We start from the raw sequence: 54,914 nt of genomic DNA, 5'->3' as shown, positions 1-54,914 counted from the left end.
AAGGTCGGCAGCGTCGACGACGTGATCGACTCGCGCGCCTACTTCCAGTTCTACATGCACCGCACGGGCCACTGGCTGGGCATGGACGTGCACGACTGCGGCAGTTATGTCGAACCCACGCAGGTGGGCGAGGTGAGCGAGCGCAAGGACCCGCTGTCGAACGAGCTCATCAAGAACCGCCCCAGCCGCATCCTGCACCCGGGCATGGTGCTGACGCTGGAACCCGGCATCTACGTGCGCCCCGGCGAGGGCGTGCCCGAGCAGTTCCACCACATCGGCATCCGCATCGAGGACGACGCGATCGTCACGGCCACGGGCTGCGAACTGATTTCGCGGGGCGTGCCGGTGAAGGCGGATGAGATCGAGGCGTTGATGCGGGGGTGAGTCAGGCGGGCAGCGCGCAGAACAGCGCCTGCCCGATGGCGAGCACCGCCACGCCCGCGGCGATGCGCGGAAAGCGATGCGGCAGCCCGCTCAGCAGCCCGACCGTCGACAGCGCCGCCGCAGTGAGCGCCCCGAGCCACAGCACCCATCCCACCGACCCGCCCGCCGCCTCCAGGCTCGCCCACAGCGACAGGCACAGCAGCGCCGTCCCGCCGAGCTGCAGCCATCGGCGCCAGGCGCCCGGCGTGCGGCCGCGGCCGAAGACGTCTTCGCTGTGGCGGTCCATCGCGAGGCTCAGCGCGCAGAAACCGGCCAGCGAGGCGGCGAACACCAATCCGAGCAGCGGCATCATGACCCCTGGCCCGAGGCAGCGAGTTCCGTCGGCGGCGGTGGCTTGACGGCCTTCTTGGGCGCCGCCAGAGCCTTGCGGCGCTTGCGCTCCACCAGCCAGGCCGCCCCCGCGAGCCCCAGGCCGAGCGCGATCGCCACGAGGTCGAAGCCCGCCACCGAACGCGGGCCGCTGTTCAGGCTGACCGTGAGCGGCGCGGGGCCGGTGAAGGCATTGAGCACCGGCAGCAGCACGAACAGCAGCGCGCCGAGCGCGAGCTGCGCCTGCCACATGCGCAGGGTCGGGCGCAGCAGGCCCAGCACGGCGGCGGCACCCCAGACGATGAAGAACCAGCGGATTTCGGCCTCGTTGCGGCCGGCCACGTCGACCGGCAGCAGGCGGTTGGCCCAGAAGAACGCGGCCATCGCCACGGGCAGGCCCGCGATCGCGCCGAGGTTCAGCCCGTCGACCAGCCGCAGCCCGAAGCCGATGCGCCCGCCCTGCTTGAGGGTCCTGGCGTATTTCTGGCGCTCCTTCACGGCCCACAGCAGCAGGCCGGTGGCCACCATCAGGCAGCCCGCCAGCCCCGAAACGAAGAACAGCGCACGCAGCAACGGATCGGCAAAGCGGCCGATGTGCAGGCCGTAGAGCACGCCGCGCGTCTCGGCCGCGGCCTTCGGCACGTCGCCGAAGCTGCCGACGAGTGCGCCGGTCGTGCCGTTGAACTGCATCGTGGGCTGGTCGAACGACAGGTGACGGCCCTCGGCCCGCGTGAGCGAGACCACGGCGTTGGCGTCGTTGGGCTGGTGCACCACGATGCGGCCGACGGGCGCGCCGTCCCAGTGGGCCGTGGCCTGCGCCACCATGGGCGCGAGGGGCGCCAGCGCGGCCTGGGTGCCCGAGGCCTTGATCTGCGTGCGCACGCCGCCCGGGAAGGCTTCGGCGAAGAAGGTGTCGGTGCCGCCGTGCGCCTTGTAGGCCACCTGCGGGCCCCACGGCATGTACATGAACATCAGCGTGACCAGCCCGGTGTAGGTGATCATGGCGTGGTACGGGAGCGCGAGCACCGCGGTGACGTTGTGCGCGTCGAGCCAGCTGCGCTGGCCCTTCTTCGGACGGAAGGTGAAGAAGTCCTTGAAGATGCGCTTGTGCGTGACGATGCCGCTGACGATGGCCACCAGCATGAACATCGCGCAGAAGCCGACGATCCAGCGGGCCCAGAGCGCGGGCATGTAGTGCAGGTCGAAATGCAGGCGGTAGAAGAACTCGCCGCCGCGCGTCTCGCGCGGCGCGGTGATCGCCTGGCCCGTGGCCGGGTCGAGCGTGGCGCGGTCGAAGCTGCGGCGCCGCTCCACCGGCGGTGAACCGGCCGGCGGCAGCGGCTTGATCCACAGGAGGCTGACCGCCGGCTCGCGCGCGGTCGGCAGCGTGATGAACCAGCGCGCCGCATTGGCCGCATTGCGCTCCAGGTAGGCCACCGCGTGCTCGGCCGCGGCGGGCTGGGCCACGCTGCCGTGCGTCACGGCGTGCAGCTCCGGCTTCATCCAGAAGGTGATCTCGTCCTTGAAGTACGAGGCCGTGCCGGCCGCGAACACCATGAAGAGCACCCACCCGACCAGCAGGCCCGACCAGGTGTGCAGCCACGCCATCGACTGGCGGAACCCTTCCTTCATGCAGCACCTCCGCCGCCCTGGGTCCACAGCAGCAACAGCAGGCCCTGCAGCGCCGCCGCGATGGCCAGGCCGGCCCAGGCGCGCCACGCCGAGCGCGCCGCGAAGACCCACATCACGGCCACGGCGTAGACGAGGAAGGAGGCCAGCGTACCGGTCAACGCGGCCTCGCTGCGCGCCATGTCGAAGAGGACGGGCAGGCCCAGCGCGAGCACGGCGGCCGACAGCGCGGCCACGCCGTAGCCGCCCGCGATGGCGGCCACGGCCCGCGACGCCACGCCCATCCGGTAATGGACGCCGGCGCTCACGACGAGCGCCGCACGGCGTGCAAGGTCGTTCGGAAATTCATGGGACAGAGGGGATGGAAAACCTAGAGAATGAGAATCATACTCATCTTCTCGGTTGTCTCGCCCCCGCCCATCCCGCGAGCGGGGCCTTGAAACGCAGGCCGCGCGTTGCGCCTTACTTTGCCTGCAGCAGCGCGCCGGCTTCGAGCAACACCAGCTCGTTGTCGTCCGCCTTGTTCGGCTCGCGGCTGCTGGAGAACGGCAGGTTGTTGTCGTTGCCGACCACGATGTGCGTGGCATCGACCACGTCGACGTTCTCGATCGTGAAGAACGGGAACTTGAGCACGCCGTCGTTCAGCGGTTTGCGCGCCAGCTTGTTCGGGTCGGCGATGTTCAGCAGGTCGATGTAGCCGATCTTGCGCACCGCGCCGCCCACGTTCGCATCGCTCAGCTCGACCTTGTAGACGCGCTTGAACTTCGCGATGTCGTGGAAGCAGTCGGTGCGCTTCTGGCCTTCGGGGCAGGCCTTGTCGCTCGTGCCTTCGCCGTTGTCGCGCTCGATGATCAGGCCCGTGGTGCCGTCGATCATGTTGAAGTCGCCGATGGCGTGGCCGTTGGCTTCGAGCGGGTACTTCCAGTGGCGGCCCGTCCATTTTTCCGATGCCACGTCGAACTCCAGAACGCGCAATGCCTCCTTGCCCTCGAGCTTCTCGTAGTCCTTCGTCTCGGCGTTCCACACCGGGCCCTCAAGCAGCGCATACAGCTTGCTGCCGTCCTTCGACGAGGCCATGCCCTCGAAGCCCTTGGAGCGCTTGACCTGGAAATCGACCGCACCACCCGGTGCGCCCGGCGTGGTCACGGCCGGATGGTCGGGCGAGCGCACGGCCTTGCCGTCGACCTGCGTGTCGAACACGGCGAGCACCTTGCCCTTGAGGTCGGCCTTGATGAGGAAGGGGCCGAACTCCTCGCCGATCCACAGCGCGCCGCCGGCGAACTGGAAGCTCTCGGGATCGAAGTCAGAGCCCGTCAGGTAGCGCTGCTTGGTGCCTTCGTGGGCGATGCGGAATGGCACCTTCTTGTCGGGGTCGTGCAGGAAGATCGTGTTGATGCGATTGAACTTGCCGCTCTTGAAGTCCACCTTGTAGTGGTTCAGGTAGAGCATGAAGTCGGGCGAGTTGGCCTTCGCGCCGGCGCCGTTGTCGGTGAGCATCCAGAACGAGCCGTCGTCCATCTTCTTGATGCCCGAGTGGCCCTGCAGCGGCTGGCCCTTGAAGGGCACCGACACGCCGGTGCCGCGGCCGCCCGAGAGCCCTTCGACCGTGCCCAGCGCCTCGACGCGCTTGCCGGTGGTGAACTTGCCGCTGGCTTGCAGGTCGGCCGGTGCATCCTTGGGTGCGGCGACAAAGCTCTGCGCGGGCAACACGGCGTGGCCGGCGAGCGTGGCGGGGAAGGCGGTCTGGGCGACAGCGCCACCGCAGGCGAAGGTGGCGGCCAGGGCGACCAGAGAGAGGGAAGCGAAGCGCGTCATGAACGAAAAAGCTTTCAGTCGAAAACGCGAGACCTTGCCGGCCAGGCGTGACGCCACCATGACATCCGCTCAGGAGAACGACAGTTGCGGCTTGTTCACCATCAACCAGAACACGACAGCCATCGCCACGAAAGCCGGGTAGCCCAGCAGCTCCCAGCAGCGCTGGTAGCGCCTGTACAGCGGCGGCAATGGCATTGCATCGCGATGCGCCTGCGCCGCCAGGGCCGCCATGCGGATCTGCAGCCACACCACCGGCAACCAGCAGATTCCGGCGAGCACGAAGAGCCCCAGCGACAGCGCGAGCCACGGCGTCGACAGCGGCCAGCCCGCCATGTGCGCCAGCGCGAAGCCCGTGACCGGCTGCAGGATCACCGTGGGCGTGGTGAACCACCAGTCGGCGCGCACCACCAGCCGGCTCACCACCGCCTGCGCCGGCACGCTGCCGCTGCGGTTGGCAAAGAACATGTAGAAGGCCGACCCCAGCCCCGTGCCGACCATCAGCACGCTGGAGACGATGTGCAGCCACTTGAGGACGAGGTAGGTGTTCATGGCGTGGCGCGCCGGTACAGGTGCCAGAGCAGCGCGGCGATGGGCAGGTTCTTGAGCAGCGGACCGAGCGGGTGCAGCCACAGGCTGGGCTGCAGCACCGTCGCGACGAGCGTCATGGCGAGCATCAGGGAAAAGGCGGCGAGGTAGACCGTGCGCCCAGGCCGCAGCCACAGGGCCAGACCGATCGCGAGATCGGCGATCGCGCCGCCGACGATCAACGACTGCACCAGCCACGGCGGCGAGGCGATGCCCGATTCGGCCAGCACGCGGCGGCTCTGGCCGTCGAGTTCGACGATGCTGGCGAAGGCCGTCAACAGCCAGACAGCGACGAGGCTCAGGCGCAGCAGGCGGTCGTCGTCATTCGCAGCAGGGCGTGTCATGGCGCGGGCAACGCTTCGTCGATCACATCCGTCACCATGCCCCAGCGCGCGAACTCGGGGTCGAACTCGGGCAGCGCGAGCAGGCCGGCACAGGCATGCGCGCCCGACGGCAACGCGTCACCACGCGCGAGCTGACGCGCCAGCAGGATCGCGGCCATGCAGGGAATCTCGGGGCCATGGTTGTCGTCGGCCGCGATGTGCCACGCGCGGCGTGCGGCAACGCCGTGCGCATCGATGCCTTCGACGCGCACCACCATGCCGCCCAGCGCGGTGCCGAAGGCATCGAACACGCCGCCCGTCGCATGCAGCAACGGCGCGAGCTTCTGCGGTGCGCGCAGCAAGCCCGCACGGCGCAGGAAGGCCAGGAAGGCGAAGGCGTGCTGGGTCAGGCCGACTTCGAGCGCGGCGCGGAACATGACCGATTGCACGCCGGCATAGCGCGCGGGAAAGAGTTCGAGATCGGGGATGTCGCACAGGGCGCCGCGGCGCGGTTTCATGCGCGCGAACTGCACCCTCGCAGGATGGGCCCATCCGGGCTGCTCGGTCCAGCGCCCGCCTTGCCAGACGCGGATGGGCGCGCCGCAGTAGGCGAGCACGCCCGCGAGCGTGGCTTCGCCGCGCGGTGCGCCCTGTGCCGGCGCGATGCAGATGTCGATGCTGCGCAGGCTTTGCCAACCGGCGGCGAGGTGATCGACCACCGCCGACGACAGCGCCGGCACCGTGCTGGCGCCGGCGACGGCAGTGCGGCCTGTGCTGCGGAAGGCGGCGTCCATCGCGGCGGGAAAGTCGCAGACGAAACGTCGGCCGTCGGCCAGGTCGATGTAGTGCGCGCCGGCGGCCGCCACGGCCTGCGGCACGCGGTAGTCCTGGCCCTGGAACGGGCCGGCGGTGTGGATGACGAGGTCGACGCCCAGAAAACCCAGCCCCTGCGCGAGATCGGGCGACTGCGCATCGACGCGCACACCGCGCGCATTGCCACCCAGCGATTGCGCAAAGGCCGTGGCCCGTTCGAGGTCGCGCCCGCCGACAAATAGCTCGATGCCTGCGTCCTGCGCCAGCGCACGGCTGATGCGTGCGCCGAAGTTGCCGTAGCCGCCGAGCACCAGCGTCTTCATGCGAGATTCGCTCCGGCGATGTGGCCGCGCGTGAAGGCTTCCTCGAAGATCGAATAGCCCGACCAGTCCGCGTGCGCGAACGACAGCCGGCCCGCGGCCACGCGGTCGCCGTGCGCACCGATCTGCGCGAGCAGCCCGGGCCGCGGGATCGACATGGCGTGCCCGTAGCGCGTGATCTCGACGCGCGTGGCGAGCGCGGGCAGATCGGGGTGCGGCACCGACAGCTCGGCCAGCAGCTCGTCGCGCCATGCGGTCCACGGGCGTTCGAGCAGCAGCTGTCGGCCATCGCCGGTGTCGTAGCTGCTCGGGCCCAGCGGGCGGTACCAGCTGAGCACGGTGCCGCGCGGCGTGGGGTCGAGCGTCTGGTGGCGCGCATCGACGTAGCCGAGGCCGCGCGTGCCGTAGATCACGTTGTCCCAGCTCGGCGCAGCGCCGACGCGGTCGGCCAGCGGGCCGCGCAGGTGCACGTTGGCGACCAGCCACGGCGCGTAGCGCACGTGCGCGGCGGCACTGGTCAACAACGCCGGCGGGTTCTCGACCACGCGCGCGGCGATGAAGACGGGCAGCGCGACGATGCAGCGCTCGGCCTGCCAGCGCACCATCGATTTCGAGGCGGCGTCCCACGCATCGACTTCGACACCGCCGCGCAACTCGGCGATGCGCGTGACGACCTGGCCGGTGTGCAGGCGCTCGCCCAGCGGCGCGGTCAGCTGCTGCGTGAGCCAGCCGTTGCCTTCGGGCCAGGTGAGCACGCCGTCGCGATCGGGGTTGGTGTCGTTGACACTGCCGCTTGCGTCGCCCGGCGCGTGGAAGCCGTGCCGGCTCGCGAAGTAGTGAATGCCGGCCCAGGCCGACACCTGCGCGATGCCGGCACCGTAGTCGTCCCGGCAGCAGTAGTCGAGGTACCAGCGCAGGTGGGCGTCGTCGAAGCCTTCGCGGTCGAGCCAGCCCGCGAAGGGCACGGCGTCGAGCGCGAGCAGCTCGGGCGTGACGGCGAAGCGCAGCGTGGGAATGGCGAAGTGCGCGGCGTGCTGCAGCGCGTCGATGCGCTGCGCGAAGCGGCGGTACTGCGCGTGCGTGCCATCGCCGACGCCATGCACGGGGAGCAGCCCGTCCTGCCATTCGCCGCGGAAGAACAAACGCTCCTGCGGGCTGTGGCAGAGGTGGCGCTCGTCGTAGGTCCAGCGGCCCGCCACGCGGCGGCGCAGGCCGAGTTCTTCGAGCAGGTCCTGCACCTCGTGCGCATCGTCGCCGGGCGTGGGCAGGTAGTGCGCGCCGAGCGGACAGGCGATGCCGCCGACCGCGCCACCGCGCGCGTTGCCGCCGGCGGTGTCTTCGAGTTCGAGCAGCGCGAATTCGTCGATGCCCGCGAGGCGCAGCGCGCGCGCGGCTGCGAGGCCCGCAACACCCCCGCCCGCGATGACGACGCGCGTGCGCCTGACGCTCGCCGGCGCCTGCGACCTCAGCGCGCCGTTGCGCATCGCGTGGCCGCGCGCGACATCGATACCGGTGAAGCCGCCCTCGATGGGCGGTGGCGGCGCCTCGCAGCCGGCCAGCGCCAGGGCACCCGCCGCGGCCCCAAGAAAGCCACGACGCCTCATGACACCCGGCTCCTTCGAGGAACGCCGCGGAACCGGCTTTGCCGGGCCGCTGGTGTTGCCCCCGGTAGGGGGTTGGCGAAGCGACATGAAGTGCGCGCAGCCTGGGGGCGAGCCATGTCAGTGCGCCATGACCTTGCCCCACTCCTGCTCATAGGTGGTGACGAGGGTCTGGTTCGACAGGCGGTTCACTTCGGTCGGCACGCGCGCCATGTCGAGCGGAAAGTCGAACATCAGGGGCAGTGTCGCGGGCGTGAGAAAGCGCATGCCGCCCGGCAGCGCATCGGGCAGCCGGTAGGGCCGGCGGCTCGCGAGGATGTAGCCCCACTCGCCGAAGCTGGGCACGTGCGCGTGGTACGGCGTGGCCTTCAGGCCGACCGACTCGATGGTGCTCGCCACGGTCCAGTAGCTCTTGCGCGCCACCAGCGGCGAGGTGGTCTGGATTACCGCGTAGCCGCTGGCCGACAGGCGCCGGTCGAGCAGCGCGTAGAAGCTGTTGGTGTAGAGCTTGCCGATGGCGAAGTTGGTCGGATCGGGAAAGTCGACCACGATCACATCGAACATATCGTCGGCCCCCACGCTCCCCGCTGCGCGTGGTTCGCTGCCCCCCGAGGGGGCGCTCGCGCCTTGGGGCGGCCCGACGGCGCTCGATCCGCCCCCCTGCTGCAGCCACTGGAACGCGTCGGTGTTGACGATCTTCACCTTCGGCGACGAGAGCGCGTGCCCGTTGAGCGCGGCCAGCGTCTCGTGCGTGGTGAAGAGCTGCGTCATGTTCGGATCGAGCTCGACCAGCGTGACCGACTCGACCGAGGGGTACTTGAGGATTTCGCGTACCGCCATGCCGTCGCCACCGCCGAGCACCGCAACCTTCTTCGGCGCGCCGTGCGCGGCCATCGCGGGGTGCACGAGCGCCTCGTGGTAGCGGTACTCGTCGCGCTCAGCGAACTGCAGGTTGCCGTTGAGGAACAACCGGTGGCCCAGCGCGCCGCGCGTGACCACGATGCGCTGATAGGGCGAGCTGGCGCTGAAGACGATGTGGTCCTGGTAGAACTTGTCTTCCGCCAGCGTGGTGATGTGGTCGGCGCCCCAGAAGGCGCCAATGAGCGCGGCCAGCGTCAGGAAGCAGGCCACCGCATGCGCGCCGGCGCGGCGCAGTTCATGGCGGAACAGCCACAGCGCCCACACGGCCACGGCGGCATTCATCACGCCGAACAGCAGGCCGGTGCGGATCATGCCGAGCTGCGGCACAAGAATGAGCGGGAACGCGACCGACACGGCGAGCGCGCCCAGGTAGTCGAAGGTCAGCACCTGCGACACGAGGTCCTTGAGCACGATGTTGCGCTTGAGGATGCGCATCACCAGCGGAATCTCCAGCCCCACCAGCGTGCCCACCACCACCACGAGGCCGTACAGCAGCAGCCGGAACGCGCCTGGCACGTAGGCGTTGGCCAGGAACAGGATCGCCGGCAGCGCGCCGCCGATCAGCGCCACGAGCAGCTCGATGCGAAGGAAGTGCGCCGGCAGTTGCCGGTCGAAGTAGCGCGAGAGCCACGAGCCCACGCCCATGGCGAACAGGTAAGTGCCGATGATGGTGCTGAACTGCAGCACCGAGTCGCCGAGCAGGTAGGAGCTCAGCGCCGCCGCACTCAGTTCGTAGACCAGGCCGCACGCGGCGACCACGAACACGCTGGCGAGCAACGCGATCTCGACAGGTTGCGGCCCCCGCGCCTGTGGGGTGCGCGCGGGCAGGACCGCGTCGCTCAATGGATTGCAGCGGCCACGATGACGCTGATGCCCAGGCTCATGGCAGCCACGACCAGGGCCAGCGCCATGTTCTGCTTCTCGACGATCTCGCCCCACAGGTCATAGGGGGTGATCTTGTCGATGATGAGGAAGCAGATCCAGAAGACCACCACGCCGATCAGCGCATACACGAGCGATCCGAGGACCACGCCCGGTTTCAGCCATTCAATTCCCATGGGGACCTCCAGTGGTAGCAATAAAGAAAGAAGTGAGAGAAGAGCAGCGCCTGCGCGCGATCTTCGTCATTTGTGGCCGCCGCCACTTGAGTAGCCGCCGTACGAGCCGCCCGAGCTGCGGTAACCGCTCGAGGAGCCGCTGCAGTTGCTCATCAGGATCAGCACGAAGATGATGACCACGATGACGAGGATGATCGTGCCGCAGCCCATGCCGGACGCGGCGCTCACGGGCAGCGCGTCGCCGCGCGAGAACAGGTCTTTCTTGGCGTCGAGCTTGAAGGCCGTGGCCACGACGCCGCTGTCGATCTTGCTGCCCGAGGACCAGGTCAGTTCGTTGGCCGAGCGCTCCATCGAGAGCAGCGCACCGCCGCTCGCGAAGTCGCGATTGAAGGTTTTCTGCCCGCGCTCGACCTGCCAGTAGAACTCGCCGGCCACGTAGGTGGTTTCGGCGTTGTAGGCGTACTGCTGCTGGTAGCGCTTGTTGAGGTAGGTGGCGGTGTTGCCGTTCTCGGCCATCACGGGCGCGCCGGTGGTCGGCTTGACCATGCTCCAGCCGTCTTCGGCATCGACCAGGAAGCTGAAGCCACGCTTCTTGTTGTAGAGCAGGTACTCGTCCCAGCCGAACTGCTCGTCGTCGCCGGGCTCCTGGCCCATGCGGTGCTGGAAGCCCACCACCTGCCATTGCGCGCCCTGCAGCTGGCCCACGCTGCCCAGCGCGATGAGCGGGCGCACCGGCTCGTTCTGCTCGGCGTGCTTGAGCTCGCCGCCGATGCCTTGCGACAGATCGATGATGCTGTGGCAGTTGCCGCAGGTGATGCTCTTGCTGTCGGCCAGGTTGACCGAGACGGGCGAGCCGCAGTTCGGGCAGTTGAAGCTGCGGCCCTTTTCGTCCTTCGCGGATTCGTCGCGCAGGCCAGTGAGCTGAAGGTCGTCCAGCTGCACCGAGCGGCCGAGGTACGCGCTGGGCTTGGCGGTGCCGTAGTCGATGCTGAGCACCAGCCCCTTGTCGTTGCGCAGCTCGACCATCGCGAACGGACTGCCGAGTTCGGGCAGGTGCGGCAGCTCGCCCTGCGCGGAGGTCAGCGCCACCTGCTCGTTGGACGTGACGATGTAGCTCTGGCCGGCGAAGGCGGTGGTGGCGCCCACGCGCAGGTCGACCGGTGGCGGCGCGGCGCGCTGCAGGTCGAAGGGCAGCGCGAAGACGTAGGCGCCGTTGTCTTCGCTGAGAACGCCGGTGCGGTCGCCGTCGAGCGAGGCGATCCACTCGGTCCAGCGTCCGCCGGGGTAGGTGTACTGCAGCCGGCCGATCAGCGTGAAAGGCTTGTCCTGGACGCGGCCCGAGGCAAAGAGCTGCAGCGGGCTGAAATCGTCGAACAGCTCGGCCATCTTGCCGGTGCGCGCGAGCGTGTCGCCCTGGCGCACGACGGTGCTCTGGCAGTACGGGCAGACCGCGTGCGTCGATTGCGCCGAGCGGAATTCGACCGGCGCGCCGCAGCCGGGGCAGGGCGCGCGGTAGTAGCGTTGGTTGCCGGGTTCCTCAGCCATGACAGCTCAGGAAATCAACGGCAGCAACCACAGATGCAGCTGCGGGAAACACCACGGAACCGGCTTTGCCGGGCCGTAGGTGTTGCCCCCTGCAAGGGGGGAGGAGAAGCGACACGAAGTGCGCGAAGCCTGGGGGTTAGACCAATTTTTTGAGCAGTTCGGCCTTCTTGGCGTCGAACTCTTCCTGCGTGAGGATGCCCTTGGTCTTGAGTTCGCCGAGCTTCTCGAGCGTGGTCATCACGTCGGCGGCGCTCACCACGGCCACCGCTGGCTGCTGCGTCGTGGCCGCAGCCTGGGCCGCGGCGTTCGGGCTCAGGCCCTGTGCGAGGTTCTGCGCCAGCACCTGGCCGAGCGCGACGCCGGCGCCCAGGCCCATCGCATCGCCCGCGATGCCGCCACCACCCGCCGCACCTTCGGCGAACTTGGGAATGGCCTGCGCCGTCTGGTACTGCATGAACTTGCCCATGTCGTTGCCGACCATGCCCATGCCGATCTTCTGGTCGAGGATCTTCTGCAGCTCTTCGGGCAGGGAAACGTTCTGGACCGTGATGTTCTCGAGCTTGATGCCGATCTTCTCGAACTCGGGCACCAGCTGCGCGGCGAGCGCGGTCGCGAACTGGATCTGGTTGGCCGCCAGGTCCAGGAAGGGCAGGCCGCTGGACGCAATGGCGTTGCTGATGTTCTGCAGCACCAGCCCGCGCAGCTGGCCGTCGAGGTCGGCCACGGAATAGGTATCGCGCGTGCCGGAGATTTCGGTGTGGAACAGCTTCGGGTCGCCAATGCGGAAGCTGTAGTTGCCGAAGGCGCGCAGGCGCACGGCGCCGAAGTCCTTGTCGCGGATCGTGATCGGCTGGGGCGTGCCCCACTTCTGGTCGACCTGCTGGCGCGTGCTGAAGAAATAGACGTCGCTCTTGAAGGGGGATTCGAAGAGCTTGTCCCAGTTCTTCAGGTACGTGAGCACGGGCAGCGTCTGCGTCGTGAGCTTGTACATGCCGGGGCCGAACACGTCGGCCACCTGGCCTTCGTTGACGAACACGGCCATCTGCGACTCGCGCACCGTGAGCGAGGCGCCGTTCTGGATTTCCATCTCGGCCATCGGGAAACGCCAGGCCAGCGTGCCATCGCCGGACTCGGTCCACTGGATGATGTCGATGAACTGTTTCTTGATGAAATCCATCAGGGCCATGGTCGTTCCTCTCGAGATGTTGTCGGTTTGTGTCCCAGCCGCACATATTGCCACAGGGCCTTGACGGCGCCCCGTGCTTTTGGTCATGCCTGCCACCGGCCATGCGGCGTAGTGCGTTGCACATCGAGGTCTACAATCGGCGCCCCCAGAAGAAGCGCCACCAGGAGCAACGGCACATGTCCGATTCGACCGCATCGTCCCCTTCGACCCCCACCTCCGAAGACAAGCGCGCCCTGTTGCGCCGTGCCGCCCTCGAGTACCACGAGTTTCCCGTTCCCGGCAAGATCGCCATCGCGGCGACCAAGCAGATGGTCAACCAGCGCGACCTGTCGCTGGCCTACTCGCCCGGCGTGGCCGCGCCCTGCGAGGAAATCGTCAAGGACCCGGCCAATGCCTTCAAGTACACCTCGCGCGGCAACCTCGTGGGCGTCATCAGCAACGGCACCGCCGTGCTCGGCCTGGGCGACATCGGTCCGCTGGCCTCCAAGCCGGTGATGGAAGGCAAGGGCGTTCTCTTCAAGAAATTCGCCGGTGTCGACGTGTTCGACATCGAGATCGACGAAAAAGACCCGGCCAAGCTGGTCGAGATCATTGCGTCGCTGGAGCCGACCTTCGGCGCCATCAACCTGGAAGACATCAAGGCCCCGGACTGCTTCTACGTCGAGCGCGAGCTGCGCAAGCGCATGAAGATCCCGGTGTTCCACGACGACCAGCACGGCACGGCCATCACGGTGGCAGCCGCCATGCTCAACGGCCTGAAGGTCGCCGGCAAGAGCATCGCCGAAGTGAAGCTGGTCACGTCGGGCGCGGGCGCCGCGGCGCTGGCCTGCCTGAACCTGCTGCTCAAGGTGGGCCTGAAGCGCGAAAACGTGTTCGTCACCGACCTGGCCGGCGTGGTCTACGAAGGCCGCGAAGAGCTGATGGACGACGACAAGCGCCAGTACATGCAGAAGACCGACATGCGCAAGCTGTCGGAAGTGATTGCCGGTGCCGACGTGTTCCTCGGCCTGTCGGCCGGCGGTGTGCTGAAGCCCGAAATGGTCGCGAAGATGGCGCCCAAGCCGGTGATCTTCGCCCTGGCCAACCCGAACCCCGAGATCGCCCCCGAAGACGCCCATGCGGTGCGCCCCGACGTGATCATGGCCACCGGCCGCACCGACTACCCGAACCAGGTCAACAACGTCCTGTGCTTCCCGTACATCTTCCGCGGCGCGCTCGACTCGGGCGCCACCACCATCACCGACGAGATGGAGATCGCCGCGGTGCACGCCATCGCCGAGCTGGCCCAGGCCGAGCAGAGCGAACGCGTGGCCGCTGCCTACGCCGGTGAAAAGCTCAGCTTCGGCCCCGAGTACCTGATCCCGAAGCCCTTCGACCCGCGCCTGATGATGAAGATCGCGCCGGCCGTGGCCAAGGCGGCCGAGGAAAGCGGCGTGGCGCTGCGCCCGATCAAGGACATGGACGCCTACCGCGACAAGCTGCAGAGTTTTGTCTACGCCTCGGGCACGACCATGAAGCCGATCTTCGATGCCGCCAAGCGCGCACCGAAAAAGCGCGTGGCGTACTGTGAGGGTGAAGAAGAACGCGTGCTGCGCGCCGCGCAGATCGTGGTCGACGAAGGCCTCGCGCGCCCCACACTCATCGGCCGTCCGGCCATCATCGCCCAGCGCATCGAGAAGTTCGGCCTGCGCCTGAAGGAAGAACTCGACTACGACGTCGTCAACGTCGAGCAGGACCACCGCTATCGCGATTTCTGGCAGACCTACCACCGCATGACGGAGCGCAAGGGCCAGACGGTGCAGACCGCCAAGATCGAGATGCGCCGCCGCCTCACGCTGATCGGCGCCATGCTGCTGCACAAGGGCGAGGTCGACGGCATGATCTGCGGCACCTGGGGCACCACGCTGATCCACCTGCACTACATCGACCAGGTGATCGGCAAGCGCCCCGGCGGCTGCGCCAGCACGCCGCAGGACGTGCCGGTGTACGCCTGCATGAACGGCCTGCTGCTGCCCGACCGCCAGGTGTTCCTGGTCGACACGCACGTCAACTACGACCCCACGCCCGAGGAACTGGCCGAGATCACGACCATGGCGGCCGAGGAAATGATGCGTTTCGGCCTCAAGCCGAAGGCCGCGCTGCTGTCGCACTCCAACTTCGGCACCAGCAACGAGCCCAGCGCGGTCAAGATGCGTCGCACGCTCGACCTGCTGCGCGTGCAGGCGCCCTGGCTCGAAGTGGACGGCGAAATGCACGGCGACGTGGCCCTGGACAGCAAGCAGCGCGCGGTCGTCATGCCGCACAGCGCGCTCGCGGGCGACGCCAACCTGCTGGTATTCCCCAACATCGACGCCGCCAACATTTCTTACAACCTGCTCAAGACCGCGGCCGGCGGCAACATCGCCATCGGCCCGGTTCTGCTCGGCGCAGCCAAACCTGTGCATATTCTCACGGCGAGCGCGACTGTTCGCCGCATCGTGAACATGACAGCCTTGACAGTGGCCGACGCAAACGCCGAGAGATAGGCCATTTGGCGAGAGTGGACGCCAACTTAAGGCGTCGCTTTCCGCCTCCGCGACTGCTCAAACTTTGGGCAGTCGCTTGCTATTTTCGCCAGCGTGGTGCACACTCGCGGGCTTGAATTTGCGGGTTAACCCCGAGGTTGAGCGCAATTCAAACTCCCCGCTCTTTTCTTGTGGTGCCCCATGGCGGCTTACGCCTCGATCACGTCCTCTGTCACTAAGTTTGCGCTCACCAGCTTGATGCTGGTGGCTCTGACGACGGGGGCCGAGGCCCGCGGATGGTTCGGCGCCGACAAAACGTCCTCCGAGGCATCGATTGCCCTGACCGATCTGCCGGTCCAGGGCCAGCGAACCTACCAGGCCATCCTTGACGGTGGCCCCTTCCGGTACGACAAAGACGGCACGGTATTCGGCAATCGCGAACGCATCCTGCCAGCGGCACGCCGCGGGCATTACCGCGAATACACGGTGCCAACGCCCGGCGCACGCAACCGCGGTGCCCGGCGGATCGTTTGCGGTGGCGAGCAGCGCACGGCACCCGAGGCCTGCTGGTACACGGCGGACCACTATGCGAGTTTCAGACGAATTGCGCCATGAGCGATGACAACGACCTGAGCGGCGCCCCGAAGCGCCCCGACGAGATGATGATGACCATGGAAAGACCAGCGGATATGACCTTATCCCTTCGAGCCGTACGCCCGAACATCGTGCAATCGATCCGCGCGTTCCGCGTGAACGACCTGCAGGATGCCGCCAATGCGGCCGGCCAGCACTTCCTGTACGCCAACCTGGGCAACGCCCAGACCAAGCAGGACGTGCTCGACCTGATTGCCCAGCAGTTCACCTTCCCGGCGCACTTCGGCAAGAACTTCGACGCGCTGTACGACTGCATGACCGACCCGTTGCATAAATCGGGCCCGCAGCCCGGCTTCGTCATCGTGCTCGAACAGATTCCGGCCAATGCGAAGTTCGACAAGGAAGCGCGCGAGCAACTGCTCGACATCTTCCGCGACGCTTCGGACTACTGGGGCGATCGCAAGGTCCCGTTCCGCTGCTTCTATTCTTTTCTGTAGCCCGTTCTGCATCCACCAGCCAAGCAGAACGGGCGAACGAGGCTCAGCCGACCGCTGAAACCCTCGATGGCATCGAAGTCAACACCACCGCCACGGCAGCCGCTGCGGCCACGCCCGCCGCCAGCACCGAGCTGGCCGGCGAGAAAATGCCGACCGACAAGCTCGTGGACGTGTCGCCCCTGGCGCTGCGCATGAGCAGCCCCTTCAACGCGGGCTACTGGCTGGCTGCCGCATAACCAGGCTCGCCCCCAGGCTGCGCGCACTTCGTGTCGCTTCGCCAACCCCCTTCCGGGGGCGACACCAGCGGCCCGGCCAAGCCGGTTCCGCGGTGTCTCGCGAAATAAAAAAGCCCGTCTTTCGACGGGCTTTTTTCATGGGGGGACGGCTTGGGCCAGTGCGACATATTCGGCCACCGGCACCTCCTCGGCGCGGCGCTGGATGTCGAACTCGCCGGTGAAGCCGTGCTCCCCGAGCCACTTGCCCAGCGTGTGCCGCAGGATCTTGCGGCGCTGGCTGAAGGCGACCTGCACGATCTCGCCGAGCCGTGCCGCATCGACTGCCGGGGGCTGCGCGAGCGGCACCATGCGCACCACGGCACTGTCGACGCGCGGTGGCGGATCGAAACTCTCGGGCGGCACGAACAGCACGTTCTCCATGTCGTAGCGCCACTGCAGCATCACGCTCAGGCGGCTGTAGTCCGACGTGGCGGGCTTGGCCACCATGCGGTCGATCACTTCCTTTTGCAGCATGAAGTGCTGGTCAGCGATCAGGTGGGCGTAGCCCAGCAGGTGGAACAGGATGGGCGTGGAGATGTTGTAGGGCAGGTTGCCGACCACGCGCAGCGGCTTCGGCTCGGCCTTGGCCGCGAGGTCGGCAAAGTCGACCTTGAGCACGTCCGACTCGATGACCTCAAGCTGCGGATGCTCGCGCAGCCGCTTGGCCAGGTCGCGGTCGAGCTCGATGACCGTGAGGCGGCCGAGCCGCTCGACCAGCGGCTGCGTGAGCGCCGCGAGCCCCGGCCCGATCTCGACCATCGCGTCACCGGGCTGCGGCGCGATCGCCTGCACGATCCCGTCGATGATCCCGCCGTCGGACAGGAAGTGCTGTCCGAACCGCTTTCTTGCAATGTGCTGTGCCATCGCGGCCTAGAACGCGGCAGCCATCAGGACTGCGGCGGCTCGCGGTACTCGACGTAGGCGCGCGCGCGCACTTCCTGCACCCAGGTGGTGAAGGCTTCCTCGACGCGCTGTTCGCGCAGTGCGGCGCGCGCGGCTTCGCGCTGCTCCGACTGGCTCAGCTTGGCTTCGCGCCGGCCGACCACCTGGATCAGGTGGACACCGAAGCGCGACACCACGGGGTCGCTGATCTGGCCCGGCGTGAGGCGGTCCATGGCTTCCTCGAATTCGGGCACGAACTGGCCAGGGCGCGCCCAGCCGAGGTCGCCGCCTTCCTTGGCGCTGGCGTCCTGCGAGTTGTCGCGCGCCAGGCCGGCGAAGTCGGCGGTGCCCGACTGCACGCGGCGCTTGAACTCCTGCAGCTGCGCCACCGCCTGTGCGGTCGTGCGCTTGGGGTCGTTGAGCAGCAGGATGTGGCGCACTTGCGTCTGGGTGATGGAGGCATCCGACGAACCCACCTGTGCCTTGGTCAGCACCTTGAGCACGTGAAAGCCGGCGCCCGAGCGCACAGGCCCGGCGATGCCGTTCACCGCGGTCGATTGCGTGGCCTCGACGAACACCGGCGGGTAACGGTCGGCGCTGCGCAGGCCGAGCGCGCCGCCATTGGCGCGGTCGGGCGAGTCGGAGTTCTCGCGCACCAGCTTGGCGAAGTCTTCGCCGCTGCGCGCGCGCTGGGCGAGGCTGTCGGCCTTCTGCTTGGCGGACGCGATCTGCGCCTCGGTGGCGTTCTCGGGCACGGCCACCAGCAGCTGGGCGATGTTCAGGTTGAGCAGCGCGCTGTTCTTGACGGCGCTTTCGCGCTGGTCGCGCAGGTACTCGTCGGCCTCGGTGTCGCTGACCTTGACCTTCGATTCGACCTCGCGGTCGCGCAGGCGGGTGAGCAACAACTGGTCGCGCAGGTCGTTGCGGAACTCGCGCGGCGAGATGCCCTCGGCCGCGACGCGGCTGCGCAGCTCGGTGAGGCTGATCTCGTTCTGCCGGGCCACGGTCTGCTCGGCCTGGTCGATCGCCACGTCATCGACCTTGATGCCGTTTTCCTTCGCGAGCTGCAGCTGTGCACGCTCGGTGATCAGGCGCTCCAGCACGAGGCGAGTGAGCTCGGTGCGCGGCACGCGCTCGGCGTCGGGGTTCTCGCGGATCAGCCGCGTGACACGCGACTGCACCTCGGTGTTGGTGATGGGCTCGGAGTTGACCAGCGCCACGATGTACTCGGCGGCGCGCTGCACGGGCGCCGCTGCGGGGGCGGCCGGGCGTGCCGCCGGCGGCACGATCCGGGGACCGGCGCGCATGATGTCCGTGATGCCGCTGCCGGAACGAAAGCCCTGTGCGCCGGCCGTTGCGGCGATGGCCGCAAGGCACCCCAGGGTGATAAGGGAACGGATGTGTTTCATGGCGTGAATCGGTCGTCGTTCAGTCGTAATTGGTGAAGCGGCTCGGGGCCTCGGTCGGTTGACGCAGCGGCTGGTAGCGCTGCACGTTCTGCCGCAAGGCCTGCATCGGGCTCGAGCCAATGGCGGAGAAGCCGACGAATTCGAGCTGGAACATGATGCGGGTGTTGGCCGTCACCTGGCCGGTGGTGATGCGTTGCAGCACCACGCGTCCGATCCAGCAGCAGCCGTCGTACTCGACTCCGAGCACGCCGTCCGTGAGTTTCTTGTCCTGCAGGCTGTAGTTCAGGCGCCCCACGGCGTACCAGCGTCCGCCGCCTTCGCCCTTGCCCGGACCGAGGTCCTTGCCCTTGTCGCCCCACAGGTCGTTGATCGGCCATTGCCAGCCCACGTCGATCGACTTGTTGCCGTCGGTGGCCGTGGGCGTGCTCGGCGCCTGGTAGCGGAATGCCGCGCTGAGGTTGCGGTACGGCCCGGGGTTGTAGCGCGCGCTGATCGCGCTGCGCGTGGAGCGGCGCGAATCGGGGTTGTACTGCAGCAGCGTGTCCAGGCTCCACTTGGGCGTCCAGTTGATCTGGGCCCCCAGCAGCAGGTCGCTGGTGCGGTCGGTGACGGGTGCGATGCCCGGCAGCGTGACCTTCTGGTCGGCGAAGCGGAAGCGCTGGGCGATGCCGAAGCGCACGGCTTCCACGCCGGTGCCCGGATCGATCAGGCGGGACGTGACGCCCAGCGTGAGCGCGTTGGTGTCCGAGATGCGGTCGGCGCCCGAGAAGGCGTTCTCGGTGTAGATGGTCGCAAAGCTGAAGTCGTTGGCGGCCGAATCGTAGTTCGGCAGCATGCTCTGGTCGCGGTACGGCGTGTACACGTAGTACGCGCGCGGCTCCAGCGTCTGGCGGAAGGCACGGCCGAAGTAGCTGGCGTCGCGCTCGAAGACCAGGCCGCTGTCCAGGCTGAAGGTCGGCACGACGCGGTTCGACGAAGTCGGGAAGAAGTACAGCTGGCTCGGGTTGTACGGCATCCCGTTCACGTAATCGATGCCGTTGACCGACACCTTCGGAATGGACGACTGCGGCAGGTAGTAGTTGTACGAGGTCGCGTGCAGCTGCAGCTTGGGGATGACGAACGAACTCGGCGTGAGGAACGGCCGGCTGATCGCCGCCTGCGCGAACACACGGTCGCCGTCGGGCTGCGACTGCTGAAGCAGGTCGAAGCCGGGCTGGCCGGCCAGGATGCTGTTGACGCGAAAGCGCGAGAAATCGGTGTTCAGCGAGACGTCGAAGCCATGCCAGTCGTACTTGGCGTAGTTGGCCGTGATCTGCGGCACGCGGTCGTACGAGGGAACGACCGGCGACAGGTTGTACTGCAGCGTCTGGTAGCGCAGCGCGCGCACGGCGCCGCTCCAGTCGCCCTTGGACCAGTTCAGCGAGCCCTCGTTCGGCAGCTGGCGCTGCGCCAGCGTCGGCGTGCGCGTGAAATCGCGCCAGTAGTCGTTGTCGCTGACGCGATTGATGTTGAGGCTGGCCGACAGCGAGTCGAGCCCCAGCGCCTTGGCGTCGAAGTCGTGGTGGTGGTTGAGCCACAGGCCCCAGCGCTTGCTGCTGTCGGGCGCCTTCCCGAAGTTCAGGTCCTTGAGCGCGATCTCGCCGTTGTTCAGCTTCTGCAGCTGCTCGGCGCGCGCTTCGTTGTAGCGCTGGCCCACGAGGCGGTCGCTGCCCATGAGGTCCAGGCGGATGCTGCCGCTGTAGTCCTTCTCGAGGTAGCGGAACTCGCTGGCCAGGTTGAGCCCGCGCTTGCTCATCAGCGTGGGCGTGATGGTGGCGTCGCGGTTGGGCGCAATGTTCCAGTAGTAGGGCTGCGCGACCTCGAAGCCGTTGGTGTTGTCCAGCCCGATGGTCGGCGGCAGCAGGCCACTCTTGCGCTCATTCGACAGCGGGAAGGTCACGCGCGGGATCGGCGGGGTCGTGATGCCCATGAAGCTCATGCGCGCGTCGATGGCCACGCCTTCGTTTTCCTCGGTGTCGGTGGTCAGCGTGGCGGCGGTCAGCAGCCAGGCGGGCATCCAGCCGGGGAAGTCTTCGCGGCGGCAGGTGGTGTAGCTGGCGCGCCGCGCGATCGAGACGTTGGAGTCGACGAAGTCGATGCGCTCGGCCTCGCCGTGGCCGCCGGTCGCGAGGAAGCGGTAGCGCACGTTGTTGAAGAAGCCTTCGAAGGTCTCCAGCTTGAGCTCGAGCTCGGGGCCTTCGTACACGTTGCCGGCCTGGTTGACGCGCACATTGCCGGTGGCCTTGGCGCGGTCGTCGGGCTGGTAGTACTCGAGGCGGTCGGCCGTGATGGCGACCGGGCCGCGGCGCAGCGTGGCGTTGCCCTCGATGACGGTCTCCAGGTCGGGGCGGCCGGAAATGCGGTCGCCGGTGACGAGGCTGGGCAGCTGGCTGCGTTGCACGGGCGTCAGCGTCTCGGTGAGCAGCGGCGTGCGCTTGAGCGTGAGCGGTCCGTCCAGGGCGCCGGCCTGCTGGGCGAAGGCGCCATGCGCGTGCAACAACGCCAGCGACAGCACGGCCAGTGGCAGCGGCGGGCTCAAACGTCGCGAGGCGGCGCGTGGGGTCGTAGGCATCGATTCGAAACGAAAGATCGTCGGGGACGGCGCGGCAGGCCGGCGGGTTGCGGGGACCGGCAGCCACCCCGCCCCGGTCGGATCGACCTGGAACAGGGGTGCCGCGCCAGGCGGATTTGTAGAATTGATTATCCATGACAGCACCCTCGACCCCGGCGTCCACGACCCCACACCCCGCCCAGGCCATTCTCTGGACAGATCCGCAGCGGGCCGAAGCGTTCCGGGACTGGCTGGCGGGCATCGCCGATGCCCGCCAATTGCGCCCGGACACCGTGCGGCTGGCCTCGGCCGACGCCAGCTTCCGCCGCTACTTCCGCCTGGACACCACCGACGGCCGCACGCGCATCGTGATGGATGCGCCCCCTGACAAGGAAAACAGCGCCCCCTTCGTGCAGATCGCACAACTGATGACCGAGGCCGGCGTGACGGCGCCGCAGGTGCTCGAATGGGACCGCGACCACGGCTTCCTGCTGCTCGACGACCTCGGCCACCAGACCATGCTGGAGGTGATCGACCCGGCCCATCCCGAGGCCAACCGGCCGCTCTACGACCAGGCCATCGACGCGCTGATCCGCTGGCAGCTGGCCTCCAGGCCGGGCGTGCTGCCGCCCTATGACCGGGCCCTGCTCGAGCGTGAACTGGCGCTCTTTCCCGAGTGGTACATCGGCAAGCACCGCGGCGTGGCCGTCGAGGGCCAGCTGAAGGAACGGCTGGACCGCGCCTTCGCGCTGATCGTCGAGAACAACCTCGCGTCGCCGAGCGTGTACGTGCACCGCGATTTCATGCCGCGCAACCTCATGGTGAATGTGGCCCCCACGCTCGGCACTGACGTGTCCTCGCTGCCCCCCGAGGGGGCGCTCGCCGCCTTGGGGCGGCCCGGCGGCGGCTCGGGCGCGCCGCTGGGCGTGCTCGACTTCCAGGACGCGGTCTACGGCCCGATCACCTACGACATCGCCAGCCTGATGCGCGATGCCTTCCTCAGCTGGGACGAGGAGTTCGTGCTCGACATCACCATCCGCTACTGGACCGCCGCGCGCAAGGCCGGCCTGCCGGTCGACGAGGACTTCGGTGCCTTCTACCGCGCGGTCGAATGGATGGGCCTGCAGCGCCACCTCAAGGTGGCCGGCATCTTCGCGCGCCTCACGCTGCGCGACGGCAAGCCGCGCTACCTGGCCGACACGCCGCGCTTCATCGCCTACATCCGCGCCACGGCCAGCCGCTACATCGAGCTGAAGCCGCTGCTGCGCGTGATCGACGAGGTCGAGGGCACGACAGCCGTCACCGGCTTCGCCTACGGCCGGGTCTGAAGAGAAACTGAAAAAGCCGAACAAGAAAATCGCTGTAGCGCCCGCACCACGGATGCCGTCAGCTCCTGATCCCCTAGCATGCCCCGTTTTCACTGCTCCGTGCCGCTGACCGCCGGCGCCAGTCTGGCGCTGCCGCCAGGCGCCGCGCGCCATGTGCAGGTGCTGCGCATGCAGCCCGGCGACACGCTCACCCTGTTCGACGGCGCGGGTGGCGAGTACGCCGCGACGGTCGAGCGCATGGGCCGCAGCGAGGTTGCCGTGGCGGTCGGTGCCCACACGCCAGTGGAGCGCGAAGCAGCCCGCGCCGTGCACCTCGCGGTCGGCATGCCGGCCAACGAGCGCATGGACTGGCTGGTCGAAAAAGCCACCGAGCTCGGCGTGGCCAGCATCCAGCCGCTGGCCACGGCGCACGGTGTGCTGCGCCTGTCAGGCGAACGCGCCGAGAAGAAGCGGGCGCACTGGGAAGCCATCGCCGTCGCGGCCTGCGAGCAATGCGGGCGCAACCGCGTGCCGGTGATTCATCCGGTGCAGTCCTTCGCGGGCTGGCTCGGCAGCGCGGCGGCCTCGGACGCTGCGGCGATGCGCCTCGTGCTGAGCCTGGCCGACGGCACGCGCGCTGTGGCCGCCGTGGCTGCAGCGGCACCCAGCGCGCAGCCCGCGCTCGTGCTCAGCGGCCCCGAAGGCGGCCTCAGCGCGTCCGAGGAACAGGACGCCATCGCACGCGGCTTCGCACCGGCCACGCTCGGTGCACGGGTGCTGCGCGCAGAAACAGCGGCACTCGCGGCGCTGGTTTCGCTCATCGGCGACTGAGCCGTTGCGGGGGGTTTTCCGCGAGGCGCTAACCGGGCGCCTGCGGAACAATGGCCGCTTCCCTTTTCTTGTTTCATCCGCCTCCCCGGAAAGGCCACTTCCTCATGCCTCGTTCATCCCGCGCGTTTCGTCTCGCGCCCCTCGTCCTGGCCGCGCTGTGCGCCATGCCCATCGTTCACGCGCAAAGCCAGGCCGTTGCGCCCACACCCACGCAGGTCAGCCCTGCGGTCGACCAGGCCTACACCCAGCTCATGGCCTCGCCCGCAATCCGCAAGCTGCTGGAATCGGTCAAGGCCGACCACGAACGCACGGTCGACGAACTGAAGACGCTGACCGAGATCGAGGCGCCGCCCTTCAAGGAACACAAGCGCGCCGAAGCCTTCCTGGCGCGCATGAAGGCGCTCGGTCTGCACGACGCGAAGATCGATGCCGAAGGCAACGTGGTCGGCCTGCGCAAGGGCACGGGCAACGGCCCCAAGCTGCTGGTCTCGGCGCACCTGGACACCGTCTTTCCGGCCGGCACCGACGTGAAGGTGAAGGAGCGCGACGGCAAGCTGTATGCGCCCGGCATCGGCGACGACACGCGCGGCCTGTCGGTGCTGCTGTCGTGGCTCAAGGTGCTCAACGACAACAAGATCCAGACCGTGGGCGACCTGATGTTCGTCGCCAACGTCGGCGAGGAAGAGCTGGGCAATCTGCGCGGCATGAAGGCCATCTTCCGCGACCACCTCGACATCGACGGCATGGTCGGCCTGGAGCCCTCGGCCGACGGCCACGTGCTGGTGCTCGGCACCGCGAGCCACCGCTACGAGGTCACCTTCAAGGGCCCGGGCGGCCACAGCTTCGGCGCCTTCGGGCAGGTGCCCAGCGCGATCCACGGCATGGGCCGCGCCATCGCCAAGATCGCCGAAGTGCGCACGCCCAGCTTTCCCAAGACCACCTTCACCGTCGGCACCGTGGGCGGCGGCACCTCGGTGAACACCATCGCGCCCGATGCCCGCATGGCCATCGACATCCGCTCGGACGACATGGCCTCGCTGCTCGAAGCCGAGAAGAAGATCCTCGCCACGCTCGACGAGGCCGTGGCGGAAGAGAACAAGCGCTGGAACGTGAGCTCCCTGAGCGTGAGCACCAAGCTCATCGGCGACCGCCCGGGGGGCCGCACGGCGCCCGACTCGGTGATCGTCGAGGCGGCCACGCGCGCGAACGCCGCTTTCGGCCACAAGACGCTGCTGCGCGGCGGCAGCACGGACGCGAACGTGCCCATCTCGCTAGGCATTCCGGCCATCATCATCGGTGGCGGCGGAAAGTCGGGCGGATTCCACTCGCTGGCCGAGTCGATCGACGTGACAGATGCATGGAAAGGCGCGCAGAATTCGCTCGTCACCGTGCTCGGCCTGGTGGGTGTGCAAGGGGTCAATCCCGCGTTGCTTCCCAAACGGCCTGCGCGGACCAAGTAATTTGTCACGATGCCAGCTTGAAAGTGGTCACGCCACCTTCGGCTCGCGGTCCGGGGCGTCGCAAAATGCCGCCGGTTCTGTCACACACCAAGGAAACGCCATGGGATTGCTCGATTCGGTACTCGGTCAGGTGCTGGGAGGCGCTGCACAACAGCAGCAGCAGCCGCAGGGCGGTGGCCTCGGGGGATTGGGAGATCTCGGAGGCCTCGCCGGCGCCCTGGGAGGCCTGCTTGCCGACAACGGCGGGCAGGGCGGCCTCGGCGGCATGGTCTCGAAATTCGAGCAGGCGGGCATGGGCGACGTGATCGGCTCGTGGATCGGCAACGGTGAGAACCGGCCGGTCTCGGGCGATCAGTTGCAGAACGCGCTGGGCGGCGACACGATCGCCGCCATCGCATCCAAACTCGGCATCAACGCACAAATGTTGCTGCCGATGCTGGCCACCATGCTGCCGGCCCTCATCAGCCAGCTCACGCCGCAAGGCAAGGTGCCCGAGCAAGGCCTCGGCAACCAGGACGACCTGCTGGGTTCGCTCAGTGGTCTGCTGCAAGGCAACAAGCCGACCTGAACTGCCACCCGGCGAATTTCCATTCTCGGAATTCCGGCGCCCGCGAGGGCGCTTTTTTTTGGCCGGCGCCTTGCCTTCGCCGGCCAATCGCGTAGAACCGCGGCCCATGAATCGCAATCTGTGGCTCCTGGCCATCTGCCAGGGCCTGCTCCTGACCAACAACGTCACCTTCATCGCCATCAACGGCCTCGTGGGCCTGGGCATCGCGCCGCAGGGCTGGATGGCCACGCTGCCGGTGATGGGCTATGTGGTGGGCGGCGCGCTGAGCACGGGGCTGGTGGCGCGCACGCAGCAGCGCTTTGGCCGCCGTGGCTCGTTCCAGATCGGCCTGGCGGTGGCAGTCGGCTCGGCGCTGCTGTGCGCCTACGCGGCGTCTTCGAGGAACTTCTGGCTGCTGTGCTTTGCGACTGTGGTCGCGGGCTACTACAACGCCAACGCCGGGCTCTATCGTTTCGCGGCGGCCGAGCTGGCGCTGCCGGCCTGGCGCGAGAAGGCCGTGTCGATGGTGATGGCCGGCGGTCTGATCGGCGCGGTGGCGGGGCCGAACCTCGCGACCTTCACGCGCAACGCCCTCTCCGTGCCGTTCGCCGGCGCCTACATCGCGCTGGCGGCGGTGGCGCTGCTCTCGATGGCGGTGATGCGCTGCATCGAATTCCCGCCGTCGCCGACGCGCAAGGAAGCCGCCGGCGGCAGGTCGCTCGGCGAGATCATGCGGCAGCCCGTGTTCATCGTGGCCGCCGCCGCGGGCGCGCTGAGCTACGGCGTGATGAACCTGCTGATGGCCGCCACGCCCATCGCGATGCAGATCTGCAGCCTGCCGTTTTCCGACGCGGCGCTGGTGCTCGAATGGCATGTGATCGGCATGTTCGCGCCGGGTTTCTTCACCGGCCACCTGATCCGCCGCTTCGGCACGCTGCCGGTGATGGGCGTGGGGCTGGCGCTCAACCTCGGCTGCATCGTGGTGGCGCTGTCGGGCGTGGACCTGCACCACTTCCTCGTGGCGCTGTTCCTGCTGGGCGTGGGCTGGAATTTCCTGTTCACTGGCAGCACGACGCTCTCGCTCACCGCCTACACGGCCGAGGAGCGCGACCGTGCCCAGGGCGCGCTCAACTTCTGCGTGTTCGCGACGCTGGCGCTGACCTCGTTCGCCTCGGGCGTGCTGGTGACGACGCAGGGCTGGCAGCTGCTGAACTACGGCTCGCTGGTGCCGGTGGCGCTGACCGGCGCGGCGCTGCTCTGGCTGGCGCAGACCCAGCGCAGGCAGGCGCTGGCGGCCAAGGCCTGAGTCGTGTGCCGCGGCCTCAGGCCGTGACCGTCGACACAGCGGCCGGAAACCGCCGGTCGAGCCAGCGCTGCAGCGTGTCGAAGACGGGCTCCGCATCGAGCTCGTTGAAGAGCTCGTGGTACAGCGCGCCGAAGCACTTCGCCTCGACCTGGCCGCTGGGCGCCGCGGCGGCCGCGAAGGCGCGGCTCGCAGCCGGCCGCACGAGCCGGTCGTCGCCCGCGTAGATCAACAGCGTGGGCACCGGCCAGCGCGCCGCGTGCTGCTGCACGGTGGCGCCTTCGTGCGCGAGGAAGCGCGCCAGCCGGCTGCCGATGCGGTCGTGCGTGAGCGGATCGTCGCGGTAGGCCTGCACCACCACCGGGTCGTGCGAGAGGTAGTTGTCGTCGAGCCCGTTGCTCACGCGCAGGTTGGGCGCGATGCGCGGCAGCACGGCCAGCAGCATCTTCTGGAAACCATTCAGCCCCGGATCGAGCCCCGGCGACGACAGCACCAGCGCGTCGACCGGCCGCACGCCGCGCGCCACCACGCTCGCAGCGACCAGGCCGCCCAGGCTGTGGCCCAGCAGCACCAGCGGCACGCCGGGGTTCTCGCGACGCGCGTCGTCGATCACCAGGGCCAGGTCGTCGACCAGCCGCAATTCGCTGGGCAAGCCGCCGCGCGCACCGGTGGATTCGCCGTGCCCGTGGTGGTCGTGCGCCCAGACCGCGAAGCCCCAGGCATGCAGTTGCTTGGCCAGACCGTGATAGCGCCCCGCGTGCTCGCCCAGCCCGTGCACCACGACCACGACGGCGCGGGGTGCGCCGGCAGCGGGCAGGCGCCGCAGCGCCAGCGTCTCGCCGTCCGGCGTGGACAGCGACACGCGATGCGGCAAAGGCAGCGCGGCGCTCATGGGTGCACCCTTGGCGCTGCGTGCCTTCCCGCCGAGCGGGAGCGAGCTTGCTTGGGGCGGCCCGCTGCGCTCAAGCCGCCACTGACTCCGACGCCGCGGCGCGGTGCGCGACCGGCAACGCAGCGATGACCTCGGCCACGGCGGCCGTCAGCTTCTTGGCATAGGGCACATGCAGGAATTCGTTGGGACCGTGTGCGTTGCTCTTCGGGCCGAGCACGCCGCAGACCATCATCTGCGCCGTCGGAAAACCGGCGCTCAGCATGTTCATCAGCGGGATCGTGCCGCCCTGGCCGATGTAGCCGCAGGAGGCGCCGAAGTGCGCGCGCGAAGCCTTGTTGAGCGCGTCCTCGAACCACGGCGTGATGGTGGGGGCGTTCCAGCCGGTGGCGCCGCCATTGCTCTCGAACGTGACGCGGGCCTGGTACGGCGCGTTGTCTTCGAGCAAGGCCTTGAGCGTCTGCACCGTCTCGGCCGCATCGACCAGCGGTGGCAGGCGCAGCGAGAGCTTGAAGGCGGTGTAGGGGCGCAGCACGTTGCCCGCATCTTTCAGCGCCGGGAAGCCTTCGGCGCCGGTCACCGACAGCGTGGGCTTCCAGGTGCGGTTGAGCAGCGCCTCGACCGGGTCGGTGGTGGTCGGCAGCGCGAACATGGTCGAGCCGCCGCAGTCGTAGTGCGCCCACGGGAAGCGCTTGTAGACCTCGTCGCCGAGGATGGCGGCGGTGGCCTTGGCCTGCGCGAGGCGGTCGGCCGGCACTTCGCAGTGGAAGCTCGCGGGCAACAAGCGGCCCGTCGCGCTGTCCTCGAGGCGGTCGAGCACCTGCCGCATGATGCGGAAGCTCGAGGGCACGAGGCCCGAGGCGTCGCCCGAGTGGATGCCTTCGGTCAGCACCTCGACCTTGAGCGTGCCGCTGGCCATGCCGCGCAGCGAGGTGGTGAGCCACAGCTGGTCGTAGTTGCCGGCGCCCGAGTCGAGGCAGATCACCAGCTCGACCTCGCCCAGGCGCGGACGCAGCGCGTCGACGTAGGGCAGCAGGTCGTAGGAGCCGCTTTCCTCGCAGGTCTCGATGAGGCCGACGATGCGCGGATGGGCCACGCCCTGCGCCTTGAGGGCCTGCAGCGCGGCCACGCTGGCGTACACGGCGTAGCCGTCGTCGGCGCCGCCGCGGCCGTAGAGCAGGCCGTTCTCGTACTTGGGCGTCCACGGGCCGAGGTCGTTGCGCCAGCCGGTGAATTCGGGTTGCTTGTCGAGATGGCCGTACATGAGCACGGTCTCGGCCATGTTCGTGCCGGTGGCCGGCACTTCGAAGAACAGCACCGGCGTGCGGCCTTCGAGGCGCACGATCTCCAGCTTCAGGCCTTCGACCTTCTGCGCCTCGACCCACGCCGCGGCATTGCGCAGCACGGTCTCCAGGTAGCCGTTGGCCGACCAGTCCTTGTCGAAGCCGGGCGACTTGGCGGGAATGGCGATGTAGTCGGTGAGTTGCTTGACGATGTCGCCGTCCCATTGGGCGGTGACATCGGAGAGGGCACGCGTCGCGTCGAGCGTGCCGGCGGGCATTTCACGGTGCAGGGGGGCGTTCATCGGGGGTTCTCCGCGGGGACGAAAAAGCGCATTTTGCGCCTCGCGGCGAGCGCGCGTAGAGTGCGGGCGATCTCAAAACCCGGAGCGCAATGTGAGCAAGGCAACATCGACGCGGATCAAGGTAGGGATAGGCGGCTGGACCTACGAGCCCTGGCGCGACAACTTCTACCCCAAGGGCCTCGCGCAAGCGAAGGAGTTGAACTACGCCAGCCGGCAGGTGAGCGCCATCGAGATCAACGGCACCTACTACAGCACCTTCAAGCCCGAGACCTTCCGCAAGTGGCACGACGACACGCCCGACGGTTTCATGTTCTCGATGAAGGCCTCGCGCTTCACCACCAACCGCAAGGTGCTGGCAACCGCGGGCGAATCGGTCCAGCGCTTCATCGACAGCGGCGTGAGCGAGCTGGGCGACAAGCTCGGGCCGATCGTCTGGCAGTTCATGCCGACCAAGCAGTTCGATGCGGAAGACTTCGAGGCGTTTCTGGCGTTGCTGCCGAAGAAGGAGGGCAGCCGCGTGCTGCGCCACGTGATGGACGTGCGCCACGAGAGCTTCATCACGCCCGCTTACCAGGCGCTCGCGAAGAAGCACAAGGTGTCGACCGTGTTCACCGATGCCGACAAGTTTCCGTCGTTCGAGGAGCCCGAAGGCGACGTCGCCTATGCGCGGCTCATGATGGCCGACGCCAAGCTCAAGACGGGCTACGGGCCGAAGGCGCTCGACACCTGGGCCGAGCGCGCGCAGGGCTGGGCCGCTGCACCGAAGGCGCGCGACGTGTTCGTGTACTTCATCAACGGCGCCAAAGAAAAGGCACCGGCCGCGGCCGGTGCCTTGCTGGAGCGCCTGGGATGGAAGCCGCCGGCCGCCTGAGCGGCCGCACCGGCTGGCTTACGACGCCTTGGCGCCGAAGCTGATTTCGCCCGACAGCTGGCCGCCTTCTTCGATCACGATCTTGCCGTAGCGGATCTTGCCGGTGACCTTGCCGGTCGAGTGGATGACGAGCTTCTCGCGCACGGTGAGGTTGCCGTCGAACACGCCGCGGATTTCTGCAATATCGATTTCGGCCGAGCCCTTGAACTCGCCCTGTTCGGCGATCTGCATCAGGCGCGAGTCCATGGTCGCTTCGACCAGGCCTTCGACCACGAGCGTGTCGCAATCGGTGATCTCGACGCCCTTGAGCTTGATGTTGGGGCCGACGGTGAGCTTGCTGCCGCCTTCCTTGGCAGGTGCGGTCGCCACCGGAGCCAGGCCGGCCTGCGCGGTCAACGAGGAGGGGTTGACGGGAGTGCCCGAGAGATTGGTGCCCGAACCAACCAGCGGTGCGGGACGCGAAGTCAACGAGTCGGTGTCACGATCGCGCTTGCCGAAAAAGGGGGACTGTGTGGCCAATGGGGAGCTCCTCAAGAAAGACGACTATCGTAAGAAGGCGCTCGCGGCGTGCCGTACTTCATTGCGCAATAAGCGTAACTGAATACGTCGCGCATCCCCTGACAATGCCCCGCATGACCCGCCTGATCCGCCCGAACATCGAAGCCCTGTCCACGCCCGCAGACACCGACTCTCGGTTCGACAAGCCGGTGCGCGGCTGGCGCCGCAAGCTCTTCACCGTGATCTTCGAGGCCGACACGCCCGCCGGCCTGTGGTTCGACCTGGCATTGATCGCGGTGATCGTGACCAGCGTGCTGGTCGTCATCCTGGACAGCGTGCAGTCGATCCGCGAGCAGTGGCGCCCTCTGTTCAATGCGCTCGAATGGGTGTTCACCATTCTCTTCACGCTGGAGTACATCGCGCGGCTGTGCTGCGTCAACAAGCCGCTGCGCTACGCGCTGAGCTTCTATGGCGTGATCGACCTGCTCGCACTGCTGCCGACCTTTCTCGTGGCCTTCGCGCCCGAGGCGGCCTACCTGATCGACGTGCGCATCCTGCGGCTCTTGCGCGTGTTCCGCATCTTCAAGCTCTCGCGCTATTCGGTGGAGTACCGCGCGCTGGTGTCGGCGGTGGCCTCCAGCCGCCGCAAGATCACGGTGTTCGTGGGCTTCGTGATGCTCGTGGTGCTGGTGATGGGCACGCTGATGTACGTGGTGGAAGGCCCGACGCACGGGTTCACCAGCATTCCTGTCGCCATCTACTGGGCCATCTCCACCATGGCCACGGTCGGCTTCGGCGACCTCGTGCCCAAGACCGACCTGGGTCGCGCGATCGCCTCGGTGATGATGTTGCTGGGCTGGGGCGTGCTGGCCGTGCCCACCGGCATCGTGACTGCCGAGATGACGCGACGCAGCGTCGACGACGACCTGGCGGAACCCATCGCACTGGCCTCGCGCGGCGTGCTTGCGATGGTGGCCGAGCCGACCCCGGGCAAGGCTCCGGCGAAGCGGCTCACGCCGTCGGCCAGACGACGCGCCCTTGCGCAGCATCGCCGAGACGGGCGATGAAGGCTTCGGCCTCGGGTGCGGGCAGCGTGAAGGCAAAGTGCACGTCGCTGCCGTGCTGCACATCCTCCAGCACCGCCCCGATGGCGGCCAGCTCGCGCCGCACCAGGCCCTCGAGCGCGTAGGGCACGGCACATTGCAGGCTGCGTTGCCGCACGAGCGGTACCAGCGTGGCACCGAGCAGGGCCTGCGCCACGGCATCGGTGTAGGCCCGCACGAGACCGCCGGCGCCGAGCTTCACGCCGCCGAAGTAGCGCACCACGGTGGCCAGCACACCTTCGACCTGCTGGTGACGCAGCACTTCGAGCATCGGGCGTCCGGCCGTGCCGCCAGGTTCGCCATCGTCGTTCGCGGCTGACTGGCCGCCGGCCATCAGCGCCCAGCACACGTGCGCGGCCGCAGGATGTTCGGCGCGCAGCGAGGCCACCACCGACAGCGCCGCCGCGCGGTCGGGCACCGGCTGCACGCAGCCGATGAAGCGGCTTTTCTTGATGAGCAGTTCGCTGTGAACCGGCTGCGCGAGCGTGAAGCTCATTCCGACCCGATGTCCGTGCGGTGCAAGGGCGGCGTGCTCAGCCGCCCCGCTCGAACTTGAACACCGCCGTGCTGGCGCGCGCGTTGGGCAGCCAGCGCACGTCGCGGCCGTTCTGCAGGCCGAAGGCGTCGAGCACGCGCAGGTTGTTCTTGCCAGCCAGCACTTCGAAGTCCTTGTAGGTGCCGACGCGGATGTTGGGCGTGTCGTACCACTGGTAGGGCAGGCGGCGCGTCACGGGCATGCGCCCGCGCGCCACGCTCAGGCGGTTGGGCCAGTGCGCGAAGTTGGGAAAGGCAACGATGCCGAAGCGGCCCACGCGCGCGGTCTCGCGCAGCATGACCTCGGCATTGCGCAGGTGCTGCAGCGTGTCGATCTGCAGCACCACGTCGAAGGTGGCGTCGTCGAACATCGCCAGGCCTTCGTCGAGGTTGAGCTGGATCACGTCGACGCCGCGGCGGATGCATTGCAGCACGTTGCCGTCGGCGATCTCCACCCCGTAGCCGGTGCAGCCGCGCTCGCGCTGCAGGAGGTCGAGCAGGCTGCCATCGCCGCAGCCGAGGTCGAGCACGCGCGAGCCCTGAGGCACGAGCTCGGCGATCAGTCGTTGGTGTGCGAGGTCGCTCATGCAACAGTCCCCCCCAGGCTTGCCACTTCGTGTGCTTCGCCACCCCCCCGGGGGCCCGCGCCTTGGGGCGGCCCGGCGGCGCTCAGTTCCTTGGCAACGCGTTCGAAATACGAGCGCACCACGCCCATGTAGCGCACGTCGTCGAGCAGGAAGGCGTCGTGGCCGTGCGGCGCATCGATCTCGGCGTAGCTCACGTTGCGGCGGTTGTCGAGCAGCGCCTTCACGATCTCGCGGCTGCGCGCGGGCGAGAAGCGCCAGTCGGTCTTGAAGCTCACGAGCAGGAACTTGGCCGTGGCCTGCGCGAGCGCGGTGCTGAGCTGGCCGCCGTGGTGGCGCGCGGGGTCGAAGTAGTCGAGCGCGCGGGTGATCAGCAGGTAGGTGTTGGCGTCGAAGTACTCGCTGAACTTGTCGCCCTGGTAGCGCAGGTAGCTTTCGATCTGGAACTCGATGTCCTGCGTGGAGTAGCGGTAGTCGAGCCCCGCCACCTCGCCCTCGACGGCGCTGCGCAGGATGCGCCCGAACTTGGCGTTCATCACGTCGTCGCTCAGGTAGGTGATGTGGCCGATCATTCGCGCGATGCGCAGGCCGCGCTTGGGCACCACGCCGTATTCGTAGAAGTGGCCGCCGTGGAAGTCGGGGTCGGTCACGATGGCGCGGCGCGCCACCTCGTTGAAGGCGATGTTCTCTGCCGTGAGGTTGGGCGCGCTGGCCACCACCACGGCGTGCCGCACGCGGTCGGGGTACTGCAGCGTCCACGACAGCGCCTGCATGCCGCCGAGGCTGCCGCCCATCACGGCTGCGAGCGTCTGGATGCCAAGCGCATCGAGCAGCGCGGCCTGGGCGTCGACCCAGTCTTCGACCGTGACGACCGGGAAGTCGGCGCCGTAGACGCGGCCGGTGGCGGGGTTCACGTGCATCGGCCCGGTCGAGCCGAAGCAGGAGCCGAGGTTGTTGACGCCGATCACGAAGAAGCGGTCGGTGTCCAGCGGCTTGCCCGGCCCCACCATGTTGTCCCACCAGCCCTCGGAGCGGGACTGGCCTTCGTACACGCCCGCGACGTGGTGCGAGGCGTTGAGCGCATGGCACACCAGCACCGCGTTGCTGCGCTCGGCGTTGAGCGTGCCGTAGGTTTCGTAGGCGAGCGTGTAGCCACTGATCGAGGCGCCGCTGCGCAGGGCCAGCGGGCCTGCGAACTGCATCGACTGCGGGGTGACGACCAAAGGTGATGGCGACGACATGAATGAAAAAACCCGGCCTCGCCAAAAACGAGCCGGGTTCGGCAGCCGTCTTTAGCAGAATTTATAAAGCGCCCGCAAGCTGAAGCAAATCGGCGCAGATCGAGTATATCCCCCAGGCTGCGCGCACTTCGTGTCGCTTCTCCAACCCCCTTCGGGGGCAACACCTGCGGCCCGGCAAAGCCGGTTCCGCGGTGTTTCTGGAAGGGATTCTTCCTTCTTTTCCTACCAGCCAATGATCATGATGCCACCCAGCACCAGGAAGATCGCCGCCGAGATGCCGTGCACGAGCTTGATCGGCACGCGCCGCACGATCTTGTCGCCCAGCCACACGACCGGCGCATTGGCCAGCATCATGCCCAGCGTGGTGCCCACGACGACCCAGGCGTAGTCCTGCGTGAAGCGGGCGGCCAGCATGACGGTGGCGATCTGGGTCTTGTCGCCCATCTCGGCCAGGAAGAAGGCGATCACCGTGGTGCCGAAGACGCCGAACTTCGAGACGCCGGGGGCGTCGTCTTCGTCAAGCTTGTCGGGAATCAGCATCCAGACGGCCATCGCGATGAACGAGCCGCCCAGAATCCAGCGCAGCACCTCCGGGCCGAGCCAGCGCGTGATGTAGTTGCCGACCGCGCCGGCCAGCGCGTGGTTGATGACCGTGGCAACAAAAATGCCGAGCACGATCGGCCAGGGTTTCCTGAAGCGCGCGGCCAGAAGAAGGGCCAGGAGTTGGGTCTTGTCGCCCATTTCGGCGAGCGCGACCACGCCCGTTGCAACGAGAAAAGCTTCCATGATGGATGTGGGGTTCCTTGGGCCGAAGGACGCAATTGACCGCACAACACCTTCGGCCATATTCCCGAAGTTGTGCGGTCAAAGGTCTCGCCAGGTGTGTTCACTGCACGCGCCATGTCCTCGTGGGGCAAGGACAAGTCTGTTGACGCGGGCCCTTCTCGCAAGCGGAAGGCGGCTACTCCCCAATGACCTGCAAATTGTAGCCGCATCGTCAATTTCCCCGGCTCAAATATGTAGGCGTGCGCTAACTTCCATCGGTTTCAAAAGTCGCTACCTCAAGACGCAAATTCATGCTTGCTTTTTTGATATTTCACCCATAATGCACGAGCATCCCTCTTGATTTTGGGCGGGAGCACTTCGGTGATCGGTCAGTTTCGCGCGGCTCGGCGGCTCTCGTTTGAGTGATGCTTTCGGGACTCCATCGCTTTTCTTGATGTGTTTATAGGAGTCCCTTGATGGGCAACAAACTCTACGTCGGCAACCTGCCTTACTCGGTGCGCGACGGTGATCTCGAACAGGCCTTTGGCCAGTTCGGCGCAGTGACCAGCGCCAAGGTCATGATGGAGCGCGACACCGGTCGCTCGAAGGGCTTCGGCTTTGTCGAGATGGGCAGTGACGCGGAAGCACAGGCCGCCATCAACGGCATGAACGGCCAGCCCCTGGGTGGTCGCAGCGTTGTCGTCAACGAGGCACGTCCCATGGAAGCACGTCCGCCCCGCAGCGGCGGTGGCGGCTACGGCGGTGGTGGTGGTTATGGCGGCGGTGGTGGCGGAGGCTACGGCGGCGGTGGTGGCGGCTACGGTGGTGGCGGCGGTGGCCGCTCCGGCGGTGGCGGCGGCTACGGCGGCTACGGTGGCGGCGGTGGTCGTTCGGGTGGCGGCGGCGGTGGTGGCGATGGCGGTTTCCGCAGCCCCTACGGCGCAGGTCCCCGTGGCGGTGGCGGCGGTGGTCGCAGCGGCGGTGGCGGCTACGGCGGCGGCAACGGTGGATACTGAACCCCGTTCACTCCTTCGCGTGCCTCACGGCACACAAACACAAAAGGCTCCCTCGGGAGCCTTTTTCTTTGCCTGCGCGCTGTGCCCGCTGTGCAATCGGCAATGACGCTCAGGCTTCGCCGCTGCGCTTCTTGCGCGCCCGGCCCTGCACCGCGCGATCGAGCACGGCGTTGGGCAGCAGGCGCATGACCTTGGCGACCACGCCCATCTGCCACGGAATCACGCGGTAGCTGGTGCCGGCCTCGATGGCGCGCAGCGCCTGGGCCGCGAAGTCTTCGGGCTGCATGAGAAAGGGCATGCCGTAGCGGTTGCCCTGCGTCAGCGGCGTGTCGATGTAGCCCGGGCACAGCGTGACAACCTTCACGCCGCTGTTGCGCAGTTCCCCGCGCAGGCTCTCGCAGTACGCCACCACGCCGGCCTTGCTCGCACAGTAGGCGCCATGCCCCGGCAGCCCGCGGATGGCGGCGACGCTGCCGATGCCCACGAGCCGCCCGCTGCCGCGCTGCACCATGGCCTGCACGAACGGATGGAAGGTGGCGGCCAGCCCCACGTTGTTGACGGCGAAGGTGCGCGCCAGCACGTCGAGGTCCGAGCGATCGGCCGTGTCGATGCCGATGCTGATGCCGGCGTTGGCGATCACCACGTCGGGCACGCCCTGGCGCGCGATGCTGTCGGCACCGGCGGCCACGATGCTGTCGGTGTCCGCCACGTCGGCGCCGTAGACCTGGTAGCGGCCTGCGTCGAGTTGGCGGCCCGTGGCCCAGGTCTCGATCTCTGCCGTGCGACGCGCCACCAGCGCCAGCCGGTAACCCGCGTCATAGAAAGAGGCGGCCAAGGCCTGGCCGATGCCGCTGGAAGCACCGGTGATGAAGACGAGCGGTGCGGCGGCGGTCATGCGTTGATCGTCTCCCGGAAAGTTTGTTCTTGTGCCGGGCCGCTCAGCGCGGCTTGCCCGCCGCGGCCGATGGCACCAGCACGCCGCGCACGCGCCCCGTGAGGTTGGCGACGCCGCTCAGGTTGTCGTAATCGAGCGAGTCGCCGGTGAACTGGTCGCTGCCGCGGATGAGTGTGACCGGCTTGTTCGACTTCACACGCTCGGTGTCGAGGAACGCGTGCAGGAACTCGCCACGGAACTCCAGCCGGGGTGTGGCCTTGCCGCTCGCGCTGACGGCGGGGTCGCGGATCACGATTGCGTTGCCGAACAGCTGGATTTCGCTGCCGTCGGAATTCGACAAGCCGCGGTTCGCAGAGGAACGGGTGACCAGCCCCTCGGGCGACACCGAGCGCATGCGCACCTGGTCGACCTCGATGGTGTCGGTGTCGGGGTAGTGCCGCCCTTCGACGCCGTGCAGTTCGCTGCGCAGGTCGCCGTTGGGCAGGAAGTTCTTGATGACGAAGTCCCGCATGAAGTAGTCGGGCTCGTGTGTGGGCGCGGCCTTGACGGTGGGCTCCAGCAGCTTGGGGGCATTGCGCACCAGCCAGTAGGTGCCCAGCGCCACGCCGAACATCAGGATGATCGGCAGGTAGATGGTGGTGCGGTCGAGCACATCGCGCGTGAGGTTCCAGGCGCGTCGCAGCTGCGGGCTCATGGTCGGGGGCCCAAGGCAGCGTCGAGCAGCGGACGGTACTGCCCGCAGGCCGTCAACAGCAGGTCGCAGAATTCGCGCGCCGCGCCTTCGCCGCCGCGCGCGGTGGTGACATAGCGCGCCACCGCACGCACTTCGACGTGCGCGTTGGCAGGCGCCGCCGCGAAGCCGACGTGGGTCAGCACGGGCAGGTCGGGCCAGTCGTCGCCGATGGCGGCGGCCTGCGCCCAGGTGAAGCCGAGCTGCTTCAGCATGGCCTCGGCGGCCGGCAGCTTGTCTTCGGTGCCGTAGCGCACGTGCTCGATGCCCAGCGCCTCGAGCCGCACGCGCAGCGGCTTGGAGTCGCGCCCGGTGATCACGGCCGGCGTGATGCCGGCCTTGCGCAGCAGCTTGAGGCCGTAGCCGTCCAGGATGCTGAAGCGCTTGAGCGTCTCGCCGTGCTCGGTGAAGTACACGCCGCCGTCGGTCAGCACGCCGTCGATGTCGAAGAAGACGATGCGCACATCTTGCGCGGCCAGCAGGGTCTCGGCCTGGAAGTCGAGCGGCATCAGATGACCTTCGCGCGCATCAGGTCGTTGGTGTTCACCGCGCCGACGATCACCCCCGCGCCGTCGATCACGAACAGGCGCGTGATGCCGCATTGCTCCATGAGTTCGGCCGCCTCCACCGCCAGCGCGTCGACGCGGATGGTGCGCGGGTCGCGGTGCATGATGTCAGCCGCCTTGGGCGTGCGCAGGTCGGCGCCGGCTTCGATCAGGCGGCGCAGGTCGCCGTCGGTGAAGATGCCCAGCGCCCGGCCGTCGGGTTCGACCACCGCGGCGGCGCCGAAGCCCTTGATGCTCATCGCGCGCATCAGCTCGCTGACGGTGGCCGTCGGCGGCACGCAGGGCACCTCGTCGCCGGCGCGCATGACGTCGCTCAGGTGCGTGAGCAGCTTGCGGCCCAGCGCGCCGCCGGGGTGCGAGCGCGCGAAGTCTTCGGAGCCGAAGCCACGCGCGTCGAGCAGGGCCACGGCCAGCGCGTCGCCCATGGCGATCTGCGCGGTGGTGCTCGCGGTGGGTGCGAGGTTCAGCGGGCAGGCTTCCTTGGCAACGCCGGCATCGATCACGATGTCGGCATGGCGCGCCAGGGTGGAATCGGGTCGGCCGGTCATGGCGATCAGCGGCACGCCCTGGCGCTTGACCACCGGCAGCAGCACGGTGAGTTCGTCGACCTCGCCGCTGTTGGAGATGGCCAGCACAAGGTCGACCGCCTTGATCATGCCGAGGTCGCCATGGCTGGCCTCGGCCGGGTGCACGAACATCGCGGGCGTGCCGGTGGAGGCGAGGGTGGCGGCGATCTTGCGGCCGACGTGGCCGCTCTTGCCCATGCCCATCACGACCACGCGGCCGCGCACTTCAAGGATCTTGCGCACGGCCTCGACGAAACTCGGGCCGACGCGGGCCTTCAGGCCGAGAACGGCTTCGGCTTCGATGTCGAATGTGACGCGTGCCCGGGCCAGGATGGCTTCGGGGTCGACCATGGGGGTCGGGGCGGGGCGGGAGCTCATCGCCGGATTTTACGAGGCGGGCGCGGCCGGCGATCACATGGCCCGGCGAAGCCCGGGGGCACGGACATTGCTCTGGTACGTCGGCACGGCGATGGCGAAACATGACGAAAGCGATGCATTCGGCACGAGGGCAAGGCGCAAACCGCAGCGATAGCCGAAGCTATCGCGAGGATTTGCAACGCCGCCCTCGGGTCGAAGGCGCGCTTTCGTGTTTCGCCATCGCCGCGCCGACGTACTAGCATCGGCGCCTATGTCTTCGTTCGATCTCACGCTGTTGTATCTGTTGGCCGCGGTGATCGGCGTGGTGGCCTGCCGGTCGCTGAAGCTGCCGCCGATGCTCGGCTACCTGACGGCCGGCGTGCTCATCGGCCCGCATGCGCTGGCGCTGGCGCAGAACTCCGAAGGCATCCGCCACCTGGGCGAATTCGGCGTGGTGTTCCTGATGTTCGTGATCGGGCTCGAGTTCAGCCTGCCCAAGCTGCGCGCCATGCGCAAGCACGTGTTCGGGCTGGGCCTGCTGCAGGTGCTGCTGACCATGGCGCTGGCCACCGTCGGCGCGCTGCTCATCGCCACGCAGCTGCCGCCCGCCTGGCAGCTGGGGTGGCAGACCACGCTGGCGCTGTCGAGCGCGCTCACCATGAGCAGCACGGCCATCGTGGTCAAGCTGATGGCCGAGCGGCTCGAGCTGGAGAGCGAGCACGGCAAGCGCGTGATGGGCGTGCTGCTGTTCCAGGATTTGGCCGTGGTGCCGCTGCTGGTGCTGATTCCCGCGCTGGGCGCGCCGCCGGAGGCGCTGGCCAAGGCGCTGGGTTTCGCGCTGGTGAAGGCGACCTTCCTCATCGGCGTGCTGCTCTACGGCGGGCCGCGCATCATGCGCTGGTGGCTCACGCTGGTGGCGCGGCGGCGCAGCGAGGAGCTGTTCATCCTGAACGTGCTGCTGATCACGCTGGGCCTGGCCTGGCTCACCGAGCTGGCCGGCCTGAGCCTGGCGCTGGGCGCCTTCATCGCCGGCATGCTGGTGTCGGAGACCGAATACAAGCACCAGGTCGAGACCGACATCCGCCCCTTCCACGACGTGCTGCTGGGGCTGTTCTTCATCACCGTCGGCATGTCGCTCGACTGGCACATCGTGGTCGAGCGCTGGCGGCTTGTGGCCGTGCTGCTGGTGGTGCCGCTGCTGTTCAAGCTGGGGCTGGTGACGGTGCTGGCGCGGGTGCTGGGCGCGACCTCGGGCGTGTCGCTGCGCACCGGCCTGTACCTGGCGCAGGCCGGCGAGTTCGGCTTCGTGCTGCTCACGCTCGCACAAGACCGCAGCCTGCTGCCGCCCTGGCTGGCCAACCCGGTACTGGCGTCGATGGTGCTGTCGATGCTGGCCACGCCGTTCATCGTGATGTACAGCAACGCCATCGTGCGCAAGCTGGTGGCCAGCGACTGGCTGCAGCAGTCGCTGCAGATGACGAGCATCGCGCGCAAGACCATCAACACCGCGCAGCACGTGATCATCTGCGGCTACGGGCGCTGCGGCCAGAACCTGGCGCGCATCCTGGAGCGCGAAGGCATTCCCTACATGGCGCTCGACCTCGACCCCGACCGCGTGCGCCAGGCCGCCGCGGCCGGCGACTCGGTGGTGTTCGGCGACGCGGCGCGGCTGCAGGCATTGATGGCCGCTGGCCTGGCGCGCGCCAGCGCGGTGGTCGTCACCTACCTGGACGTGGGGGGCGCGATGAAGGTGCTGGCCAACACCCGCGCCCACGCGGCGCACGTGCCGGTGATCGTGCGCACCCAGGACGACCACGACCTCGAGAAACTGCAGGCGGCCGGCGCGACCGAGGTGGTGCCAGAGGCCATCGAGGGTTCGCTGATGCTCGCGAGCCACGCGCTGGCACTGGTCGGCGTGCCGATGCGGCGCGTGATCCGCGTGGTGCAGGACCAGCGCGACGCGCGCTACAACCTGCTGCGCGGCTACTTCCACGGCGCCGACGACGACAACGCCGACGAGATCGATCACGAGCGCCTGAACAGCTTCACGCTCACGCCGGGCGCACGCGCCATCGGCCAGACGCTCGGCCGGCTGGCGCTGCCAACGCTGGGCGTGCGCGTGGCCAGCCTGCGTCGCCAGGACGGCCACGCGCGCGTGCTGGCCGACGACACGCTGCTGTCGGACGGCGACACGCTGGTGCTGTCGGGCAAGCCCGCCGCGCTGGCAATTGCCATCGAGCGGCTGCAGAAGGGCTGAGGCTGCCGGCGCAGGCTCAATTCAAGAGCGACGGATTGCGCTTTTCTTCTTCGATGCGCTGCTGACGGCGCACCGCCTCGCACTGCGCGTGCGACCTGTACTCGAGCTTCACGCACTGGGCCGCCATGCATTGCGCCTTGGCGATGAAGTTGCGGTCGCCGCATTGGGCTTGCGGGTCGGCCGGCGGGGCCGGTGTCGCAGGCGCAGGGGCCGGTGCAGCCGCCACGGGCGTCGCAGCGGCGGGGGCCTGGGGCGTGGGTGGGGGAGGTGCCACCGGCTTGCGCGGCTTCGCGGCGGGCGTGGGCTTGGGTGCGGCTTCCGCCAGCTCGGCGGCCGCTTCCGCGGGTGGCGCTTCGGCCACGGGCGGTGCAGGCTCGGTCGCGACCGGCGGTGCTTCGACCACTGGCGGCGTCGCGCCGGGCGCCGGCGCGGCGACAGGAGGCGGTGCCACGGCCGGCTCGGGCGCCTTGGTGCCGGTCCCGTAGCCCAGCCAGCCCGCGACCACCAGCAGCAGCGCGACCGCGAGCAGCCCCAGCCACAACCCGATGCCGCGCGGGCGCAGCACCGGTTCGGGCGGCTTGATGCGCTTGACCTTGATCCGCGTCCTTGGCCGGTCGGCTCGGGGGGAAGGAGGCAAGGACGATGCGGCGCCCCCGCGCCCCGGCGCGACGATCACGGTCTTTTCATCCGCAGGCGGAGGAGGTGGTGGCGGCTCGGGCCTCCAGCCGCTGGACGCGGGCGACGACGCACGCTTCGACTCGGCAGGATCGAACAGCGGCGCGGGAATGGTCGGCGCACGCAACTGGGCCGGTGCGGTGGTGGCCCATTCGCGGTCGGCAGGACGGGGCGCCGGGGGCGGTACGCGGTCGGCGGTCGACAGCCGGCCACCGCAGTTCCTGCAGAAATTGGCACCCTCGCGGTTGTCCGCGTCACAGACCGGGCAGATCAAGGCCATGGCTCACCAGCAATTCTCAGGATCGGAAACGAAGACTTGTTCTTGTTGTTATGCAGCCGCTGGCAGCGAGCCGACAGCAGGCTCAGGTGACGGCCACCCGCTTGGAGCGGTGCGCCATGCGCTTGGCGATCACGGCGCCGAGGGCCATCGCGATGTCCAGCGCCATGTTGGGCTGTCGGTTCGACATCTCGGAGAACCGCACGGCGGTGAGGCGCCACACGCGGCCCGCGCCCGTGACCACCACGTTGGCTGCATGCGGCTCGCGCGAAAAGAACGAGCCTTCGCCCACCACCGAGCCGGGCGACAGCACGGCCAGGCGCATCTGCTCCTTGCTGCTGACGCGGTGCGCGCTGATGGCGCCGCTTTCGACGAAGTACACCGAGCGGTCGTGCGTGCCCTGCGAGATCAGCACGTCGCCGATGGCCGTTTCGATGGGCTGCAAGTAGCCGGCGAGCGTGTCCCACTGCGCGATGCTCAAGGTCAGCGCGAACGCATCGGCGCTCGGGTTCTCCGCGATGGCGCGGCTCAGGTTCTGGATGGACATGTTTTTCTCGACCCCCGCAAGTGAGTCGAAGTATCCGCGAAGGCCCCAGGTTTCGGCTACAAGTGTTTACGTTTTACCGGGAGGCGTGTCGCCATCTGTCGCTATTTCCCGATACAGAAGCGCGAAAAGATGACACCCAGCAGATCCTCCGCACCGAACTCGCCGGTGATCTCGTTGAGCGCGTTCTGCGCCAGCCGCAGCTCCTCGGCGAGCAGGTCGAGCAGCTGTGCTTGCGCTGCCAGGTGGGCGGCCGCCAGCGCAAGGTGCGTCTCGACGCGGGCCAGTGCCTGCACGTGGCGCGCGCGTGCCAGGTAGATGCCTTCGGGCACGGCCTGCCAGCCGGCCATCGCCAGCAACTGGTCGCGCAGCGCCTCGATGCCCGCGCCGGTCTTGGCCGAGAGCGCGATGCCTTCGGACGGCGGTGCGGCCAACGAGGCGGCGTCCTGCTTGTTCCACACATCGAGCACCGGCACGCTCGCCGGCAGCTTGCGCCGCAGGCCGGCCAGGATCTGCGCGTCGGCGGCGGCGTAATCGGGCTGGCCGGCGCGCGTGAGGTCGTGCAGGAACAGCACGGCGTCGGCGCTTTCGATCTGGCCCCAGGCGCGCGCCACGCCGATCTGCTCGACCTCGTCGCTGCTGTCGCGCAGGCCGGCCGTGTCGGCCACGTGCAGCGGCACGCCGTGGATCTGGATGGTCTGTGAGACCACGTCGCGCGTGGTGCCCGCGATGGCGCTCACGATGGCCAGCTCGGCGCCGGCCAGCGCGTTGAGCAGCGAACTCTTGCCGGCATTGGGCTGGCCCGCGATCACCACCTTGATGCCTTCGCGCAGCAACGCCCCTTGTTTGGCACGCAGCTGCACTGCCGCCAGCTGCGCCTGCAGGCGTTGCAGCTGGCCGGTCGCGTCGGCTTTCTGCAGGAAGTCGATCTCTTCCTCGGGGAAGTCGAGCGTGGCCTCGACCAGCATGCGCAGGTGGATCAGCGCGTCGCGCAGCGTATGGATCTCGCGCGAGAACGCGCCCGACAGCGAGCGTCCGGCGCTGCGCGCGGCGGCCTCGGTGCTCGCGTCGATCAGGTCGGCGATGGCCTCGGCCTGGGCCAGGTCGATCTTGCCGTTGAGAAAGGCGCGCTGGCTGAACTCGCCCGGCTCGGCCACGCGCAGGCCGGGCAGGCGCGGGCGGCCGGTGGCCGGATCGATCTCGGCCGCGGCCTCCAGACAGCGCGACAGCAACAACTGCAGCACGACCGGACCACCGTGCGCCTGCAGTTCCAGCACGTCTTCGCCGGTGTAGGAATGCGGCGTCGGAAAGTGGATCGCCAGGCCGTGGTCGACGGGCTCGCCCTGCGCATCGCGAAAGGGCAGGTAGGTGGCTTCGCGCGGCTTGAGCGCGCGGGAGCACAGCGCCTCGACCAGCGGCGCCAGCCGGGCGCCTGACACGCGAACGATGCCGACCGCTCCGCGCCCCGGGGCGGTGGCGATGGCGACGATGGGATCGGAGGTGCGGGCGAGGGTCATGACAGCGCGATTCTTTCAGCAAAAAGCAAAGGGCCGCGAATGCGGCCCTTTGCGGGTGGCGGTGGCCGGCGGGCTTACTTGCCCAGCACGCCCAGTCGCTTGTTGATGAACCACTGCTGCGCGATCGACAGCACGTTGTTCGTGATCCAGTACAGCACCAGGCCGGCCGGGAAGAAGATGAACATCACGCTGAAGGCCAGCGGCATGATCCACATCAGCTTGGCCTGCATCGGATCGGGTGGCGTCGGGTTGAGCCAGGTCTGGAACAGCGACGTGGCCGTCATCACGATCGGCAAGATGTACCAGGGATCGGGTGCCGACAGGTCGGTGATCCAGCCGATCCACGGGGCGTGGCGCATTTCAACGGACGACAGCAGCACCCAGTACAGCGCGATGAACACCGGAATCTGGATCACGATGGGGAAGCAGCCGCCCATCGGATTGACCTTCTCGGTCTTGTAGATCCGCATCATTTCCTGCTGCATTTCCTGCGGCTTGTCCTTCAGCCGCTCGCGCATTTCCATGATCTTCGGGTTGATGGCCTTCATCTTGGCCATGCTGGCGTAGGCCTTGGCGTTGAGCCAGTAGAAGGCCGCCTTCAGCAGCACCACGAGCGCGACGATCGACCAGCCCCAGTTGCCCAGGATGCCGTGCAGCTGCGTGAGCAGCCAGTACAGCGGCTTGGAGATGATCGCGAAGATGCCGTAGTCCTTCACCAGGTCCAGGCCGGGGGCGATGGCTTCGAGCTTCTTTTCTTCTTCGGGGCCGGCGAACAGCGCGCTGTTCACGACCTGCGTGGCGCCCGGGGCGATCTTCGGCAGCGTGGCGACCATGGCCACGGTGAAGAGGTTGTCGCCCAGGTCCTTCACGCGGAATTCGCGACGCAGCTGTTCGCTGGCCGGGTCGCCCTTGAGCAGCCAGGCCGAGGCGAAGTAATGCTGCACCATCGCAATCCAGCCGTCGTTGGCCGGTGGCGGCGGCTCGATCTTGCCCTTGGCGATGTCCTTGAAGTCGAGCTTGTGGAACTTCTTCTCGTTGGTGTACGCGGCCGGGCCCGTGAAGGTGTTGGTGCCGAACATCGTGCCGGCGGCCACGGTGCCGTGGCGCAACAGCTGCATGTACAGCTGCGCGTCGCGCGGCTGGTCGCTCACGTTGACCACTTCGTGGCGCACGCCGATGACGTAGTCGTCACGCTTGAACACGTAGGTCTTGATGTACTTCAGGCCGCCGACCGGGGCGCTTTCGAAGCTCACTTCGAGCGTGTTCTGGCCGTCGGCCATCGCGCGCGGACCGGCCTTGGGCGTCATGGCCGTCAGGTGGTTGGGGAAGGCGTCGCCGGCCACGGGATTCAGCAGGCCGGTTTGCGCGACGTAGCGCGTGGCGGGTGAGCCGTTCTCGAACAGCACGACGCGCTTGGTGCGGTCGGCTTCGTCGAACTTGAGCAGTTCGAGGTGATTGACCGTGGCGCCTTCGCTGTCGATCGTCGCCTTGAACAGGTCGGTGGTCACCACGACCTGCTCGCGCGGCGCGGCCGGAGCCGCCTGCGTCGGCACGGCGCCTGCGGTGCCACCGGCTGCGGCAGCCGCGGTCGGCACGCCGTTGTTGGCGGCGGGCGTACCAGCGGCCGGCGCCGTGACGGCGGGCTTGGTCGACGGCAGGAAGGTCGGCTTGTTGCCGTTGAAGACCTGCCATTGGTCCCACAGCAGCACGAGCGAGAAACCAAAAATCACCCACAGGATCGTGCGGCGGATATCGTTCATGACGAAGACTTCTTGTCGGAGGAGAGAAGAGACGAAAACAGCGATCCTGACTTGTCAGTGCGACGCTGTGATTTCGGTGGAACCGGATCGTGGCCGCCCTGGCACCAGGGCTGGCAGCGCGCGATGCGGTGCAGCGTCAGGTAGCTGCCCTTGAGCGCGCCATGCACTTCCAGCGCCTCGATCGAATACACGGAGCAGGTCGGCGTGAAGCGGCACGACTGCCCGAGCCAGGGGCTCAGCAGCAGGCGGTAGCCCTTCACGAGGCCGATCAGCAGGCGTTTCATGTGGAGGCGGGTGCGCGGGAGGCGGCCGGTGCCGGCGGACGCGCGGCGCGCGCCAGCAGCTGCTGGAGCTCGGCGCGCACGGCAGCCTTGAGCTTGTCCGAGGAAGCGCTCACGAACACCTTGCGATCGAAACCGGCGCGCAGGCGCACCACGTGCGCGGCACGCGGCAAAGCGACGCCAGGCGCGGCGCTCACGGTGTAGATCTGGCGCTTGATGGCGTTGCGCGTCACCGCGCGGCGCGCCCAGCGCTTGGGCACCATGGCGCCCAGCCAGACCTCATCGGACGGGAACAGCGAAGCGGCACCCGATGCAGAAACATCGAGCGCACAGCGGTGCAATGCGAAATGGGCAGTGCGCGCCACGGTGGCACCTGCGAGGACGGCCTGGAATTGCGCGCGGGTCTTGAGCCGCTGCAAGGAAGCCGGACCGCGTACGTCGCTGCTGGCGGGGCCAGGCGCAGAGGCTGCAGGAGCCTGCGCGGACGTGTCGGCGGCTGACAACGGCAGGTGGGGTGCCGTCAGACGGCCAGGCGCTTGCGGCCCTTGGCGCGGCGTGCGTTGATGACGGCACGGCCGCCGCGGGTCTTCATGCGGACCAGAAAGCCGTGGGTACGGGCGCGGCGGACTTTGGATGCTTGGTAAGTGCGTTTCATGATGGTTTCCTGATTCCCTGTTTGCGCCGGTTTCCGCATGAAGGCATGCACAAACCTAGCGAGCGCTGGGGGAGCGAGTTTCGGATGGCCCCCGAAAGACGCTGTGAAGGCTTTTCAGGGAAACCCGCAATTATCGCAAACATTGGCCGCCGGAACAATCTTCGACTGGATTTGCGGGCCTTTCCATGTGCAGCGCAGCATGTGGATAAGGTTTTGACAAGTTAGAATGCCCGGCGCCTTCCAGCAGAGAATATCCACAATACCTATACAAGAAATGCCCGAGGGTTCCATCACTTTTTCAAGCGCCCATGTCGACTGACGGCATCGGCGAAAGCCTGTGGCAGGCCTGCGTCGACCAGCTCGCGCAGGAGCTGTCCGAGCAGCAGTTCAACACCTGGATCAAGCCCCTCACCGCGCAGGTCGCCGACGACCTTTCGCGCATGACGGTGTTCGTCGCCAACCGCTTCAAGCTCGACTGGATCCGTGCCCAGTACGCCAGCAAGATCGCGGCCATGGCCGAGAAGATGTACGGCCAGCCGGTCGCCATCGAGTTAGCGCTCGCTCCGCGTGAAACTCCCGTCCGTATGGCGCCCGTGACTCTCATGGCCGAGACGGACGTGCCACGCGACGTGGCTGGCCCGGGCGAAGAGCCCGCCGCCGCCGGCTTCAAGAACCGACTCAATTCGGGGCTCACTTTCGACACCCTGGTCGAGGGTACGGCCAACCGCATGGCGCGCGCGGCGGCCATGCACGTGGCCGGCATGCCGGGCCATCTGTACAACCCGCTTTTCATCTACGGCGGCGTCGGCCTGGGCAAGACCCACCTGATGCACGCGGTGGGCAACCGGCTGCTGGCCGACCGACCCGATTCCAAAGTTCTCTACATCCACGCCGAGCAGTTCGTGTCGGATGTGGTCAAGGCCTATCAGCGCAAGACTTTCGACGAGTTCAAGGAACGCTACCACTCGCTCGATCTGCTGCTGATCGACGACGTGCAATTCTTCGCCAACAAGGACCGCACGCAGGAAGAGTTCTTCAACGCGTTCGAGGCGCTGCTCGCCAAGAAGTCGCACATCGTGATGACCAGCGACACCTACCCCAAGGGGCTGGCCGACATCCACGAGCGGCTGGTGTCGCGCTTCGATTCGGGTCTCACGGTGGCCATCGAGCCGCCCGAGCTTGAAATGCGCGTGGCGATCCTGATCAACAAGGCCCGCGTCGAAGGCGCCGAAATGCCCGAGGAAGTCGCCTTCTTCGTGGCCAAGAACGTGCGCTCCAACGTGCGCGAGCTCGAAGGCGCCCTGCGCAAGATCCTGGCGTACTCGCGCTTCAACCAGAAGGAGATCTCGATCGCCCTGGCGCGCGAGGCGCTGCGCGACCTGCTGTCGATCCAGAATCGGCAGATCTCGGTCGAAAATATCCAGAAGACGGTGGCCGATTACTACAAGATCAAGGTCGCCGACATGTACAGCAAGAAACGCCCGGCCAGCATTGCGCGGCCGCGGCAGATCGCGATGTACCTGGCCAAGGAGCTCACGCAGAAGAGCCTGCCGGAAATCGGCGAGCTGTTCGGCGGTCGCGATCACACGACGGTGCTCCACGCGGTGCGAAAGATTTCGGGCGAGCGCCAGCAGCTCACCGAACTCAACCAGCAGCTGCACGTCCTCGAACAGACCCTCAAAGGCTGAAGCCGAATGTCATCAAGAACGCCCCTCGCGACAGCGGAGAATGGCGTCCTGAAAGCTGATTCAAAGAGATAAGAGAAGAGGAAGAAGACATGATCGTTTTGAAGGCAACCCAAGACAAAGTTCTTGCTGCGCTGCAATCGGTGGCCGGCATCGTCGAGCGGCGTCATACCCTGCCGATCCTGGCCAATGTGCTGATCCGCAAGACCGGCGGCCAGCTGCAGCTGACCACCAGCGACCTCGAGATCCAGATCCGCACCACCGCCGAACTCGGTGGCGACGAGGGCAACTTCACGACCACCATCGGCGCGCGCAAGCTGATCGACATCCTGCGCACCATGCCGGCCGACCAGACCGTGAGCCTCGAATCGAGCGCCAGCAAGCTCGTGCTCAAGGGCGGCAAGAGTCGCTTCACGCTGCAGTCGCTGCCCGCCGAGGACTTCCCGCTGGTGCAGGAAGCCGCCAATTTCGGCCCCGTGTTCAGCGTGCCCCAAAAGACGCTCAAAGACCTGCTCTCGCAGGTCTCGTTCGCCATGGCCGTGCATGACATCCGCTACTACCTGAACGGCATCCTGTTCGTGGCCGAAGGCAAGCAGCTGAGCCTCGTGGCCACCGACGGCCACCGCCTGGCGTTCTCCTCGGCCATGCTCGATGTCGAAGTGCCGCGCCAGGAAGTGATCCTGCCGCGCAAGACCGTGCTCGAGATGCAACGGCTGCTGTCCGACGCCGAAGGCGCCATCGAGATGCAGTTCGCGAACAACCAGGCCAAGTTCAGCTTCGGTGGCATGGAGTTCGTCACCAAGCTGGTCGAGGGCAAGTTCCCCGACTACAACCGCGTGATTCCCAAGAACCACAAGAACACCGTCACGCTGGGCCGCGCGCCGCTCTTGGCCAGCCTGCAGCGCACCGCCATCCTGACCAGCGAGAAGTTCAAGGGCGTGCGCCTGAACATCGAACCGGGCACGCTGCGCATTGCGTCGAACAACGCCGAGCAGGAAGAAGCCCAGGACGAACTCGACATCGACTACGGCGGCGACAGCATCGAGATCGGCTTCAACGTCACCTACCTGATCGACGCGCTGTCGAACATGGACCAGGACATGGTCAAGCTGGACCTGGCCGACTCCAACAGCTCGGCCTTGTTAACCATCCCCGAGAACGCATCTTTCAAGTACGTCGTGATGCCGATGCGCATCTAGACCCTGGAAAACACAGCGCCTTGCGCACACAACCCGCGGCCCCCCGCGGGTTTGCGCTTTCAAGAGGCGGCGAATTGAGCTTTTGAGAGCCCGAAAAATCACGGGAAACCCGTGAGAGACAGAGGAATATCCGAATGAGTGCAGAAGAGAACAAGCCCGACGTGCCGCACACCGAGCCGGTCTATACCCCCGAAATCCAGATCGTGGCGCCCGAAGGCGTCCCCGCCGACGCCAGCTACGGCGAAGGTGCGATCACGATCCTCGAAGGTCTGGAAGCCGTGCGCAAGCGCCCGGGCATGTACATCGGCGACACCTCCGACGGCACGGGCCTGCACCACCTCGTGTTCGAGGTGGTGGACAACTCCATCGACGAAGCGCTCGCGGGCCATTGCGACGACATCGTCGTGACCATCCACTCCGACAACTCGATCTCCGTCACCGACAACGGCCGCGGCATTCCCACGGGCGTGAAGATGGACGACAAGCACGAGCCCAAGCGCTCAGCCGCTGAAATCGCGCTCACCGAACTGCACGCTGGCGGCAAGTTCAACCAGAACAGCTACAAGGTCTCGGGCGGCCTGCACGGCGTGGGCGTCTCGTGCGTGAACGCGCTGAGCGTGAAGCTGCGGCTGATCGTGCGCCGCGAAGGCAAGATCCACGAGCTCGAATTCAGCCGCGGCTTCGTGCAGAACCGCCTGCTCGAGACCGTGAACGGCTTCGAGGTCTCGCCCATGAAGGTCATCGGCGACACCGACAAGCGCGGCACCGAAGTGCACTTCCTGCCCGACACGGAAATCTTCAAGGAAAACAACGATTTCCACTACGAGATCTTGAGCAAGCGCCTGCGCGAGCTGAGTTTCCTGAACAACGGCGTGCGCATCCGCCTGCTGGACGAACGCACCGGCAAGGAAGATGACTTCTCCGGCGCCGGCGGCGTGCGCGGCTTTGTCGAGTTCATCAACAAGGGCAAGACCGTCCTGCATCCGAACTCGTTCTATGCAGCGGGCGAGAAGCCGGCCGACACCTACGGCGGCATCCCCGGCACGCACATCGGCGTCGAAGTGGCGATGCAGTGGAACAGCGGCTACAACGAGCAGGTGCTGTGTTTCACCAACAACATCCCGCAGCGTGACGGCGGCACCCACCTCACCGGCCTGCGCGCCGCGATGACCCGCGTCATCAACAAGTACATCGAAGAGAACGAGTTCGCCAAGAAGGCGAAGGTCGAAGTCACCGGCGACGACATGCGCGAAGGCCTGTGCTGCGTGCTGAGCGTGAAGGTGCCCGAGCCCAAGTTCTCCAGCCAGACCAAGGACAAGCTGGTGTCCAGCGAAGTGCGCGCGCCGGTGGAAGACATCGTCGGCCGCCTGCTGACCGACTACCTGCAGGAACGTCCGAACGACGCCAAGATCATCTGCGGCAAGATCGTCGAGGCCGCCCGCGCCCGCGAAGCCGCCCGCAAGGCCCGCGAAATGACCCGCCGCAAGGGCGTGCTCGACGGCATGGGCCTGCCCGGCAAGCTGGCCGACTGCCAGGAAAAGGACCCCGCCCTGTGCGAGGTCTACCTCGTGGAGGGTGACTCCGCCGGCGGCTCCGCCAAGCAGGGCCGCGACCGGAAGTTCCAGGCCATCCTGCCGCTGCGCGGCAAGATCCTGAACGTTGAAAAGGCGCGCTACGAGAAGCTGCTCACCAGCAACGAAATCCTGACGATGATCACCGCGCTCGGTACCGGCATCGGCCGCGCCGGCGCGACCACGGCGGGCGGCGGGGCGGACGACTTCAACGTCGCCAAGCTGCGCTACCACCGCATCATCATCATGACCGACGCCGACGTGGACGGCGCGCACATCCGCACGCTGCTGCTCACGTTCTTCTACCGGCAGATGCCCGAACTGGTCGAGCGCGGCCACATCTACATCGCGCAGCCGCCGCTGTACAAGGTGAAGGTCGGCAAGGAAGAGCAGTACCTGAAGGACGGCCCCGCGCTGGACGCCTTCCTGCTCAAGGTGGCGCTGAAGGACGCGAGCATCGAGACCGGCGGCGCCGCCTCGACCACGCTGTCGGGCGACACGCTGGCCGAGCTGGCGCGCAAGCACCAGGTGGCCGAGGCCGTGATTGCGCGCCTGCGCAACTTCATGGACGCCGAAGCGCTGCGCGCCATCGCCGACGGCGTGGCGCTCGACCTCGACACGCCGCCCGCCGCCGAGGCCTCGGCCGTGGCGCTGCAGGCCAAGCTGCGCGAACTCAACACGACCGGTGTGCCGGCCGAGGTGAGCAGCGAGTTCGACGCCCGCACCGACAAGCCGCTGCTGCGCATCAGCCGCCGCCACCACGGCAACATCAAGTCCAGCGTGATCACGCAGGACTTCGTGCACGGCGCCGACTACGCGGCACTCGCCGAAGCCGCCAACACCTTCCGCGGCCTGTTGAGCACCGAAGGCGCGCTGGTCAAGCGCGGCGAGGGCGAACGCGCCAAGGAAGAAAAGGTCGACGACTTCCGCCAGGCCATGAAGTGGCTGATCGGCGAAGCCGAGCGCGCCACCTCGCGCCAGCGCTACAAGGGCCTGGGCGAGATGAACCCCGAGCAGCTGTGGGAAACCACCATGGACCCGGCCGTGCGCCGCCTGCTGCGCGTGCAGATTGACGACGCGATCGAGGCCGACCGCGTGTTCACGATGCTGATGGGCGACGAGGTGGAGCCGCGCCGCGAGTTCATCGAGCAGAACGCGCTGCGCGCGTCGAACATCGACGTCTGATCGATTCCGCACCACCGCGTGACACCCTTCGTGTCGCGCGGTGTGCTGCGAAGGCGTCCTGCGGACGCCCCCTTCACTTTCACTGCTTGCGCTGCACGAACAGGTTGCGCTTCGCATCCTCCGGGTACGCGAAGGTGATCTGCCCGTTGCGCACCACGCCCATCACCAGCATGTTGGGCGAAATCGCGTCCTTGTCTTTGTCCGAGAACGCCCTGTCGTAGGTCGTGACGACGCCGTAGTAGGGACGCTTGGGCTGCTCGAGCGCGGTCTTGATGGCCGGGCCTTCGAGCTTGCCGTTCGGCACATTGAACATCGCATGGGCCAGCAGGTAGGTGGCGTCGTAGGCCTGCGCGGCGGCCATCGGGACCGGAATGCGCCTGGTGTTGAACTTCCGCGCGTAGTTGGAAAGAAATGACGAGCGACGCTCGTTGCTCGGCTCGGCAATGAAGCTCTGCGCCACCAGCGAGCCTTCGGCGGCGTCCCGGGCGCCGTCGATGAACGAGGGGAAGGACAGCGTCCAGGGCCCCACCTGCGGCACCTTCCAGCCCAGGGCCTGCCGGCCACGCGCAATGACGGCGTTTTCAGGGCCCACGGTGTAGCTGAAGATGACATCCGCGCCGGCCGCCTTGGCCTCCGACAGTTCCTTCGTCAGGTCTTTCACGCCGAGCTGGAAGCGGCCGACGTACACGGGCTTGAGGTTTCGGGCCGCCAGCGCCTTCTCGACATCCTTCACTCCCGCCTCGCCGTAGCCCGTGGCATCGTGCAGCACGGCAACCCGTTTCCAGCCCCGCGCCAGCAGGTCGTCGACCACAAAGGGCGCCTGGATGCCGTCCTTGGGCGATGTGCGAAACACGTAGCTCGTGGCGGGCGGATAGGTCGAGGTCAGCGGCGAGCCGGTGGCGCAGGGCACGATCAGCGGCAATTTCGCGTCATTGAAAACAGCCAATGAATTCATCGCCACACCGGTATTGCAGAAGCCGATGGTGGCGACCACTTTTTCATTGACGAGGGCCTGGGATTGCGAACGGCCGATGCCCGGATTGGCCTGGTCGTCTTTCACCACGAGTTCGAGCGAACGCCCGAGATACCCGCCCACGGCATTGATTTCGTCGACAGCCATCTTCACGCCGTTGAGCATGGGCGTGCCGAAATCGGCCGATGGCCCGGTGAAAGGGCCGATGACGCCAATGCGGATCGGCGCGGACGGTGGTGAGGCGGCGTGGGCAGCGCATCCAAAACCCACCAACAAGAGGATGAACCGGCGATGGAAATGAGGCATTGGGGTTTGGCACTTTGAAAGAAGCGCCGAGCCTAATTTCTTTATGCAGCCTTCCATAGCTAGGGTATGCCCAGTCAATTGCGCACTAAATCCAATATGTGTTGCCAATTTCGTTCAAACGATGGCCGGGTGACGAGGCGCAGGCATGGAACCCCGCAGCGGCGAGGCTGCGCCGTATCGGTGGAATATCCACACCGGCGGCTCCGAGCCTGCATCTCAGGGTTTCCGATGAATCGGCGCCAAAAAACGGGGGTGACGCCCGTCACATGGATGTCACCAGCTATGAAAACAATAGCATTCACCTGCGCAACGCAGAAGCTTCCTCGTAAACGCTATATCTAGCCCGACTCTTGCTAAGCAAAATTCCTGACGGATTTCCTGTCACGCAAGATCGAGGACACACAGAGCAATGAACCCCAAGCGTTTCCAGCGGCCCGTGGCTGCACTGGTTCTGGGCGGTGCCACAGCCGCCGCGGCACTCCTCGCGGCCGTGTCGCCGGCCCATGCGTTCTCGAACCCGCCGATCCAGATCGCGCAGGGCATCGAATACATGTGCGGCGGCGCCGCCAAGGGCGAAGCCGCCTTCCTGGAAATGGTCGCACCGCGCTGGGCTGCGACCATCGACTTGCGCGTGAGCGACGGCAAAGGCGCACAGCAGGCCGGTTTCCCGGCCAAGGCCGCCATCCAGATCCGGCAGAAGTACACGGGCCAGACGGTGATGCAAGTGCAGACCCAGGCGCCCTACATGCTCGCGCGGCTCGATCCGGGCGCCTACGACGTCGACGTGACGCTGGGTGGGCTCACGCTCACGCAGCAACTGGTCGTGATCGCCGGCATTCCGGCACGTGCCTCGTTCGTCTGGCCATCGAACTTCGACATGGCCTCGATCGCGCCGCCGCTGCCGCAGGCACTGGCGCAAACCACCGCGCGCTGAGCGGACGCGAGCCGCCACGGCCCGCGCAGTTAAGCCTTCCTTAAGTCGTGCGCGGCACATTGCCTGCCTGCGTGGCCTGTCGCCACCATTGCCCGGAAAGGAAGGCTCCGATGTCTCTCACCACCACCCCCTTGTTCCTGTTCTCGC

At 67.5% G+C, this 54,914-nt stretch carries 52 protein-coding genes and 1 riboswitch (2 of these 53 cut by a window edge); of the genes, 18 read left to right on the top strand and 34 right to left on the bottom strand.

The annotated features are described in order from the left end of the window. Nucleotides 1-384: the 3' end of an aminopeptidase P N-terminal domain-containing protein gene (locus ASD34_RS07445; protein ID WP_056575017.1), read on the top strand. It extends 1,014 nt beyond the left edge of the window; only the last 384 of its 1,398 coding nucleotides appear in the window; the start codon falls outside the window, past its left edge; its stop codon occupies nucleotides 382-384. Nucleotide 385: 1 nt separating this feature from the next. Here ASD34_RS07445 and ASD34_RS07440 read toward each other — a convergent pair whose 3' ends face one another. The 12 genes from ASD34_RS07440 to ASD34_RS07385 all read right to left on the bottom strand — a co-directional run bounded on the left by ASD34_RS07440 (nucleotide 386) and on the right by ASD34_RS07385 (nucleotide 12,549). Next, nucleotides 386-736 (bottom strand): DUF3325 domain-containing protein, encoded by a 351-nt coding sequence (locus tag ASD34_RS07440; protein ID WP_056575014.1) that lies wholly within the window; start codon nucleotides 734-736, stop codon nucleotides 386-388. Beyond that, nucleotides 733-2,385, bottom strand: coding sequence for a PepSY-associated TM helix domain-containing protein (locus ASD34_RS07435; RefSeq protein WP_056575010.1), 1,653 nt, complete (start codon nucleotides 2,383-2,385; stop codon nucleotides 733-735). Before ASD34_RS07435 ends, ASD34_RS07440 begins: the two co-directional genes overlap by 4 nt. Continuing rightward, a complete protein-coding gene (locus tag ASD34_RS07430) occupies nucleotides 2,382-2,690 on the bottom strand; it encodes a DUF3649 domain-containing protein (RefSeq protein WP_414929866.1) in 309 nt (102 codons plus the stop codon). Before ASD34_RS07430 ends, ASD34_RS07435 begins: the two co-directional genes overlap by 4 nt. Nucleotides 2,691-2,844: 154 nt before the next feature. After that, nucleotides 2,845-4,197: an esterase-like activity of phytase family protein gene (locus ASD34_RS07425; protein ID WP_056575394.1), complete on the bottom strand. Its 1,353-nt coding sequence runs from the start codon at nucleotides 4,195-4,197 to the stop codon at nucleotides 2,845-2,847. 69 nt (nucleotides 4,198-4,266) lie between these two features. Continuing rightward, nucleotides 4,267-4,746 carry a DUF2269 family protein gene (locus ASD34_RS07420; protein WP_056575003.1) on the bottom strand — a complete coding sequence of 160 codons (480 nt, stop codon included), beginning with the start codon at nucleotides 4,744-4,746 and terminating at the stop codon, nucleotides 4,267-4,269. Continuing rightward, complete coding sequence (locus ASD34_RS07415) at nucleotides 4,743-5,126, bottom strand: DoxX-like family protein (RefSeq protein ID WP_056575001.1); 384 nt, start codon at nucleotides 5,124-5,126, stop codon at nucleotides 4,743-4,745. The genes ASD34_RS07420 and ASD34_RS07415 overlap by 4 nt, the downstream gene beginning before the upstream one ends. Continuing rightward, on the bottom strand, nucleotides 5,123-6,241 hold the full coding sequence (locus tag ASD34_RS07410) for a saccharopine dehydrogenase family protein (RefSeq protein WP_056574998.1): 1,119 nt from the start codon (nucleotides 6,239-6,241) through the stop codon (nucleotides 5,123-5,125). The genes ASD34_RS07415 and ASD34_RS07410 overlap by 4 nt, the downstream gene beginning before the upstream one ends. Next, a complete protein-coding gene (locus ASD34_RS07405) occupies nucleotides 6,238-7,842 on the bottom strand; it encodes an FAD-dependent oxidoreductase (protein ID WP_056574996.1) in 1,605 nt (534 codons plus the stop codon). The genes ASD34_RS07410 and ASD34_RS07405 overlap by 4 nt, the downstream gene beginning before the upstream one ends. 117 nt (nucleotides 7,843-7,959) lie before the next feature. Beyond that, the gene (locus ASD34_RS07400) at nucleotides 7,960-9,603 is read right to left on the bottom strand and encodes a polyamine aminopropyltransferase (RefSeq protein WP_200937537.1); all 1,644 of its coding nucleotides are present in this window, start codon (nucleotides 9,601-9,603) and stop codon (nucleotides 7,960-7,962) included. After that, nucleotides 9,600-9,818: a DUF350 domain-containing protein gene (locus tag ASD34_RS07395; RefSeq protein WP_056574995.1), complete on the bottom strand. Its 219-nt coding sequence runs from the start codon at nucleotides 9,816-9,818 to the stop codon at nucleotides 9,600-9,602. The genes ASD34_RS07400 and ASD34_RS07395 overlap by 4 nt, the downstream gene beginning before the upstream one ends. 66 nt (nucleotides 9,819-9,884) lie before the next feature. Beyond that, entirely contained in the window at nucleotides 9,885-11,363 is a 1,479-nt protein-coding gene (locus ASD34_RS07390) for a DUF4178 domain-containing protein (RefSeq protein ID WP_056574992.1), read from the bottom strand. Nucleotides 11,364-11,499: 136 nt separating this feature from the next. Continuing rightward, on the bottom strand, nucleotides 11,500-12,549 hold the full coding sequence (locus ASD34_RS07385; protein ID WP_056574989.1) for an SPFH domain-containing protein: 1,050 nt from the start codon (nucleotides 12,547-12,549) through the stop codon (nucleotides 11,500-11,502). Nucleotides 12,550-12,725: 176 nt separating this feature from the next. Here ASD34_RS07385 and ASD34_RS07380 point away from each other — a divergent pair, with 176 nt between their 5' ends. The 3 genes from ASD34_RS07380 (at nucleotide 12,726) to ASD34_RS07370 (ending at nucleotide 16,144) form a co-directional block, all read left to right on the top strand. Further along, on the top strand, nucleotides 12,726-15,074 hold the full coding sequence (locus ASD34_RS07380; protein ID WP_056575387.1) for an NADP-dependent malic enzyme: 2,349 nt from the start codon (nucleotides 12,726-12,728) through the stop codon (nucleotides 15,072-15,074). A gap of 180 nt (nucleotides 15,075-15,254) precedes the next feature. Continuing rightward, a complete protein-coding gene (locus ASD34_RS07375) occupies nucleotides 15,255-15,668 on the top strand; it encodes a ribonuclease domain-containing protein (protein ID WP_056574987.1) in 414 nt (137 codons plus the stop codon). 50 nt (nucleotides 15,669-15,718) lie between these two features. Continuing rightward, nucleotides 15,719-16,144 carry a barstar family protein gene (locus ASD34_RS07370; RefSeq protein WP_095747788.1) on the top strand — a complete coding sequence of 142 codons (426 nt, stop codon included), beginning with the start codon at nucleotides 15,719-15,721 and terminating at the stop codon, nucleotides 16,142-16,144. Nucleotides 16,145-16,515: 371 nt separating this feature from the next. Here ASD34_RS07370 and rsmA read toward each other — a convergent pair whose 3' ends face one another. From rsmA to ASD34_RS07355, 3 genes are read right to left on the bottom strand one after another with little or no spacing between them, the layout of a single operon-like run. After that, entirely contained in the window at nucleotides 16,516-17,283 is a 768-nt protein-coding gene (gene rsmA / locus ASD34_RS07365; protein WP_056574984.1) for a 16S rRNA (adenine(1518)-N(6)/adenine(1519)-N(6))-dimethyltransferase RsmA, read from the bottom strand. 23 nt (nucleotides 17,284-17,306) lie between these two features. Further along, a complete protein-coding gene (locus ASD34_RS07360; RefSeq protein WP_056574980.1) occupies nucleotides 17,307-18,710 on the bottom strand; it encodes a peptidylprolyl isomerase in 1,404 nt (467 codons plus the stop codon). 19 nt (nucleotides 18,711-18,729) lie between these two features. Beyond that, nucleotides 18,730-21,321: an LPS-assembly protein LptD gene (locus ASD34_RS07355; protein ID WP_056574977.1), complete on the bottom strand. Its 2,592-nt coding sequence runs from the start codon at nucleotides 21,319-21,321 to the stop codon at nucleotides 18,730-18,732. 134 nt (nucleotides 21,322-21,455) lie between these two features. Here ASD34_RS07355 and ASD34_RS07350 point away from each other — a divergent pair, with 134 nt between their 5' ends. From ASD34_RS07350 to ASD34_RS07330, 5 genes are all read left to right on the top strand, one after another. Then, nucleotides 21,456-22,628 (top strand): aminoglycoside phosphotransferase family protein, encoded by a 1,173-nt coding sequence (locus tag ASD34_RS07350; RefSeq protein ID WP_056574973.1) that lies wholly within the window; start codon nucleotides 21,456-21,458, stop codon nucleotides 22,626-22,628. Nucleotides 22,629-22,706: 78 nt separating this feature from the next. Continuing rightward, complete coding sequence (locus ASD34_RS07345) at nucleotides 22,707-23,438, top strand: 16S rRNA (uracil(1498)-N(3))-methyltransferase (RefSeq protein WP_056574970.1); 732 nt, start codon at nucleotides 22,707-22,709, stop codon at nucleotides 23,436-23,438. A gap of 104 nt (nucleotides 23,439-23,542) precedes the next feature. Continuing rightward, nucleotides 23,543-24,898 (top strand): M20/M25/M40 family metallo-hydrolase, encoded by a 1,356-nt coding sequence (locus ASD34_RS07340; RefSeq protein ID WP_056574967.1) that lies wholly within the window; start codon nucleotides 23,543-23,545, stop codon nucleotides 24,896-24,898. A 100-nt stretch (nucleotides 24,899-24,998) separates the two neighbouring features. After that, complete coding sequence (locus ASD34_RS07335; RefSeq protein ID WP_056574964.1) at nucleotides 24,999-25,466, top strand: YidB family protein; 468 nt, start codon at nucleotides 24,999-25,001, stop codon at nucleotides 25,464-25,466. A 106-nt stretch (nucleotides 25,467-25,572) separates the two neighbouring features. Beyond that, nucleotides 25,573-26,751: an MFS transporter gene (locus tag ASD34_RS07330; RefSeq protein WP_056574959.1), complete on the top strand. Its 1,179-nt coding sequence runs from the start codon at nucleotides 25,573-25,575 to the stop codon at nucleotides 26,749-26,751. A 16-nt stretch (nucleotides 26,752-26,767) separates the two neighbouring features. Here ASD34_RS07330 and ASD34_RS07325 read toward each other — a convergent pair whose 3' ends face one another. Together ASD34_RS07325 and ASD34_RS07320 are read right to left on the bottom strand one after the other, a co-directional pair. Further along, the gene (locus tag ASD34_RS07325) at nucleotides 26,768-27,640 is read right to left on the bottom strand and encodes an alpha/beta hydrolase (RefSeq protein WP_056574956.1); all 873 of its coding nucleotides are present in this window, start codon (nucleotides 27,638-27,640) and stop codon (nucleotides 26,768-26,770) included. Between the two features lie 70 nt (nucleotides 27,641-27,710). After that, nucleotides 27,711-29,222 carry a M20 family metallopeptidase gene (locus ASD34_RS07320; protein WP_056574954.1) on the bottom strand — a complete coding sequence of 504 codons (1,512 nt, stop codon included), beginning with the start codon at nucleotides 29,220-29,222 and terminating at the stop codon, nucleotides 27,711-27,713. Nucleotides 29,223-29,313: 91 nt separating this feature from the next. Between ASD34_RS07320 and ASD34_RS07315 the strand changes: the two genes are divergently transcribed. Continuing rightward, entirely contained in the window at nucleotides 29,314-30,093 is a 780-nt protein-coding gene (locus ASD34_RS07315) for a DUF72 domain-containing protein (protein WP_056574951.1), read from the top strand. A gap of 18 nt (nucleotides 30,094-30,111) precedes the next feature. Here ASD34_RS07315 and ASD34_RS07310 read toward each other — a convergent pair whose 3' ends face one another. Continuing rightward, complete coding sequence (locus ASD34_RS07310; protein WP_056574949.1) at nucleotides 30,112-30,612, bottom strand: bactofilin family protein; 501 nt, start codon at nucleotides 30,610-30,612, stop codon at nucleotides 30,112-30,114. Between the two features lie 113 nt (nucleotides 30,613-30,725). On the opposite strand from ASD34_RS07310, the gene ASD34_RS07305 reads away from it, so the two are divergent. Further along, the gene (locus ASD34_RS07305; protein ID WP_056574948.1) at nucleotides 30,726-31,658 is read left to right on the top strand and encodes an ion transporter; all 933 of its coding nucleotides are present in this window, start codon (nucleotides 30,726-30,728) and stop codon (nucleotides 31,656-31,658) included. On the opposite strand, the gene ASD34_RS07300 is transcribed toward ASD34_RS07305, so the two are convergent. The 4 genes from ASD34_RS07300 to ASD34_RS07285 all read right to left on the bottom strand — a co-directional run bounded on the left by ASD34_RS07300 (nucleotide 31,603) and on the right by ASD34_RS07285 (nucleotide 34,839). After that, complete coding sequence (locus tag ASD34_RS07300) at nucleotides 31,603-32,190, bottom strand: IMPACT family protein (protein WP_056574946.1); 588 nt, start codon at nucleotides 32,188-32,190, stop codon at nucleotides 31,603-31,605. The two genes, ASD34_RS07305 and ASD34_RS07300, sit on opposite strands and share 56 nt — an antisense overlap. A 37-nt stretch (nucleotides 32,191-32,227) precedes the next feature. Beyond that, nucleotides 32,228-32,815 (bottom strand): methionine biosynthesis protein MetW, encoded by a 588-nt coding sequence (metW, locus tag ASD34_RS07295; protein ID WP_056574945.1) that lies wholly within the window; start codon nucleotides 32,813-32,815, stop codon nucleotides 32,228-32,230. Next, complete coding sequence (metX, locus tag ASD34_RS07290) at nucleotides 32,812-34,053, bottom strand: homoserine O-succinyltransferase MetX (protein ID WP_235509996.1); 1,242 nt, start codon at nucleotides 34,051-34,053, stop codon at nucleotides 32,812-32,814. The genes metW and metX overlap by 4 nt, the downstream gene beginning before the upstream one ends. A gap of 222 nt (nucleotides 34,054-34,275) precedes the next feature. Beyond that, the gene (locus tag ASD34_RS07285; protein ID WP_056574942.1) at nucleotides 34,276-34,839 is read right to left on the bottom strand and encodes a TMEM165/GDT1 family protein; all 564 of its coding nucleotides are present in this window, start codon (nucleotides 34,837-34,839) and stop codon (nucleotides 34,276-34,278) included. Nucleotides 34,840-34,856: 17 nt separating this feature from the next. Beyond that, nucleotides 34,857-35,035, bottom strand: a riboswitch (yybP-ykoY riboswitch). A 259-nt stretch (nucleotides 35,036-35,294) separates the two neighbouring features. Here ASD34_RS07285 and ASD34_RS07280 point away from each other — a divergent pair. After that, the gene (locus ASD34_RS07280) at nucleotides 35,295-35,834 is read left to right on the top strand and encodes an RNA recognition motif domain-containing protein (RefSeq protein ID WP_056574939.1); all 540 of its coding nucleotides are present in this window, start codon (nucleotides 35,295-35,297) and stop codon (nucleotides 35,832-35,834) included. Nucleotides 35,835-35,943: 109 nt separating this feature from the next. Here ASD34_RS07280 and ASD34_RS07275 read toward each other — a convergent pair whose 3' ends face one another. Genes ASD34_RS07275 through ASD34_RS07260 form a run of 4 tightly spaced genes read right to left on the bottom strand, consistent with a single transcriptional unit; the run spans nucleotide 35,944 to nucleotide 38,969 of the window. Further along, nucleotides 35,944-36,729, bottom strand: a complete 786-nt coding sequence (locus tag ASD34_RS07275; RefSeq protein WP_056574936.1) for an SDR family oxidoreductase — start codon at nucleotides 36,727-36,729, stop codon at nucleotides 35,944-35,946. 43 nt (nucleotides 36,730-36,772) lie between these two features. After that, nucleotides 36,773-37,423 carry an LPS export ABC transporter periplasmic protein LptC gene (gene lptC / locus ASD34_RS07270; protein ID WP_056574934.1) on the bottom strand — a complete coding sequence of 217 codons (651 nt, stop codon included), beginning with the start codon at nucleotides 37,421-37,423 and terminating at the stop codon, nucleotides 36,773-36,775. Next, nucleotides 37,420-37,968, bottom strand: coding sequence for a KdsC family phosphatase (locus tag ASD34_RS07265; RefSeq protein WP_056574931.1), 549 nt, complete (start codon nucleotides 37,966-37,968; stop codon nucleotides 37,420-37,422). Before ASD34_RS07265 ends, lptC begins: the two co-directional genes overlap by 4 nt. Beyond that, nucleotides 37,968-38,969, bottom strand: coding sequence for a KpsF/GutQ family sugar-phosphate isomerase (locus ASD34_RS07260; protein ID WP_056574928.1), 1,002 nt, complete (start codon nucleotides 38,967-38,969; stop codon nucleotides 37,968-37,970). Before ASD34_RS07260 ends, ASD34_RS07265 begins: the two co-directional genes overlap by 1 nt. Before the next feature lie 250 nt (nucleotides 38,970-39,219). On the opposite strand from ASD34_RS07260, the gene ASD34_RS07255 reads away from it, so the two are divergent. Beyond that, complete coding sequence (locus ASD34_RS07255; protein ID WP_056574925.1) at nucleotides 39,220-41,205, top strand: monovalent cation:proton antiporter family protein; 1,986 nt, start codon at nucleotides 39,220-39,222, stop codon at nucleotides 41,203-41,205. Between the two features lie 16 nt (nucleotides 41,206-41,221). Here ASD34_RS07255 and ASD34_RS07250 read toward each other — a convergent pair whose 3' ends face one another. The 7 genes from ASD34_RS07250 to rpmH form a co-directional block, all read right to left on the bottom strand. Then, a complete protein-coding gene (locus ASD34_RS07250; protein ID WP_056574922.1) occupies nucleotides 41,222-42,160 on the bottom strand; it encodes a zinc ribbon domain-containing protein in 939 nt (312 codons plus the stop codon). Nucleotides 42,161-42,242: 82 nt separating this feature from the next. After that, nucleotides 42,243-42,704 carry a Crp/Fnr family transcriptional regulator gene (locus tag ASD34_RS07245; RefSeq protein ID WP_056574919.1) on the bottom strand — a complete coding sequence of 154 codons (462 nt, stop codon included), beginning with the start codon at nucleotides 42,702-42,704 and terminating at the stop codon, nucleotides 42,243-42,245. A 101-nt stretch (nucleotides 42,705-42,805) separates the two neighbouring features. Beyond that, a complete protein-coding gene (gene mnmE / locus ASD34_RS07240) occupies nucleotides 42,806-44,218 on the bottom strand; it encodes a tRNA uridine-5-carboxymethylaminomethyl(34) synthesis GTPase MnmE (protein WP_056574915.1) in 1,413 nt (470 codons plus the stop codon). A gap of 74 nt (nucleotides 44,219-44,292) precedes the next feature. Further along, nucleotides 44,293-45,978, bottom strand: coding sequence for a membrane protein insertase YidC (gene yidC, locus ASD34_RS07235; protein WP_056574912.1), 1,686 nt, complete (start codon nucleotides 45,976-45,978; stop codon nucleotides 44,293-44,295). Then, on the bottom strand, nucleotides 45,975-46,262 hold the full coding sequence (yidD, locus tag ASD34_RS07230) for a membrane protein insertion efficiency factor YidD (protein ID WP_056574909.1): 288 nt from the start codon (nucleotides 46,260-46,262) through the stop codon (nucleotides 45,975-45,977). The genes yidC and yidD overlap by 4 nt, the downstream gene beginning before the upstream one ends. Then, complete coding sequence (locus ASD34_RS07225; RefSeq protein ID WP_056574906.1) at nucleotides 46,259-46,678, bottom strand: ribonuclease P protein component; 420 nt, start codon at nucleotides 46,676-46,678, stop codon at nucleotides 46,259-46,261. Before ASD34_RS07225 ends, yidD begins: the two co-directional genes overlap by 4 nt. A 101-nt stretch (nucleotides 46,679-46,779) precedes the next feature. Beyond that, on the bottom strand, nucleotides 46,780-46,914 hold the full coding sequence (gene rpmH / locus ASD34_RS07220; RefSeq protein ID WP_007834827.1) for a 50S ribosomal protein L34: 135 nt from the start codon (nucleotides 46,912-46,914) through the stop codon (nucleotides 46,780-46,782). Nucleotides 46,915-47,222: 308 nt separating this feature from the next. Between rpmH and dnaA the strand changes: the two genes are divergently transcribed. The 3 genes from dnaA to gyrB all read left to right on the top strand — a co-directional run bounded on the left by dnaA (nucleotide 47,223) and on the right by gyrB (nucleotide 52,554). Beyond that, entirely contained in the window at nucleotides 47,223-48,602 is a 1,380-nt protein-coding gene (gene dnaA / locus ASD34_RS07215; protein ID WP_056574903.1) for a chromosomal replication initiator protein DnaA, read from the top strand. An 89-nt stretch (nucleotides 48,603-48,691) separates the two neighbouring features. Then, nucleotides 48,692-49,798: a DNA polymerase III subunit beta gene (gene dnaN, locus ASD34_RS07210; RefSeq protein ID WP_056574900.1), complete on the top strand. Its 1,107-nt coding sequence runs from the start codon at nucleotides 48,692-48,694 to the stop codon at nucleotides 49,796-49,798. Between the two features lie 134 nt (nucleotides 49,799-49,932). Continuing rightward, on the top strand, nucleotides 49,933-52,554 hold the full coding sequence (gyrB, locus tag ASD34_RS07205; RefSeq protein WP_056574898.1) for a DNA topoisomerase (ATP-hydrolyzing) subunit B: 2,622 nt from the start codon (nucleotides 49,933-49,935) through the stop codon (nucleotides 52,552-52,554). A gap of 79 nt (nucleotides 52,555-52,633) precedes the next feature. Here the strand turns inward: gyrB and ASD34_RS07200 are convergent, their stop codons facing one another. After that, nucleotides 52,634-53,833 carry an ABC transporter substrate-binding protein gene (locus ASD34_RS07200; protein ID WP_056574895.1) on the bottom strand — a complete coding sequence of 400 codons (1,200 nt, stop codon included), beginning with the start codon at nucleotides 53,831-53,833 and terminating at the stop codon, nucleotides 52,634-52,636. A gap of 409 nt (nucleotides 53,834-54,242) precedes the next feature. Here ASD34_RS07200 and ASD34_RS07195 point away from each other — a divergent pair, with 409 nt between their 5' ends. Then, nucleotides 54,243-54,767, top strand: coding sequence for a hypothetical protein (locus tag ASD34_RS07195; protein ID WP_056574892.1), 525 nt, complete (start codon nucleotides 54,243-54,245; stop codon nucleotides 54,765-54,767). Between the two features lie 110 nt (nucleotides 54,768-54,877). Continuing rightward, nucleotides 54,878-54,914, top strand: partial view of a hypothetical protein gene (locus ASD34_RS07190; protein WP_056574889.1) — the start only. Its footprint extends 476 nt past the window's final position; only the first 37 of its 513 coding nucleotides appear in the window; its start codon is at nucleotides 54,878-54,880; its stop codon lies beyond the right edge, outside the window.

Source organism: Variovorax sp. Root473 (assembly GCF_001426505.1).
GTDB lineage: Bacteria > Pseudomonadota > Gammaproteobacteria > Burkholderiales > Burkholderiaceae_C > Variovorax.
This window is presented reverse-complemented; position numbering and strand designations above follow the sequence as displayed.

What these genes read in the sequence shown, in the direction of transcription:
- ASD34_RS07440 (WP_056575014.1), bottom strand. Translation starts at nt 736, where the DNA reads ATGATGCCGCTGCTCGGATTGGTGTTCGCCGCCTCGCTGGCCGGTTTC.
- ASD34_RS07435 (WP_056575010.1), bottom strand. Translation starts at nt 2,385, where the DNA reads ATGAAGGAAGGGTTCCGCCAGTCGATGGCGTGGCTGCACACCTGGTCG.
- ASD34_RS07425 (WP_056575394.1), bottom strand. Translation starts at nt 4,197, where the DNA reads ATGACGCGCTTCGCTTCCCTCTCTCTGGTCGCCCTGGCCGCCACCTTC.
- ASD34_RS07420 (WP_056575003.1), bottom strand. Translation starts at nt 4,746, where the DNA reads ATGAACACCTACCTCGTCCTCAAGTGGCTGCACATCGTCTCCAGCGTG.
- ASD34_RS07415 (WP_056575001.1), bottom strand. Translation starts at nt 5,126, where the DNA reads ATGACACGCCCTGCTGCGAATGACGACGACCGCCTGCTGCGCCTGAGC.
- ASD34_RS07410 (WP_056574998.1), bottom strand. Translation starts at nt 6,241, where the DNA reads ATGAAGACGCTGGTGCTCGGCGGCTACGGCAACTTCGGCGCACGCATC.
- ASD34_RS07405 (WP_056574996.1), bottom strand. Translation starts at nt 7,842, where the DNA reads ATGAGGCGTCGTGGCTTTCTTGGGGCCGCGGCGGGTGCCCTGGCGCTG.
- ASD34_RS07395 (WP_056574995.1), bottom strand. Translation starts at nt 9,818, where the DNA reads ATGGGAATTGAATGGCTGAAACCGGGCGTGGTCCTCGGATCGCTCGTG.
- ASD34_RS07390 (WP_056574992.1), bottom strand. Translation starts at nt 11,363, where the DNA reads ATGGCTGAGGAACCCGGCAACCAACGCTACTACCGCGCGCCCTGCCCC.
- ASD34_RS07385 (WP_056574989.1), bottom strand. Translation starts at nt 12,549, where the DNA reads ATGGCCCTGATGGATTTCATCAAGAAACAGTTCATCGACATCATCCAG.
- ASD34_RS07380 (WP_056575387.1), top strand. Translation starts at nt 12,726, where the DNA reads ATGTCCGATTCGACCGCATCGTCCCCTTCGACCCCCACCTCCGAAGAC.
- ASD34_RS07375 (WP_056574987.1), top strand. Translation starts at nt 15,255, where the DNA reads ATGGCGGCTTACGCCTCGATCACGTCCTCTGTCACTAAGTTTGCGCTC.
- ASD34_RS07370 (WP_095747788.1), top strand. Translation starts at nt 15,719, where the DNA reads ATGACCATGGAAAGACCAGCGGATATGACCTTATCCCTTCGAGCCGTA.
- rsmA (WP_056574984.1), bottom strand. Translation starts at nt 17,283, where the DNA reads ATGGCACAGCACATTGCAAGAAAGCGGTTCGGACAGCACTTCCTGTCC.
- ASD34_RS07360 (WP_056574980.1), bottom strand. Translation starts at nt 18,710, where the DNA reads ATGAAACACATCCGTTCCCTTATCACCCTGGGGTGCCTTGCGGCCATC.
- ASD34_RS07355 (WP_056574977.1), bottom strand. Translation starts at nt 21,321, where the DNA reads ATGCCTACGACCCCACGCGCCGCCTCGCGACGTTTGAGCCCGCCGCTG.
- ASD34_RS07350 (WP_056574973.1), top strand. Translation starts at nt 21,456, where the DNA reads ATGACAGCACCCTCGACCCCGGCGTCCACGACCCCACACCCCGCCCAG.
- ASD34_RS07345 (WP_056574970.1), top strand. Translation starts at nt 22,707, where the DNA reads ATGCCCCGTTTTCACTGCTCCGTGCCGCTGACCGCCGGCGCCAGTCTG.
- ASD34_RS07340 (WP_056574967.1), top strand. Translation starts at nt 23,543, where the DNA reads ATGCCTCGTTCATCCCGCGCGTTTCGTCTCGCGCCCCTCGTCCTGGCC.
- ASD34_RS07335 (WP_056574964.1), top strand. Translation starts at nt 24,999, where the DNA reads ATGGGATTGCTCGATTCGGTACTCGGTCAGGTGCTGGGAGGCGCTGCA.
- ASD34_RS07330 (WP_056574959.1), top strand. Translation starts at nt 25,573, where the DNA reads ATGAATCGCAATCTGTGGCTCCTGGCCATCTGCCAGGGCCTGCTCCTG.
- ASD34_RS07325 (WP_056574956.1), bottom strand. Translation starts at nt 27,640, where the DNA reads ATGAGCGCCGCGCTGCCTTTGCCGCATCGCGTGTCGCTGTCCACGCCG.
- ASD34_RS07320 (WP_056574954.1), bottom strand. Translation starts at nt 29,222, where the DNA reads ATGAACGCCCCCCTGCACCGTGAAATGCCCGCCGGCACGCTCGACGCG.
- ASD34_RS07305 (WP_056574948.1), top strand. Translation starts at nt 30,726, where the DNA reads ATGACCCGCCTGATCCGCCCGAACATCGAAGCCCTGTCCACGCCCGCA.
- ASD34_RS07300 (WP_056574946.1), bottom strand. Translation starts at nt 32,190, where the DNA reads ATGAGCTTCACGCTCGCGCAGCCGGTTCACAGCGAACTGCTCATCAAG.
- metW (WP_056574945.1), bottom strand. Translation starts at nt 32,815, where the DNA reads ATGAGCGACCTCGCACACCAACGACTGATCGCCGAGCTCGTGCCTCAG.
- metX (WP_235509996.1), bottom strand. Translation starts at nt 34,053, where the DNA reads ATGTCGTCGCCATCACCTTTGGTCGTCACCCCGCAGTCGATGCAGTTC.
- ASD34_RS07285 (WP_056574942.1), bottom strand. Translation starts at nt 34,839, where the DNA reads ATGGAAGCTTTTCTCGTTGCAACGGGCGTGGTCGCGCTCGCCGAAATG.
- ASD34_RS07280 (WP_056574939.1), top strand. Translation starts at nt 35,295, where the DNA reads ATGGGCAACAAACTCTACGTCGGCAACCTGCCTTACTCGGTGCGCGAC.
- ASD34_RS07275 (WP_056574936.1), bottom strand. Translation starts at nt 36,729, where the DNA reads ATGACCGCCGCCGCACCGCTCGTCTTCATCACCGGTGCTTCCAGCGGC.
- lptC (WP_056574934.1), bottom strand. Translation starts at nt 37,423, where the DNA reads ATGAGCCCGCAGCTGCGACGCGCCTGGAACCTCACGCGCGATGTGCTC.
- ASD34_RS07265 (WP_056574931.1), bottom strand. Translation starts at nt 37,968, where the DNA reads ATGCCGCTCGACTTCCAGGCCGAGACCCTGCTGGCCGCGCAAGATGTG.
- ASD34_RS07260 (WP_056574928.1), bottom strand. Translation starts at nt 38,969, where the DNA reads ATGAGCTCCCGCCCCGCCCCGACCCCCATGGTCGACCCCGAAGCCATC.
- ASD34_RS07255 (WP_056574925.1), top strand. Translation starts at nt 39,220, where the DNA reads ATGTCTTCGTTCGATCTCACGCTGTTGTATCTGTTGGCCGCGGTGATC.
- ASD34_RS07250 (WP_056574922.1), bottom strand. Translation starts at nt 42,160, where the DNA reads ATGGCCTTGATCTGCCCGGTCTGTGACGCGGACAACCGCGAGGGTGCC.
- ASD34_RS07245 (WP_056574919.1), bottom strand. Translation starts at nt 42,704, where the DNA reads ATGTCCATCCAGAACCTGAGCCGCGCCATCGCGGAGAACCCGAGCGCC.
- mnmE (WP_056574915.1), bottom strand. Translation starts at nt 44,218, where the DNA reads ATGACCCTCGCCCGCACCTCCGATCCCATCGTCGCCATCGCCACCGCC.
- yidC (WP_056574912.1), bottom strand. Translation starts at nt 45,978, where the DNA reads ATGAACGATATCCGCCGCACGATCCTGTGGGTGATTTTTGGTTTCTCG.
- yidD (WP_056574909.1), bottom strand. Translation starts at nt 46,262, where the DNA reads ATGAAACGCCTGCTGATCGGCCTCGTGAAGGGCTACCGCCTGCTGCTG.
- rpmH (WP_007834827.1), bottom strand. Translation starts at nt 46,914, where the DNA reads ATGAAACGCACTTACCAAGCATCCAAAGTCCGCCGCGCCCGTACCCAC.
- dnaA (WP_056574903.1), top strand. Translation starts at nt 47,223, where the DNA reads ATGTCGACTGACGGCATCGGCGAAAGCCTGTGGCAGGCCTGCGTCGAC.
- dnaN (WP_056574900.1), top strand. Translation starts at nt 48,692, where the DNA reads ATGATCGTTTTGAAGGCAACCCAAGACAAAGTTCTTGCTGCGCTGCAA.
- gyrB (WP_056574898.1), top strand. Translation starts at nt 49,933, where the DNA reads ATGAGTGCAGAAGAGAACAAGCCCGACGTGCCGCACACCGAGCCGGTC.
- ASD34_RS07200 (WP_056574895.1), bottom strand. Translation starts at nt 53,833, where the DNA reads ATGCCTCATTTCCATCGCCGGTTCATCCTCTTGTTGGTGGGTTTTGGA.
- ASD34_RS07195 (WP_056574892.1), top strand. Translation starts at nt 54,243, where the DNA reads ATGAACCCCAAGCGTTTCCAGCGGCCCGTGGCTGCACTGGTTCTGGGC.